The 44,072-nt window shown below is 37.9% G+C and carries 33 protein-coding genes, 2 tRNA genes and 2 pseudogenes; 15 read left to right on the forward strand and 22 right to left on the reverse strand.

Annotated features, from left to right (window positions below):
• Nucleotides 1-126, forward strand: a 126-nt coding sequence (locus tag J7R10_RS10350; RefSeq protein WP_425523343.1) for an autotransporter outer membrane beta-barrel domain-containing protein, incomplete at its 5' end; no start/stop codon positions are given.
• 589 nt (nt 127-715) lie between these two features.
• On the opposite strand, the gene J7R10_RS06340 is transcribed toward J7R10_RS10350, so the two are convergent.
• From J7R10_RS06340 to J7R10_RS06380, 9 genes are all read right to left on the reverse strand, one after another.
• Nucleotides 716-1,498, reverse strand: coding sequence for an ABC transporter ATP-binding protein (locus J7R10_RS06340; protein WP_010705513.1), 783 nt, complete (start codon nt 1,496-1,498; stop codon nt 716-718).
• Nucleotides 1,495-2,370 (reverse strand): ABC transporter ATP-binding protein, encoded by an 876-nt coding sequence (locus J7R10_RS06345; RefSeq protein WP_010705514.1) that lies wholly within the window; start codon nt 2,368-2,370, stop codon nt 1,495-1,497. Before J7R10_RS06345 ends, J7R10_RS06340 begins: the two co-directional genes overlap by 4 nt.
• The gene (locus J7R10_RS06350; RefSeq protein WP_010705515.1) at nt 2,363-3,292 is read right to left on the reverse strand and encodes an ABC transporter permease; all 930 of its coding nucleotides are present in this window, start codon (nt 3,290-3,292) and stop codon (nt 2,363-2,365) included. Before J7R10_RS06350 ends, J7R10_RS06345 begins: the two co-directional genes overlap by 8 nt.
• Nucleotides 3,293-3,294: 2 nt before the next feature.
• Nucleotides 3,295-4,368: an ABC transporter permease gene (locus J7R10_RS06355; RefSeq protein WP_010705516.1), complete on the reverse strand. Its 1,074-nt coding sequence runs from the start codon at nt 4,366-4,368 to the stop codon at nt 3,295-3,297.
• Nucleotides 4,369-4,467: 99 nt separating this feature from the next.
• Nucleotides 4,468-6,084: an ABC transporter substrate-binding protein gene (locus J7R10_RS06360; protein ID WP_010705517.1), complete on the reverse strand. Its 1,617-nt coding sequence runs from the start codon at nt 6,082-6,084 to the stop codon at nt 4,468-4,470.
• A gap of 373 nt (nt 6,085-6,457) precedes the next feature.
• Nucleotides 6,458-8,083, reverse strand: coding sequence for an ABC transporter substrate-binding protein (locus J7R10_RS06365; RefSeq protein ID WP_208436392.1), 1,626 nt, complete (start codon nt 8,081-8,083; stop codon nt 6,458-6,460).
• 1,301 nt (nt 8,084-9,384) lie between these two features.
• Nucleotides 9,385-10,011, reverse strand: coding sequence for a DNA-3-methyladenine glycosylase I (locus tag J7R10_RS06370; protein ID WP_026501362.1), 627 nt, complete (start codon nt 10,009-10,011; stop codon nt 9,385-9,387).
• The gene (xseA, locus tag J7R10_RS06375) at nt 9,989-11,419 is read right to left on the reverse strand and encodes an exodeoxyribonuclease VII large subunit (protein ID WP_010705520.1); all 1,431 of its coding nucleotides are present in this window, start codon (nt 11,417-11,419) and stop codon (nt 9,989-9,991) included. The genes J7R10_RS06370 and xseA overlap by 23 nt, the downstream gene beginning before the upstream one ends.
• A gap of 231 nt (nt 11,420-11,650) precedes the next feature.
• Entirely contained in the window at nt 11,651-13,282 is a 1,632-nt protein-coding gene (locus J7R10_RS06380) for an ABC transporter substrate-binding protein (RefSeq protein ID WP_010705521.1), read from the reverse strand.
• Between the two features lie 1,167 nt (nt 13,283-14,449).
• On the opposite strand from J7R10_RS06380, the gene J7R10_RS06385 reads away from it, so the two are divergent.
• Nucleotides 14,450-14,713, forward strand: a complete 264-nt coding sequence (locus tag J7R10_RS06385) for a DUF6460 domain-containing protein (RefSeq protein WP_010705522.1) — start codon at nt 14,450-14,452, stop codon at nt 14,711-14,713.
• Between the two features lie 22 nt (nt 14,714-14,735).
• Here the strand turns inward: J7R10_RS06385 and J7R10_RS06390 are convergent, their stop codons facing one another.
• The 3 genes from J7R10_RS06390 to J7R10_RS06400 all read right to left on the reverse strand — a co-directional run bounded on the left by J7R10_RS06390 (nt 14,736) and on the right by J7R10_RS06400 (nt 17,446).
• On the reverse strand, nt 14,736-15,545 hold the full coding sequence (locus J7R10_RS06390) for a TIGR02186 family protein (protein WP_010705523.1): 810 nt from the start codon (nt 15,543-15,545) through the stop codon (nt 14,736-14,738).
• A gap of 2 nt (nt 15,546-15,547) precedes the next feature.
• A complete protein-coding gene (locus tag J7R10_RS06395; RefSeq protein WP_010705524.1) occupies nt 15,548-16,468 on the reverse strand; it encodes a sulfite exporter TauE/SafE family protein in 921 nt (306 codons plus the stop codon).
• A gap of 159 nt (nt 16,469-16,627) precedes the next feature.
• A complete protein-coding gene (locus tag J7R10_RS06400) occupies nt 16,628-17,446 on the reverse strand; it encodes a hypothetical protein (RefSeq protein ID WP_026501363.1) in 819 nt (272 codons plus the stop codon).
• Between the two features lie 603 nt (nt 17,447-18,049).
• Here J7R10_RS06400 and J7R10_RS06405 point away from each other — a divergent pair.
• The 3 genes from J7R10_RS06405 to J7R10_RS06415 are packed head-to-tail and all read left to right on the forward strand — an operon-like array spanning nt 18,050 to nt 21,437.
• Entirely contained in the window at nt 18,050-18,814 is a 765-nt protein-coding gene (locus tag J7R10_RS06405) for an electron transfer flavoprotein subunit beta/FixA family protein (protein WP_010705526.1), read from the forward strand.
• A gap of 34 nt (nt 18,815-18,848) precedes the next feature.
• Nucleotides 18,849-19,772, forward strand: a complete 924-nt coding sequence (locus J7R10_RS06410) for an electron transfer flavoprotein subunit alpha/FixB family protein (RefSeq protein WP_010705527.1) — start codon at nt 18,849-18,851, stop codon at nt 19,770-19,772.
• Nucleotides 19,773-19,775: 3 nt separating this feature from the next.
• Nucleotides 19,776-21,437 carry an electron transfer flavoprotein-ubiquinone oxidoreductase gene (locus J7R10_RS06415; RefSeq protein ID WP_010705528.1) on the forward strand — a complete coding sequence of 554 codons (1,662 nt, stop codon included), beginning with the start codon at nt 19,776-19,778 and terminating at the stop codon, nt 21,435-21,437.
• 913 nt (nt 21,438-22,350) lie between these two features.
• Here J7R10_RS06415 and J7R10_RS06420 read toward each other — a convergent pair.
• The 5 genes from J7R10_RS06420 to J7R10_RS06440 all read right to left on the reverse strand — a co-directional run bounded on the left by J7R10_RS06420 (nt 22,351) and on the right by J7R10_RS06440 (nt 26,603).
• The gene (locus J7R10_RS06420) at nt 22,351-23,142 is read right to left on the reverse strand and encodes a pyrroline-5-carboxylate reductase (protein WP_010705529.1); all 792 of its coding nucleotides are present in this window, start codon (nt 23,140-23,142) and stop codon (nt 22,351-22,353) included.
• A 72-nt stretch (nt 23,143-23,214) separates the two neighbouring features.
• Nucleotides 23,215-23,460, reverse strand: a complete 246-nt coding sequence (locus J7R10_RS06425) for a hypothetical protein (protein WP_010705530.1) — start codon at nt 23,458-23,460, stop codon at nt 23,215-23,217.
• 107 nt (nt 23,461-23,567) lie between these two features.
• The gene (locus tag J7R10_RS06430; protein ID WP_010705531.1) at nt 23,568-23,936 is read right to left on the reverse strand and encodes a YraN family protein; all 369 of its coding nucleotides are present in this window, start codon (nt 23,934-23,936) and stop codon (nt 23,568-23,570) included.
• A 23-nt stretch (nt 23,937-23,959) separates the two neighbouring features.
• Nucleotides 23,960-24,847 (reverse strand): 16S rRNA (cytidine(1402)-2'-O)-methyltransferase, encoded by an 888-nt coding sequence (gene rsmI, locus J7R10_RS06435; protein ID WP_010705532.1) that lies wholly within the window; start codon nt 24,845-24,847, stop codon nt 23,960-23,962.
• Between the two features lie 661 nt (nt 24,848-25,508).
• The gene (locus tag J7R10_RS06440; protein WP_010705533.1) at nt 25,509-26,603 is read right to left on the reverse strand and encodes an Mrp/NBP35 family ATP-binding protein; all 1,095 of its coding nucleotides are present in this window, start codon (nt 26,601-26,603) and stop codon (nt 25,509-25,511) included.
• A gap of 602 nt (nt 26,604-27,205) precedes the next feature.
• Here J7R10_RS06440 and rpmH point away from each other — a divergent pair.
• The 9 genes and pseudogenes from rpmH to J7R10_RS06485 form a co-directional block, all read left to right on the forward strand.
• Nucleotides 27,206-27,340: a 50S ribosomal protein L34 gene (gene rpmH, locus J7R10_RS06445; RefSeq protein WP_026501365.1), complete on the forward strand. Its 135-nt coding sequence runs from the start codon at nt 27,206-27,208 to the stop codon at nt 27,338-27,340.
• A gap of 130 nt (nt 27,341-27,470) precedes the next feature.
• Nucleotides 27,471-27,830, forward strand: a complete 360-nt coding sequence (gene rnpA / locus J7R10_RS06450; protein ID WP_010705534.1) for a ribonuclease P protein component — start codon at nt 27,471-27,473, stop codon at nt 27,828-27,830.
• 22 nt (nt 27,831-27,852) lie between these two features.
• Nucleotides 27,853-29,691, forward strand: a complete 1,839-nt coding sequence (gene yidC / locus J7R10_RS06455; RefSeq protein WP_010705535.1) for a membrane protein insertase YidC — start codon at nt 27,853-27,855, stop codon at nt 29,689-29,691.
• The gene (gene yihA, locus J7R10_RS06460; protein WP_010705536.1) at nt 29,688-30,335 is read left to right on the forward strand and encodes a ribosome biogenesis GTP-binding protein YihA/YsxC; all 648 of its coding nucleotides are present in this window, start codon (nt 29,688-29,690) and stop codon (nt 30,333-30,335) included. Before yidC ends, yihA begins: the two co-directional genes overlap by 4 nt.
• A gap of 135 nt (nt 30,336-30,470) precedes the next feature.
• Complete coding sequence (locus J7R10_RS06465; RefSeq protein ID WP_010705537.1) at nt 30,471-31,163, forward strand: glutathione S-transferase family protein; 693 nt, start codon at nt 30,471-30,473, stop codon at nt 31,161-31,163.
• Between the two features lie 529 nt (nt 31,164-31,692).
• On the forward strand, nt 31,693-32,517 hold the full coding sequence (gene dapB / locus J7R10_RS06470) for a 4-hydroxy-tetrahydrodipicolinate reductase (RefSeq protein WP_010705538.1): 825 nt from the start codon (nt 31,693-31,695) through the stop codon (nt 32,515-32,517).
• A gap of 15 nt (nt 32,518-32,532) precedes the next feature.
• The gene (locus tag J7R10_RS06475) at nt 32,533-33,153 is read left to right on the forward strand and encodes a 2,3-bisphosphoglycerate-dependent phosphoglycerate mutase (RefSeq protein WP_010705539.1); all 621 of its coding nucleotides are present in this window, start codon (nt 32,533-32,535) and stop codon (nt 33,151-33,153) included.
• Between the two features lie 112 nt (nt 33,154-33,265).
• Nucleotides 33,266-33,350: transfer RNA gene (locus J7R10_RS06480), tRNA-Leu, on the forward strand.
• A gap of 878 nt (nt 33,351-34,228) precedes the next feature.
• A pseudogene (locus J7R10_RS06485) lies at nt 34,229-34,706 on the forward strand (site-specific integrase); the annotation flags it as partial.
• A gap of 59 nt (nt 34,707-34,765) precedes the next feature.
• Here the strand turns inward: J7R10_RS06485 and J7R10_RS06490 are convergent.
• Nucleotides 34,766-34,856 (reverse strand) — tRNA-Ser (locus J7R10_RS06490).
• 302 nt (nt 34,857-35,158) lie between these two features.
• Between J7R10_RS06490 and J7R10_RS06495 the strand changes: the two genes are divergently transcribed.
• Entirely contained in the window at nt 35,159-36,361 is a 1,203-nt protein-coding gene (locus J7R10_RS06495) for a porin (protein WP_010705540.1), read from the forward strand.
• A gap of 937 nt (nt 36,362-37,298) precedes the next feature.
• On the opposite strand, the gene J7R10_RS06500 is transcribed toward J7R10_RS06495, so the two are convergent.
• The 4 genes and pseudogenes from J7R10_RS06500 to J7R10_RS06515 form a co-directional block, all read right to left on the reverse strand.
• On the reverse strand, nt 37,299-38,252 hold the full coding sequence (locus J7R10_RS06500) for an N-acetylmuramoyl-L-alanine amidase (RefSeq protein ID WP_010705541.1): 954 nt from the start codon (nt 38,250-38,252) through the stop codon (nt 37,299-37,301).
• Nucleotides 38,253-39,137: 885 nt separating this feature from the next.
• Nucleotides 39,138-41,254, reverse strand: a pseudogene (locus J7R10_RS06505) (isocitrate/isopropylmalate family dehydrogenase).
• Nucleotides 41,251-41,982, reverse strand: coding sequence for an alpha/beta fold hydrolase (locus J7R10_RS06510; RefSeq protein WP_010705542.1), 732 nt, complete (start codon nt 41,980-41,982; stop codon nt 41,251-41,253). The pseudogene J7R10_RS06505 and the gene J7R10_RS06510 overlap by 4 nt, the downstream one beginning before the upstream one ends.
• Nucleotides 41,983-42,265: 283 nt before the next feature.
• The gene (locus tag J7R10_RS06515; protein WP_010705543.1) at nt 42,266-43,462 is read right to left on the reverse strand and encodes a multidrug effflux MFS transporter; all 1,197 of its coding nucleotides are present in this window, start codon (nt 43,460-43,462) and stop codon (nt 42,266-42,268) included.
• Nucleotides 43,463-44,072: the final 610 nt, after the last annotated feature.

The raw sequence follows: 44,072 nt of genomic DNA on the forward strand, positions 1-44,072 counted from the left end.
GTTGGCATCAATGCGCAACTCTCCCATAATTTCTCTCTTCATGGTGATGTCAATTATCAACAAAAGCTTCAAAAAACCGGTATATCTGGAGCAAGTTTTTCTGGTGGAGTACGTTATCAGTTTTAAAGTAAGACTGTAATAACAAACCTCTTGTTATTTCTTTATCACAAAGAGCAGCACAATGTGCTGCCCTTTGTTTATAAAACTTATTTTTATTTATTTTAAAAAGCTCTTCTCACTTTTAAAAAGTGAACTCAGCCAGCATATTTTAAAAATAGTTTTTAATCATTAATACAATGGTTAAAAAATTTTCTTTAATTGATAAATAAAAACTCAATATTTAATAAAAATAAAATAAATTTATACTATAATAATGCCTTATTGTTTTATAAAAATATAAATTAATACATATAAATTATTATTTATTATGATAAGTAATTATATTAATACAATAAAAGTTTATGAATAGAAAATTATAAGAAAAAACAGTGCCATCATATCAAAAAAATCATGCAGGCTATAAGTCATCTACATGTCTTACACTACACTTCAGAATATCAAAATATGATAGCTAAAACTCTCTCAGAAAGTTTATCACTGATAAAAATCTTATAATATAAGAACAGAATAGAAAAACCTATATTGCAATAACGATATAGAACATCTCCAGAAATCTAAAATAGAAAGAAATGTATTTTCTCTTCTATAGAAGCTCTCACACCTTTTCATTTCTATGAACAATAGGCTCAATACTTGCTTCAAAAAACATCTTTGTATAGTGATGTTGCGCGTGCAAATTGCGCAAATCATCATTGCTAAGCTCTTCAAGAATAACCCCCTTATGCATAATTCCAACACGTTCACAGATGTGTGCAACAACAGCAAGATCATGGGATACCATCAAATAAGTAAGCTTTTTTTCCTCTCGTAATGATTTCAACAAGTTTAAAATTTCGGCCTGTACCGATACATCTAAGGCAGATGTCGGCTCATCAAGCAGCAAAACCTCTGGTTCAATAATCAAAGCACGCGCAAGAGCAATACGTTGACGCTGTCCTCCAGATAATTCATGCGGATAACGATAAAGAAATGACGAATTTAAACCAACAGAATTTAAAACATCACGTACCCGCTCTCTTGGATTATCCATACCATAGATTTTAAGAGATTCAGAAAGAACAGTATGAACCATTTTTCTTGGATGCAGCGAAGCATAAGGATCTTGAAATACCATCTGAATTCGGCATAAAGAATCCTTATTCCTTCTTTTGGCTACTTCTTTTCCATCAAAAATGAAACGCCCACTATAGTCTGAAATAAGTCCAACCAATGTATTCAAAATAGTTGATTTTCCACATCCTGACTCACCAATCAACCCATAAGCTTCACCACGCTTAATATGAAAATTAACATTTTTAACAACCGTTACGGACTTATGTCTATGCCCAAAGGTTACAGATAAATTAGACACATCAAGTATATTCGCACAATGGGTCATGGAGCAACTCCTTCAACACCATTAACAATTGTAGGATTATGCAACCAATCAGGATCACGTTCAGGAACAGCCAAGACATCAACAGGATTATCAAGCCGTGGCAAACTTGCTAGCAGAGCTTTAGTATAAGGATGACAAGCGCGAGACAAATCACGCGCAGGCAATTCTTCTAACACACGACCTGCATACATAACCAAAACACGATCACAAAAATCAGCAATCATATTCAAATCATGACTAATAAAAATAAGTCCTGTTCCAGATTTAGTCACAAGTTCATCCAACACTGATAAGACTTGGCGCCTTACTGTAATATCAAGTGCAGAAGTTGGCTCATCTGCAATAATAAGATCAGGTTTAGGAATAAGCATCATAGCAATCATTACGCGCTGTCCCATGCCACCTGATATTTCATGAGGAAAAAGACGCATGACATGTTCAGGATCACGAATATGAACAGATTCCAACATAGAAATTGTTTTTTTTCGTGCATCAGCTTTTGAAACACGGTAATGAATACGGTAAGCCTCCATAATTTGCTGCCCAATCCGTATTAACGGATTAAGTGAATATTTGGGATCCTGTAAAATCATTGAAATACGCTTACCCCGAATAGTTCGCATCTGAGGTTCACTTGCGCGCAATAAATCAATACCATCAAAGTGCATTTTTTTAGCTTTGACCATTGCTGCTCTTGGACTCAACTTGAGTATTGCGCGCCCAGTCATTGATTTTCCAGACCCAGATTCGCCAACAATGCCAATTTTTTCCTTTCCCACGGAAAAACTAACGCCACGCACAACTTCTGAAAGACCGCGTGCTGTAGGAAAAGAAATACGTAAATTTTCTATCTCTAATAATTTTTTAGCCATTACGTGGATCCAATAAATCACGAAGCCCATCACCCAAAAGATTGAAAGCAAGACTTGCTAACAATATTGCACAACCTGGTATTGCCGCTAACCACCAATTTGTCATCATAAATTCACGCCCAGATGAGAGCATTGCTCCCCATTCAGGACTTGGAAGTTGAGCTCCCAGCCCCAAAAAGCCAAGACCAGCAGCCGTTAAAATAATTCCAGACATATCTAACGTTAACCGAACAATCACTGAAGGAATACACATCGGTGCAACATGAAACAAAATAATTCGCAAAGTAGAAGCTCCCTGCAAGCGAATAGCAGAAACATAATCAGATGAACGTATCGTTAAAGTTTCAGCACGTGCTAAACGCGCTATTGGCGGCCAGGCTGCAATTGAAATTGCAATAGATGCATTTTCAATACCTGGTCCTAATGCTGCTGAAAAAGCAAGAGCCAAAATCAAACTTGGAAAAGCAAGAAAAATATCAACAATGCGCATGAGTACAGTATCAACCCATCCTCCTATATAGCCAGAGACAGTACCAACCATTAGCCCTATTGGTCCCACAATAATTGTAGTGAGAAAAACAATATAAAGAGTAATGCGTGCGCCAAAAATAAGGCGACTAAAAATGTCACGCCCCAATTCGTCTGTCCCAAAATAATGCAACATAGAGGGTGGTTGCAATCGATGCGCTAGATCATTGCTCACAAAATCATCGGTAGCAATCCAAGGAGCAAAAATTGCACACAAGACAATAACAAGAATAATCATCAGTCCGACTACTGCCGAAAGATTATGCGAAAACTTGATGAATGCGTGAAAAAATCTTTGCACATTAGCTTGAAACATTGACCGCGGAACAGCTTCATTTAACCAACCGCCCAAAGAAAATGACGATTGCGATTTATGATGATTCATTATTGTCATATTCAACGTGTCCTTGGATCAAAGATTCGATAAAGCAAATCAGAAAATAAATTAATGATGACAAAGAAAAACCCTACAAGCAGAGTACATCCAACAACTGCATTCATATCTCCAGCCAAAAGAGCATTTGTCAAGTAATGTCCAAAACCAGGCCAAGCAAAAACCGTTTCTGTTAATACAGCACCTTCTAACAAAAAAGCATAAGACAGCGCAACCACAGTGATAATCTGAACAGCAGCATTACGAAAAGCATGCCCCCAAACCGTTCGCGCTAATGATAATCCCTTCACACGCGCAGTAATGATATATTCCTGATTGAGCTGTTCAATCATAAATCCACGAGTCATACGACTAATATAGGCCATAGCACCGAATGCTAAGATTAAAGCAGGCATAATAATATGGCTAAAAACATTTAAAAAAGCGTCCCACTGTCCCTGACGAGCAGTATCCCAAAGAAAAAATCCTGTTTTGGATTCAAAAGAATATTCATAAATAAAATCAATACGTCCTGGACCACCAATCCAACTAAGCTTGGCATAAAATACCAATAACGCCATTAATCCAAGCCAAAAGGTCGGAGTGGAATAGCTGAGAAGTGTAAAAGTACGGACAAAATAATCAATAAATGAATCGCGATACATCGCAGCAAAAACACCAAATGGAATACCAAGACTCGTACCAATAATAATAGCAACTGTGGAGAGCTCTAACGTTGCAGGAAAGACACGCATAATATCTTCCAAGACAGGACGCCCTGAAGTTAAAGCATCTCCAAAGTCAAACAAAAATATATTGTGAAGATAATTCCAGTATTGAACAATCAACGGCTTATCAAGACCCAACTTATAAAACATTGCATCATAAGCTTCTTGACTGATATTATCACCAAGAATAGCGAGGACAGGATCTAAAGGGAGCAAATGACCAATAAAAAAAGTGATCGTCACCAAACCAAGTAATGTGATAAAAACGGAAAGAAGCAATTTCAATCCCTTGAAAAAAAAGTCCCATACAAACATTTTTTTCTGCTTCTGTAATACTGCTCTTTCAGATTCTGGAAATGGCAAAACCATTATAATATCCCCCTCGATAGCAACTAAACATAAGCTAACACCTTTTTATATAATAAAGAAAACCCTCATAAAGCATGCTCTACACGAACATACCTACTTTTATTTTTCTGTATCGTTGTAGTAAAGTCTAAAACTATTCCAAACCCATTTTTTTACTGCAGGGCTCATCCCGACGGTATAATATGTCTGAAACAAATAAACCATAGGACCATGTTCCAATACATAATGCTGTAGAGCATGATATTGCGAAATACGCTTTTTTTGATCTTGTTCAAATAAAGCATCCATCACCATTTTATTGACATTTTCATCATAATATCCAGCACGCCAAGCTAAATACATATTATGTTTTTTTGTAAATGTTGGATCAGGATTAAAAACATGATTTAATGAAGCAGGATGCCCATCAGGATCAGCACTTCCCCATCCCATAAGAGCAGTATCATAATTTCCACCACGTACGCGGTTTAACAATTGATTTTGTGCCATTTTTTCAATTGTAAGCTCAACACCAATTTTGCGCGCGTTAGCTTGAATAGACTGCGCAACAGATGACATATAACTAAGACTACCAACTAACAGGTTAGCCTTAAAACCATTAGGATAGCCAGCCTCACTGAGTAACTGTTTTGCCTTTTTAAAATCTAACTTAAATGGCAATCCCTCTTTTTCATCCAAAGCGCCCGGAATTCCTAACGACATATAAGTCGCACGTGGAATTCCTATACCCTTTAAAACAGTGTTGCCAAGACCTTCGTAATCAATCAAATAACGCAACGCCAATCTGACTTTTTCCTGAGCAAAAATTGCATTCTTATTGTTAAGCGATAAATAAATAATCTGCGGTCGCAAAACACGGCTAATCTTGACTGGTCCCCCCTGCTTTTCAATATCCAAAACATCCTCTGAAGAAAGATCACGTGCGATATCCACATCCCCTTTTTCCAAAAGAAGTCTCTGGCTTGCTGATTCAGCAACATGCTGCACAACAATCTGCTTAATTTTAGGCACTCCTCCCCAATAATGTTGAGTAGCCTGTAAGACAACTTTTTCTCCTGGAGACCAACGTACCAATTTATAAGGTCCAACACAAGCCGAATGGGTGGCCAGATATTTATTCCCCATATCCCCATCAACGCTGTTTGCTTCAATTGTTTGCCGATCAAGCAAAGCAGAAGCATAAGATTGCCCAATCACTGTCATTATAAGTTGGACAGGATAAGGCTTATCCAATTTTAATTGTAAAGTCGTCTCATCAAGAGCTTGAATATTTGTTTCGATATTGTCTTTCGTGAACCCATAATCCATCAACGATTGGGCATAATTCAATCCTAATCTGATAATGCGTTGCATTGACCACGCAAGATCTTGTGCTGTTGCAGCCCTTCCATCATCAAACTTTAAATCATCACGAAGATGGAAAACAATTCTTTTCCCATGATCGAAAACATCCCAAGATTGTGCCATAGCAGGACGAATTTTTGTGGGATCATGCTTATCATATTGCACTAACGCACTGCAAATATTCGTCAACAATTCACTCGTTACAACCTCAACCGTTTGTGCTGGATCAAAACTGCTAATGGAATCAATATTCCATGCCATCATCAATGTATCTTTAGGTGATGCACTTAAGCTCGATGAGAGAGAGCCATTTAAAAAACCAATAAGGCCTAATAAAATACAAAAGTTTTTCAACATTGCTTTTTTTCTCATTTTATCCTTTCCTCTTGCATTTTATTTTATCTTTTGCACAAAAAAGACTTTTGATTTCTCTATTTCATCTCTCGAGCAGCACAATAAAAACATCTACTTTTACTGATCACACAACCGTAAAATAATCTTTCAAATATCAATCTAAATCGAAGTGTATACTCACTATAGCACAGAAAACAAATATCTCCAGAAACATTACTTTCCATACTTAATCAATACAACTTATCCCTGATAAATTGACTTTAACCATAGACTTACCCCCCTGCAGTTTTATAGCTTTAAAAATTTTAAACGATGCACCGCAGGGGGATATTTTTTCATTACTTACATCAAGATGACGCGCTTTTTATATTTTACAACATTTAGTACGCGTTTATTTTTCAATTGCACTATAAAAAATACGTGGCGCATTATTCCAAACCCATTTTTTAATATCAGGTGTCATAGCGACAACAGCATATTTCTGAAAAATAAAAGCATAAGGTCCTTTTTGCATAAGTTCACGCTGCAAATCGGCATATATTTGTGCCCGCTTTTGTGGATCTTTTTCAAACAATGCATCTTCAACCTTTTTATTCATCTCTGCATCAAAATATCCGTGCTGCCAACTTGGATAGGCTGTTTTTTTAGCCTCAAATCGATTATCCGGATTATAAACAATGTATGCAGCCATTGAATGAGGATCTGCAGAGTCATTATTCCAGCCGACAAAAATCGTATCAAAGGCACGGGCATAAAGTTTTGAAAACAGCTGCGTACCTGCCAAACGTTCAATTTTAAGATGCACCCCTACCTTTGCTGCATTGTCTTGGAGTGTCTGGGCAATTGATAAAGCATAAGGAGATGTTCCTACCAACAAATTGACCTCAAAACCATTCGGATAACCTCCCTCTGTTAAAAGCTGCTTGGCTTTTTGAAGATCAAGTTTAAAAGGTTGCCCTTCTTTTTCATCCAAAGCGCCAAAATTTCCAAGAGGAATAAAGCTTGCACGGGGAATACCATCACCTTTAAGAACAGTCTTTCCCAAACCTTCATAATCAATAAGATAGCGCATCGCCAAACGCACTTTTTCATTAACAAAAATTGGATTCGTCATATTAAATCCCCAATACATCATAGAGGGCTCCAACACTTTTTCAACCTTAATATCTGTTTTTGCTTGGAGATCTGCAACATCCACAGGGGTCAAATTACGTGCAACATCAATATCATGTTTTTGCAATAGCAAGCGTTGTGTTCCTGGCTCCGCAACATGGCGAATTAAAACCTTCTTCAATTTAGGTGCTTTCCCCCAATAATTGGAACTTGCACGCAACAAAAGAGCTTCTCCAGGGCGCCAGCGGCTTAACTGATAAGGACCAACACAAGCAGCATGGCTAGCTAAATATTGGTTTCCCATATCACCATTTTTCTCATGTTTCATAATTGTTTCACGATCAAGCAAAGCAGTAGCATGACCTGCAACAACATTGTTAAGAATAAGCTCTGCTGGATAAGGCTTATCAAATTTCATCACCACCGTTTTGTCGTCCAGCGCTTGCAGAGCCTCATCAACATTTTGTTCTGTAATCCCATATTCATTAAATGTTGCCGCCTTAGCCATTTTTAATTTAACAATCCGTTTCATGCCCCAAACAAGATCATTGGCACGAGCAGGACGACCATCATTAAACTTCAAACCATCACGTAAATGAAAAGTAATCACCGTACTGTGATCATCACCTGAAACATCCCAATGAGTTGCCAAAGAAGGAATGATTTTAGCTGAATCATCTGTTGCAGTGCTGACCAAATTATCACAAACATTGAGAACAATTTTATTTCCATAAACGTCATTGACTTTCGCGGGATCAAATGTATTTATTGCATCGAGATTCCAAGCCATCACAAGAGTGTCGGCTGGTGTTTTTGCTGAAACTTGTTGCACAAGCATCCCCACTGTAAGAACAGCAGAAACAAAAGAAGCACTGCCTTTCAAGATCTTTCTTTTCATGTTCATAGACTTTTCCTTTTAAAGTTATTGTATCAATTCATTATTCTCAAATGGCACGGTAAATTTATAACAACAAAGATTGAATAAACACATACTGTCCATCCATACAGAGTTATGCACTTTTATGCTCACTCCCTCATTTCACTTAAAGCAGAGAAAACACGTGATTTTTCACCCGCCAATATCCTATTCACATTATAATAAATGGCATCTCATCTCCCAATGGATTATTGCAACTGTAATCTTTGTGACAAGCCATTGCACGAAGGTTCATAGTTACAGCATTCCATTCTTTTAAACTGTATCATAAATAGAATACATAAACCTTGAAAATAATCGCATCCTTTCACACTGTTAGTTTCGAAATGCTTCCTTATCTTTACTGAATTATCAAAATTGAACAGAACAAGCAGAAAAACATAAAAAAACATCTTCGTTGGAACTCAGTATCCCACAAAAAATTGCCTAACGCCTTGAAAGCTAAACAAAAAGAAATTCCCCTTTATCTTTATAAAATACAAAACGAACCAACAGAGCTAAAATAGCACTGAAAAATATCAATTTGTCTAAGCTTTATCTTTCCAAGGATAGAGCCAATATAAAGAATACACAATAAAACGCACTTTATTTATTGGTAAAACAACATTGATCATACTTCCCCTATGAATAAAAACACAATTAACTATAAAATTCCAATCTCGAGATCCATCATTACTGTGCAATCACTAAAACAAGACCTTACACAACATACCGCAGCAACTCTTCTTTCCAACGGCACATTGAGAGATTTAACTCAGCAATTGAGTAGATACAACTCCGTCTGAGTTTGAACATCCTCCAAAAAACTGGAACCATACGCAGCAAAATTACTCTTCAAAAAGGGAAGCTATCAGATAATAAAACGCAACACAAGCATTTGGTAATGAGAACCCATACAAATATGACAAATTGTTCTGTATTCAACAAAAAATTTAGCAAATATATTTCACGCAATTTCAAAAATTAAATAATGCAAAAATAACTTCAAACAAAAAAACTGAAAATGACTTTATTTTCATCAAAAAATCTAAAAAATAGCTGTTATTATTAAGTGTTGTATAAAGGCTCATAACCCAATATTCATTAAAATAAATGATCTCTGATTTTCTTTAAATTTTCTGAAACCACTATATTGGTCAAAATGCGTTCTATACTATCACACCCCAGAAATGATGACCCAATGACAATAAGCAAACCATAAAAGAGCATTCCACAGTCTTTTATTCTCCTCTTGAACATCTCTTTGGAGCAAAAGGGGCTTTGCAAGCTTAACAACAAAAACATCCTTCAAGATGATCATTAACAATTCCTACAGACTGCATAAAAGCATAACAAATTGTGGGACCAACAAATGTCCAGCCGCGTTTCTTCAAATCTTTAGAAAGACGAAGAGAAGCAGGTGTTATGGGGTTAGCCAACAGTGTTTGAAAATCTATCTTTTTATAACGCTCCGATTGTGGAGGTTGAAAAGACCAAAAATAATGGGACAAACTCCCCCACTCTGTTATAATTTCCTGTGCTCTAAAGGCATTATGAAGCACCGACCGAATTTTTCCTTGATGCCGAACAATGCCTTTATCCTGCATCAACATTTGTACCTTTGCTTCATCGTAATGCGTAATTTTTTCAAAGTCAAAATCATCGAACGCATTTCGAAAAGAAGAGAGTTTTTTTAAAATTGTAAACCAAGAAAGCCCTGCCTGAAAACCCTCAAGACAAATTTTTTCAAACAAACGGCGATCTTCAAAAACAGGTTTTCCCCATTCATGATCATGATAAGCACAATAAAGTGGATCTGTTCCTGCCCACGCACAACGAACTTTTCCATCTTTTCCCATAAGGAGCCCTTCATCAAGAACCCCATTGTCCATATTAAAAGAGCGTTCCTTGATCATCTTGCTTCGATTTTATCCGTTTCGATTTTGAAGATCGGCTGAGAGCATGATCATGTGTTGAAACGCTAATTTCGCCATCAAAAAAACGTAAATTTATTTGCCCTGTTTCGGGAAATTGCTTCAACCGTTTGATGGGCTTATCATCTTGCCCCAAAGCCAAAACAAATCCACGTTCCAAAATATTTTGATAGGAAGTACTTTTTAAAAGTCTAAATGCTCCCTCTAGTCGAGCACGTTGTTTTTCTACATTGCAAATAAAAGCACGATGAAGACGCACAATATATTCTTTTGTATGGCGTTGTGCTTTTTCTGTATTTAGCAAACGTGGTGCAAGACGGATATCAAGTGCATGGAAATAAAAACGTTTTTTATCATAACTCACACAAAGCGCACGCTGCAATCGACTTGAAATTTCATCAAAACCACGCCGTGGTAGCGCAAAAAGTTGGTCCACAACCGGAAGCCCTCGTATAATGGCACGCAATTTTTGTCGATGAAAATCAAAATAACGCACGAGTCCCTTACGCAAACGTGCACCAAGCGAAGCCACATACACTTCGAGATCAAGCTTAACAGGAACAGCTTTCTCTGCTGCTGCAGTAGGAGTTGGAGCACGCCAATCTGCAACATAATCAATCAAGGTCCAATCTGTTTCATGCCCAACAGCAGAGATAACCGGAAGGGCAGATGCATAAACAGCACGGACAACAGCTTCATCATTAAACCCCCACAAATCTTCTAAACTTCCTCCTCCCCGTGCAACAATAATGAGATCGGGTCTTGGAGTAAGCCCACCTAAAGGGAGAGCATTAAAACCTTCAACAGCAGCAGCCACTTCCTTTCCACTTGTTTCCCCCTGCACACGGACCGGCCAAACCAAAATATGTAATGGAAAACGATCTGATATACGATGAATAATATCGCGAATAACAGCGCCTGTTGGTGATGTTACAACACCTATAATGCGGGGCATATAGGGCAAAGGTTTCTTTTTGGCTTCGTCAAATAAACCTTCACCCGCAAGCTTCTTCTTGCGATTTTCTAGAAGTGTCATCAAAGCGCCAATCCCCGTTGGCTCCAGCGCTTCAATAACAATTTGATATTTTGATGAACCTGGATAAGTTGTCAGTTCGCCAACAGCAATCACTTCCATCCCTTCTTCGGGAGGGAATTTAAGCTTTTCCATCATGCCGCGCCAAATGACAGCCTCCAACCGCGCCCTATCATCCTTTAAAGCAAAGTAAGCATGCCCTGAAGCATGAGCACCACGATAACCTGATATCTCTCCACGCACCCGCACATAACCAAACTTCTCTTCAACAATGCGCTTCAAAGCCCCAGCTATCTCGGAAACACTGAATTCTGCTACATTTGTTGCACTTGCTTTTTCATCAAAAAAATTTACCATTTTTCAATTCACGGAAGTTGAAAGATTCAATCTTAACATCCACACAAACATATCTTTAATAAAAATGAAATGTCTCTCTAAACAGAGAGTGGCTTGAAATGCTATTCTATACACAACATATCAATTCATTACCACTAAACTTCGACGTTTTGTAAAGCTTTTAAACGATAGACAAAACGTCGAATAGAGCATGATGACACTCTTGTTGTATTTTACAATACTTCAAACTCCTTATTTTTCAATTGCACTATAAAAAATACGCGGTGCACTATTCCAAACCCATTTTTTAACATCAGGTGTCATAGCGACAGAAACATACGTCTGATAGATAAAAGCATAAGGTCCTTTTTGTATAAATTCACGTTGCAAATCAGCATACATTTGTGCCCGCTTCTGTGAATCTTTTTCAAACAATGCATCTTTAACCTTTTGATTCATTTCCGGATCAAAATAGCCATGGCACCAACTCGCATAACCTGTATTTTTAGCTTCAAACCGATTATCAGGATTGTAAATAAGGCGCACAGCCATTGTATGAGGATCTGCAGAACCATTATTCCATCCGAAAAAAATCGTATCAAAACCACGTGCATAAAACTTTGAAAACAACTGCGTACCTACAAAACGTTCAATTTTAAAGCGCACGCCTACCTTTTTTGCATTGTCTTGGAGTGATTGAGCAATGGGCAAAGCAAACGGATAAGGAGAGGCTCCTGCAAAAATATTGGCCTCAAAACCATTCGGATAACCTGCATCCGTTAAAAGTTGTTTTGCTTTTTGAAGATCAAGTTTAAAGGGTTGTCCTTCTTTTTCATCCAAAGCTCCAAGAGTCCCAAGAGGAATAAAGCTTGCACGGGGAATACCAACATCTTTGAGAAGGGTCTTTCCAAGACCTTCATAATCAATAAGATAACGCATTGCCAAACGTACTTTCTCGTTGGCAAAAATAGGGTTCGTCGTATTGAAACCCCATATGATCATGGAGGGTGCCAACACTTTTTCAACCTTAATATCTGTTGTTGCTTGAAGATCTGTCAAATCCTCTGGCATCAAATTACGTGCCACATCAATATCGTGTTTTTCCAATAATAAGCGTTGAGTCCCTGGCTCTGCAACATGGCGAATTAAAATTTTCTTCAATTTAGGCGCTTCCCCCCAATAATGGGAACTTGCACGCAACAAAAGAGCTTCTCCAGGGAGCCAACGGCTTAACTGATAAGGACCAACACAAGCAGAATGGCTAGCCAAATACCGGTTTCCCATATCTCCATCTTGTTCGTGTTTCATAATTGTCTCACGATCAAGCAAGGCAACAGTGCGGTTGGTGGAAATATTGCTAAGAATGAGCTCTGCTGGATAAGGCTTATCGAATTTCATCACCACCGTTTTGTCGTCTGGTGCTTGAAAAGCCTCATCAACATTTTGCTCTGTGATACCATATTCATTAAATGTTGCTGCATTGGACAATTTCAATTTAACAACCCGTTTCATACCCCAAACAAGATCATTGGCAAGAGCAGGCCTACCATCGTTAAACTTTAAACCATCGCGCAAATGAAAAGTAATCACTGTACTCTGATCATCACTTGAAACATCCCAACTTTTTGCCAAAGAGGGAACCGTTTTAGTAGCATCATCGGTAGCAGAAACGACTAAATTATCACAAATATTGTTCACCACTTCAATTCCATAACGGTCATTGAGTTGCGCAGGGTCAAATGTACTTATTGGATCGAGATTCCAAGCCATCACAAGGGTGTCAACAGGTGTTTTTGCTGAAACCTGTTGCACAAACACCCCCAGTGCAATAACAGCAGCAACAAAAGAACTGCTCCCTTTCAATATTTTTCTTTTCAAATTCATAGACTTTTCCTTTTAAGATTATTGGATAAATTTTCCATGCACAACATGCAAAACGAATAAGATCAGGCTTAAAAAACACACCTCCTGAAGGCAAAATACCAAAACCTCCAAGAGCAGCAGCCCCTTGCCAAACACACATTTCCCCCTGACCACAATAGGAAAACACAAAATATGCAATGAAAACCAATCTGGTATAGGATGAGGACATTACAAATGACAGCACTTTAATGAATGATATCACATTATCATTGAGGATATAGGAAACAAAGGTTCCTTTTTTGTTTCATCAAACAGATCTTCTTTTTCAAATTTTTTCTTATGATTTTTTTTTAGTAGTGTCATAATTTTTTAGAAATATCATTAAATTCCCCCTTGTTCATTCAAAATGCCTCAATCATGATTTTGATATTTTAATAGTTTGGATAAGTCGTAAGTTGCCCAAATAACCATTTCCAGCCCTTCTTCAGGAGGAAATTTCAGTTTTCTATAACTTCACGCCAATGATAACCCTCTATCACAGTCATCTTTTAAAGAAAAAATGTGTGTGATTTGAAGTATAAACACGGTCGTAACCTGATATCTCCCCCATACCCACACATAAATAAAGTTTTTTAACAATACACTTTACAGTCCCCCATCCTTTTATAAACATCCAATTCTATTACACTTGTTATGCCTGTTTTAACAACAAACAAACTTAGTATTTTAGTTACAGAGATTGTCATATCTAATCTTAATACTTATATAATTACAGTTTTATTAAGGATAATATTCTCTTTCTTAAAGAGAATATCTTGAAATTACATTCCATACACAACATATTAAGCTATTATAAAATGAAGATATTATAAATATTCGACACACTAAAAAAAATCATCATCATGTAAAATGTCGAAAGATTATGAAATTTCCTTGTGAATTTATGGAAATTCAAGCATATCCATCAAGTTAATGAAAGGAACACTATGAAAATATCTCGAAAAATGTCCCCAGAACACGAGCGAGTTTCAGAAACCAGTACAGAGGTTACACCAGTATTAAAAGGCGGTGAGCTGGAAAAGAAAATAAGGAGGAACAAAAGAAAAATTTCTTATTGAGTAATACCATTGTATGATGCAATGAAAACGCAATATATTTAAAGATGTATAAATGAACAAAAGGAAAAATATGTCCAATTCTTTTCAGGCGTTTCTTGGAGGAACATTAGGGCGTGTTGCTATAAAGCTGCTCACCATTTCACTTCTTGTTGGTATCGTGCTAAATTTTCTTGGATGGACACCTCAAAGTCTCGTACGAACAATAACAGAATTTTTTAAATCTTTATGGGAAACAGGATTTATAACTCTTACAAACTTTTTCCACATGACAATGATGGGTGCTATTGTTGTTGTACCTATTTTTCTTCTTTTACGCATTTTTCATAAAAAATAAATGCTTTCGCTTTCCTCTTTTTCTAGTCTTTTCGAAAAATCAAACGACATAAAAAGCCTGTACTAACAGCTACAATCACGGCCACAATACCATATAAGAAACTATATTTGTGAGCAGCGTGAAAAATTGTATAAGCAATATGTGCTTTAACAATTTCAAGAGTTGTGGTTGCACGATCAATAAATTGCCTATCGCGAAAAAGATAAGCACGGACCTGATAATGTCCAACAGGCGTATTAGCTGGCAAACGAAAATGTGCTGTAAAAAGTACACCAGAACCAAAACGCACCCCCCCCACTTCCTCATGATAAAGATTTTTGGTTTTTTGCAATTTTATAAGTTCATCACGAAAAATTTGTACTTTCCGCAAATCTTGTTCATCCGTCTGCAACAACAAATAGGATAATCCTAGCCCCAAGCGTTTATAATCTTCAACGCCAGTAATATCATCAATCTCACGCGTTGTGACCATAGAATAAAAGAGAGGAACATTTTTAAAAGTGAGGGAATCTGCGTTAACCCAAACACCAGCATTCCGCTTTTTTTCCCGCATCACCATAGTACGAGCCGGTCCCTCTAGGCTGACAACAACATCATAACGGCTCTGTTGAGAATATAATGGATCGATATTTTCCAAAACACCAGCAATATAAAGATCACGACCATCAAAATGTGCATCAACCATAATTGTCTTAGTTGTTACGATAATTTGGATAGTTTCGTGATCAAGTTGATCAACAAATACAGCTTTTTTCCCAACATTTGCCCACGTAGAAAAAGGAAACACAAAAAAGCAACCAGTCAAAATGCATAAAGAAAATAATCTACCCATTTTTATCTCATCAGAATATCCAGAGAGAAAAGATTATCGGGGCGTATAAATAATTGAAAAGCAAGACGCATACATACAATCAACACCAAAAATGCAAGTGCCATACGCAAGTGTTCCGCCTTCAACTTACGTCCAGCTCTTGTTCCATACTGTGCCCCAATACTTCCCCCAAGCATCAGCAAAAAAGCCAAAACAATATCAACGGACTGATTACTTACACTTTGTAAAACGGTCGTGAAAGAGGACACAAATGTAATCTGAAAAAGTGAAGTTCCAATCACCACACTGGTCGGAACACGCAAAAGGTAAATCAACGCTGGTATCATAAAAAATCCCCCGCCAATTCCCATAATAGAAGACAATAACCCAACAATAAGACCAATCCCTAAAACTGGAATAATGCTGACATATATCATAGATGTGCGAAAACGCATTTTGAATGGCAACCGATGAATCCAATTATGCCTCCCAGCAAGACGAATATTGACTTTTGGTGCCTTGCGTTGGCGCAGCATATCGCACCAACTTTCAATAATCATCAAACTTCCTACGCTTCCAAGAAGAATCACATAAAGAAGCGAAATCATGAGATCTAATTGTCCCAGTTTTTTCAGAACAGAAAAAATCTGTATCCCGATGAAAGAGCCTATTCCCCCTCCCACTGCTAACAGCAGACCAAGTTTGATATCAAGAGTGCGCCTTCTAAAATGTATAATCGCGCCTGTCACAGATGATGCAATCATCTGATTGGCTCCTGTTCCAACAGCAATAGCAGGAGGAATATTATAAAAAATCAATAAAGGCGTGATGAGAAAACCACCCCCAATGCCAAAAAGACCTGAAAAAAAACCAGCAACCACCCCCATACCAATCAAGATTAGCATGTTGAGTGACATTTCAGCAATTGGTAAATAAATACTCACTTATAGAACCTTCAAGATCATTTGAGGTTTTTAGATAGAAAGCCCCTCTGCAATAATCCTCTTCTTCAATACTCTTTGTCGCATATTTTACAAGATAATTTGAGATGCCATCCATGCTTTTGCAACATGATGTGCACAAAACATCTTATCTCAATGACCCTAAATCATAAAATTTAAAAGAGCACCTCTTAAAAAGTCATAAAAGCATACCGTTATCGCCGCCATAAATGCAACGACTAAAAAACAAGGAAGTATTTTTTTTACAAAAAAACGTAAAAAAGAAAAACACTTCTGAGGCTCTACCTTTAAGGAAGGAAACGATTCACTCTCAATGAAACGACCAGATTCTTGAACATCAGAGTGCATTTCTTCTCTTGCAGAATGCGCCACAAGCTCCATAGGCTCTTTTGAAGAAGGCTTCAGGACATCACTTGATAAAGAGCTTTTGTTCCCTTGTTGCACGATATTTTCAACATTTTTGGGGTTTGGCGTTATGATGTTTTGTTTAGAAAAATTTGCCCCCTCTTGAAGAATCGAGCGTTCTTGATTTTCTTCACACGCCATATGGGCAAGGTGCTGCACAACAGAATCAGGTGATTTTGAACGAGACATACGCCGTGTTATCACTGCTTCTTCTAAGATTTTCTTTTCGCTCTGCAACCCCTGAACAAGCGTTTTAATCTGCTCTAAACACGCAAAAAGCTTTTTTTCTTTTTGACGGCGTATAGAATACTCAGCCAAAATTGCCCGACTAATATCATCCAAGTAAGATTTAAAATGCTCTTCCACAGGACTTTGCGCTATCGAATGACGAGGTGAATGTTTCATTTGCATTTGTGCATAAACAGAGCGTAATTTTTTAGCAATGTCCGACATCGTTACTTCAGTAGACGTTTCCATCCTCTCCTGTTGCTCCACAACAAAAAAAGAAGGTTTGTCATTCTGAACCTGCTTTATAGTATGACTCTTGGTATTCAAAAACGCTATTCCCTCATTGTCTTTACAAATGCTACGCTTTCTTAATTTTTTTGCAAAGAATCGCACAAATGATAGAGAAATCTGCTCTATTTTAGTAAATAGAGCTTTAAGAACTTCTAAAAATATTCAAATAAACCATATTTGATCTTACTTTTCCTAAAGTCTAAATGGAAAAATCATTCCTCTCTTTAGTTTTTTCACCCCTTTGTCCTTACATTAAAGAGCTCTTATGCTCTTATAAACTGTACATGTGGAACGAAAAAAGGCTCTTTTCATTTCACTCTTCGGATACCATTTTCCATCGCTTTTATTTTAAGTTCTTTTAAAACTGTTTTATAAACACTGTTTTATAAACTATGATGAACACATTTATTTCAAATAAAGGCATATTGTTTTTTCTTTTTATTCAAGCGAAGATGAAAATTATTTAAAGTGCACAAAAAACAAAATGAGAGACGCGCAACATTGAGAAAAGGGTATAAACAGATGCAAGAAAGCTTATATAATGAGAAAATCAATGATAAATGAAATTCAATTCTAAACAATTTAGTTTCTTGTGAAGATTACGATAAAGTTGTAATCCAAAAAACAAAGAGGATCATCATGAAGATAATTGTCGCTGTCAAACGTGTGGTTGATTATAATATCAAAATACACGTCAAACCTGATAGCACAGGTGTTGATTTGTCTCACGTAAAAATGTCTATGAACCCTTTTGACGAAATAGCCGTGGAAGAAGCAATTCGCCAAAAAGAATCCGGCAAAATTTCCGAAGTTGTTCTCGTTTCAATTGGGCCAGAAGCAGCACAAAAAACTTTGAGAACAGGACTCGCAATGGGTGCTGATCGTGGCATCCTTGTAACAACGGAAAAAACACTTGAATCCTTAGCAATTGCTAAGATTCTTAAAGCTATTGTTCATGAAGAAAAACCAGATATGGTCTTTTTGGGAAAACAAGCCATTGATGATGATAACAACCAAACCGGACAAATGTTAGCAGCTCTTCTTGGCTGGGGACAAGCAACTTTTGCATCACATTTCAACATAGAAAATGGACATGCAACAGTTACCCGCGAAGTAGATAACGGTACTCAAACCATTCGCCTCCCCCTTCCTATAGTGATGACAGCTGATCTACGCTTAAACGAACCGCGTTATACGTCTCTGCCCAACATCATGAAAGCAAAAAAGAAACCCATCGAACAAAAAGCACTTTCTGATCTTGGTATAGAGACACAATCACGCTTAACAACCTTAAGCGTTGAAGAACCAAAACCCCGTCAACCCGGTGTTAAAATAGCTCATGTAGCAGAACTTGTAAGTGTGCTAAAACAAACAAATTGTATTGAATATACGAAAATCAAATGATTAAAAGCAACACTGCATAAAAAGGTAAAAAGGTATGGCAATTCTTTTATTGGCCGAACAGAATACAGAACAAACCGCAAAAGCACTTACCGCCGCTCACGCAATCAATAACGAAATTGATATTTTGGTTTGTGGAAAAAACGTCCAAGCAATCGCCGAAAGCCATGCGAAACTCACTGGTGTGCGGCAAGTACTTATCGCGGAGGCTGATTATTTAGCCCATCAACTAGCTGAACCTACAGCAGATACAATTGTCAAATTAGCAAAAGATTATGATGTGATCATGGCTGCCTCTACCAGTATCGGCAAAAATGTAATGCCCCGTGTAGCTGCTCTTCTTGATCTTATGCAAATTTCAGACATTATCGCAGTTCTTGCGCCGGATACCTTTAAACGACCCATTTATGCAGGAAACGCTCTCGAAACTGTACGCACCAATGATCCCCAAAAAGTTATAACAGTTCGTACCGCCGCTTTCACACCAACCGCTTCTCACAATGATAATTCTGCTCCCATTCAGACAATAACACCAGCGCCCAATCCCAATCTTTCTTCTTTTGTGAAAGCAGAAACCAACAAAAGCAATCGCCCTGATCTTACTTCAGCACGTGTTATTATATCAGGCGGGCGCGGTCTTGGTTCACAAGAGCAATTTATGGCTCTTCTTCTTCCCCTTGCAAACAAACTAGAAGCGGCTCTGGGTGCCAGCCGCGCAGCCGTTGATGCTGGCTATGCCCCCAATGATTGGCAAATTGGACAAACAGGAAAAATCGTTGCCCCTGAACTTTATATCGCTGTTGGCATTTCCGGTGCAATCCAGCATTTAGCCGGTATCATGGACGCACAAATTATCGTAGCGATTAATAAAGATGCAGAAGCCCCCATCATGCAAATTGCTGACTATGCCCTTGTAGGCGATCTTCACCATATTATTCCTGAACTGGAGAAAGCTTTATAAGCCATGAATCCAGCTTTGCATCAGCAACGTGAAAGTATGGAATTTGACATCGTCATTGTCGGAGCGGGACCCGCAGGACTTTCCGCAGCGATTCGTCTCAAACAGATTCATCCCGAACTTTCTGTCACAATCGTTGAAAAAGGGACGGAAGTTGGTGCACACATTCTATCAGGGGCAGTTGTTGACCCCATTGGCATTGATACACTCTTGCCAGAATGGAGAAATGAACAGGATCATCCCTTCAAAACCCCTGTCACCAGTGATCAATTTTTTTTTCTAAAGCCAAAACACGCCACACTCTTTCCCAATATTTTTCACCCCAAAATCTTATCCAATGACGGATGTTATATCGTTTCGCTCGGTGATGTTTGCCGTTGGCTCAGCAAAAAAGCCGAAGCGCTTGGCGTAGAAATCTATCCTGGTTTTGCCATCTCAGAGACCATCCAAAACGAGAAAGGAGCCATCATCGGTGTTCTTACAGGTGATATGGGCGTTAACAAAGATGGAACTCTTGGGAAAAATTATATGCCCGGTACGGCTTTATTGGCAAAATATATTCTCATCGCAGAAGGCGCACGGGGATCCATTGCCAAACAACTGATACAGAAATTTGATCTTAGCAAAAACCGTGAACCACAAAAATTTGGTCTCGGGTTTAAAGAGCTCTGGGAAGTTGATCCCCAAAAACATAAATCTGGTTTAGTTCAACATTTCACGGGATGGCCCTTAGACGATAATACCGGCGGTGGAGGCTTTCTTTATCATCAGGAAAACAATTTAATTTCTGTAGGCTTTGTTGTCCATTTAGATTATAAAAATCCTTATCTCTCTCCCTTTGAAGAATTTCAACGTTTTAAAACACATCCCAAACTCTATGAAATCTTCAAAGGAGCAAAACGCCTTTCCTATGGTGCACGTGTTATTAGCGAAGGAGGATGGCAATCTGTACCAAAACTGACCTTTCCGGGAGGCGTACTTATTGGCTGTTCTGCCGGTTTTGTCAATGTTCCTCGTATCAAAGGCTCACATAACGCTATCTTATCTGGCATATTAGCAGCCGAGAAGATTGCTATAGCTCTTGCGCAAGGCCGTGCCCATGATGAAGTCAAAGAAATCGAAGAACATTGGCGAAAAGGCCCCATTGGCAAAGATCTTTATAAAGTACGCAATGCCAAACCACTTTGGGCAAAATATGGTACAAAATACGGAATTAAACTTGCCGGCTTTGATATGTGGTGGCAACAGCTTTTTGGCTTTTCTTTATTTAAAACACTCTCCCATGGAAAAGCAGACTATGCATGTCTTGAACCAGCAGAAAAATTTAAACCCATTGCTTATCCAAAACCCGATAGTATCGTCACCTTTGATCACCTTTCCAGTGTTGCACTTTCCAATACACACCATGAGGAAAATCAACCATGTCATTTAAAAATATCTTCATTAGAAAAACAAAAAGACTCTGAATATGCAATTTATGCAGGCCCTTCCACCCGCTATTGTCCAGCTGCTGTCTATGAATGGCTAAACCATCATGATCAAACAACTTATGTTATCAACGCTTCAAACTGTATACACTGTAAAACGTGTGATATCAAAGATCCCAACCAAAATATTCATTGGACCTGTCCACAAGGCAGTGAGGGTCCCTTATATCTAAACATGTAACCATTGTTCAATCCACAAAAATGAGAGTGTACAAAACGCAATCAATAAGAGTGTTTCTCTTCCAAGACCGAACCTCTTTTAAAATCTTCAATGCATGCGTTCTTTCACGCTATAAGACATATTCTCTTATTACTCCCGCAACAAAATACTCTCAACAACCACATGATTTTTATCAAAAGAATCTATAATATGCTGTTCTTAAAGACTTTTTATTTATCAAAAACAAAATAATAATGAAGATATTTTCACTATTCTGTTATAAGATACAAAACAACGCCCCTCCTCCCTATTCCTTTTTCATGCAGTTTTACGTCCTTCAAAACATCCTCAGAAATCTCTTTTAAATGAGAATTGCCCAACACCTCACGCTTTTACTTCTCATTCTTTCTCTCATGAAAAACAGCATGCCAACATTACATTGCTTGTTCACAAACGCACTAAAGACACCTGAGATCTTTCCGCCCTTCTCTTGTCCATAAAAAATATCATGCAAGATACATGAGGAACACCTCATCTCTTACATTTATGAAATGTACAAACCAACGCACCCATTTGGTTTGTACACTTAAAATGTTGTATCTATTCTTATAAGATAATCGATTGATAAGAAGCATATTTTATTCCTTCTTAAACATTTTTATCGATATGTGGATGCCTCTCATGAAGCACAAATCAATATTTTTTATTCTATGACAAGAAGGATTAAAATGAAAAAGGCTTGTTATCTTCAGTGTTCTTATTCAAACCGTAAACGATGTGTTCTTTTTATAAATCAACTTATAACTGTAGAATAAATCCTGAAGATGAATCTGTTTGCTCTTAAAATATCTATAACAGACAATTTGTGAGAGTAACTCTTAACAAATACAGCAATCTTTCTCTCATTGAGATCAAAAAATACGAATCCAACATTTTAATGAGAGAACGAAGCATTCATTTTTTGCAAAGTGGTCTCAAGAGCTGTTATTAAGGCGTCCTTTCCCCCTTGGCGAGAAAAACAGTTCGATAAAAATTCATTTGTTCCACCTTTTGTTGAAAACTCTTTTTCAAGCAATGCAAAATCAAGAGAGGATGGACCATCCGTTGTTGTAATTCTACGCATTTCATCAGTAAGATTCCCAAACATCATCGCAAGAAAATCCGCTGCTTGCTGCTTCTTTATCCCCTGTGTTACAAACCATTGATGTGCTGTTTCTATAAAATTAAAATAAACCCCCATAAGTGAGCCAGCCATCATAAAAAGATTAAACTGCTTTTCTGCTTCTAACACTAACGTACCCCCCAACGCATCAAATAAACAACGTAAAAAGGGATGATCAGGATAAATTGGCGTCAAATTTTTACATTCTGCCACAAAAGGAAGCGGAACAGCACGATAAACCTTATGATTAATCCACTCTTCAACTTCTGCTGCTTTTGCCATAGCAAGTACAGAAACAACAAGATGTTTGGGATGAAAGCGAAGAGAACTTAAAACTTCTTTAGCAACTTGGTTAGGCAAACAAAGAAAAACACAATCACTCACATCCAGCAACGTTTGATTATTTTCAGCAATGATAACCTTATCATACTTGTGCGAAAGATACTCTGCACTTTGTGCGTTACGTGGTGAAATGATAAGAGAAGGAATATCAAAAGCACTTTTCATTAAGCCATCAATCATTGAAGAGCTAATTTTACCTGTTCCCAAAAAGCCAATTTTCATTTCTACTCCTTATCTCTTTTATCATTTCATTCTAAAGGAAACTTCAACCAAAAACACATACATTTTAACGCATTAACTCACATAAATAGTAATTGAAGAAGCAACACATAACATAGCAAGAATAATCAATCCCAAATAGACTTTAGGTTTATCAAAAAGAACCGCAAAAGCAGAAAACCAACCAATGATAGCAGCCGCTAGCGCAAACAAAAAACCTGGTTTGTTCATAAGAACAATATGCATTGCCATCAAACCACCAATAATTAGCGCTCCCAAAACAATCAACAAACCCGTTGCAAATTTTTCATAATCGTCCATATTTCGCTCCTCATAACGCTCAAATTGTGACGCACTGTTTCCTACCCCATCTGTCTATAAAAACAAAATGTTTTCCATCTACCATGGTTAAAATGATGTAGGAACTCTTATTTATCAGAGGTAAAAAAAGCAGGAATATGCTGGGGCCAACGCCACGGCAAAATTGCAATGAGGTCAAAGCGTACACATAAAAGAGCATGATCTTTTTGTCGTGCAAGCCAAATATCGGCTGCTGCCTCAATACGCCTTTCATTCATCCGAGAAACCGCAGCCATTGCTTCTGCCAAGGTTGAACGTGCTTTAACCTCCACGATTAAAACAAGATTTCCACGCCGTGCAATTAAATCAATTTCACCACACTTTGTTTTAAAACGGATTTCAGCAATATGAAATCCTTTAAGTCGCAACCACCAAGCAGCCCATTTTTCGGCACGAATACCTCGATAAAAAGACTTTTGCCTGCACTCTTTTTGCATAAACTTATGCATCCTTTAAAGTTTTAGGCACCCTTCAAAAAATTCAACCGCTGAAAAAGTTCTTGTTTTTTTAAGCCCGTTTTCTTAGCTGCTAAAGCAGCAGCTTGGGCTGCAGAATGTGTACGTGCCAATTCTAATAATATTTCATCAATTTCTTGATTGCTCATCACTTCCAAAGAGGAAAGAGCCTCCCCAACAAGCACAACAATTTCCCCCCGAATATGGTCCTGTTTTCTGTAACTTTCAAACAAATTTCCTAAATTGGAAACATCAACTGTTTCAAATTTTTTTGTTAATTCCCGACATATTGCAGCAGGACGATCATCTGAAAAAACAGAGACCATATCCTGTAAAGTCTCGACAAGACGATGGGGTGATTCATAAAAAACCAACGTTGCTGGAATGGCTTTTAATCGTTCCAAGCGCTTTTGACGCTGAACCTTGCGTGCACTTAAAAAACCTGCAAAGAAAAAACTATCGGTGGGAAGCCCTGTCGTAACAAGAGCAGCTAAAAGAGCCGATGCACCAGGAATCGGAACGATTTTATAACCAACTTTGCGCGCCTCTTCTACCAATCGAAATCCGGGATCAGAAATAAGCGGTGTTCCCGCATCTGAGATAAGCGCCACGCTTTTACTTTCTGCCAAAGCTGCTAATAATTTCGGTCCTGCCCTTTGTGCATTATGTTCATGATAAAGAAACAATTTTTTCTGAATACTGTAGCGTTCCAAGAGAACACGTGTCACCCGCGTATCCTCACAAGCTAAAATATCAACACCTGCTAGCACTTGCAAAGCACGAAGAGTAATATCTTCAAGATTTCCAATAGGTGTTGACACGAGATAAAGCGCTGGTTCTATAACTGGTGCACAATAAGTATGAGCACCTATAAAATATGCTTTTTCAGACATGCTCTTCTTTCATTATCAAAGAACCTTTCTCCATCAGATTTTACTAAAATCTTAAACGTGGGAACATCATCCATTTCTGTCATTTTCTTGCCATCACCAAAAGAGCAATGGCTCCAATAAGCACTCGTACCATAACAAGAGAGCTTACTCCAATATCGAATTTTCTTAGTGTGATAATGCGTTTGTGATCATCATGATAGCTTCTACTAGTAGAATAAATTCCTCCATCTTACACAAGATGCGCCTCTCTCCTCCGCAAAACTTTTGCTTGAAATGACGAGCAATTTTCTATCCATTCAGATTTTAGTCTGGTTCCGTTTTTTTAAAAACACAATGTTCCGGATGATCGCATAAACAGTATTTAAAAATCAGCCTTTTTTACCAATGAAAAAACCATCCCCCAAGCAAATATGACCTGTTTTCTTATAACTTCAGCCTGCACAATTTTTGCATCAACAGAAAGCGTTTACATTACCACATCTTATTTTAGAATATTTTCCACGGCTTTCGCAACAACATGATCAACATCCACAATTTGATATTGAAAAATACTTCCTCGTACCTGAACAAACTCTTTAACCAATTCCTTTCCCTCAGAAAAAAGAGCCCCTTATGTTTTTCTAAATATTGTATCCTTCCCCCTCTTAAGAAAAACGTAAATTTAAAAAAATCTCTTCTTCACTTGATCAACAATCGCACGATAAAGCTTAGCGTGCTCCGCATCAGGTTTAGCAATGAAGATTGGTAGGCCCTCATCTGAAGAAGACCGTAAAGCTGCATCAAGCGGCACTTCTGCTAAAAAAGGGACTCCTCGGCGTTCCGCTTCTGCACGCGTACCACCATGACCAAAAATATCGTAGCGTTTTTGTGTATCAGGAGCAATGAAATAACTCATATTCTCAATAAGTCCTAAAATAGGAACATCCACCTTCATAAACATTTCTACGGCTTTACGTGCATCAACCAAAGCAAGATCCTGCGGAGTAGAAACAATCAAAGCACCCGTCAATGGCACTTGTTGAGCAAGTGTCAATTGTGCATCCCCTGTTCCCGGTGGCATATCAACCACCAAAACATCAAGAGATCCCCATAAAACATCTCTTAGCAATTGTGTCACAGCCGCCATAACCATGGGACCACGCCAGACCACCGGCTTTTCTTCCTCAACCAAAAACCCCATCGACATCAATTTAAGACCGAATTTTTCAAGAGGTTGAAGTTTTTTCCCTTCGATATGTCGTGGTTTTTGGTTAACAAGCCCTGTCAAACGCGGCAAAGAGGGACCATAGATATCTGCATCCATCAACCCCGTTTTGAAACCAGAATCTTGTAAAGCAAGAGCGATATTGATTGCCATTGTAGATTTGCCAACCCCCCCCTTTCCAGAAGCAACAGCAATCACATGCCGAACACCTTCTATTGGCATTTTTACAGGCAATGCATGTGTTCTGCGTTTTGGCGCAAAAAAAACTGTCTCTCTCTGCACCGGAGAAGATACCGTTGGTTTTTTTTCTGCCGTAAGAGTGACAACAACAGATTCGACCCCCTCCATAACACACACCACTTCTTCAGCAGCACGACGCAACGGCTCCCATTCTTGCACACGCCCATCTGGAACTGTAATGGAGAAGAAAACTTTTCCCTGAGCAATCAATATTTCTGAAAGAAGCCCCAAGGAGACAATATCACTTTCAAAATCCGGTCCTTTGATTTTATGTAACGCGTTGCGAATAGTCTCACTTGTGATAGGACTCATACTCTTTCCTCTCTATATAAATTTCAGACAATAGAACAATAAGGACGAACAACACTTCAACTTCATCATCTGAAACTTCTCACTTTATGAGAATGACCATATGTAAACCACCTTATACTCTATCTCTTTTAAAACGCTAAACAAAACTCAAATAAAAAACTCGACTATAAAATCCTCTTAAATGATGATTAACATACGCTCTCTTTACGAATGTTCTAAAGCCTTTAAGAGACAAAACGCACGCAAACTCTTTATGTACAACAAGCACACCTCATCATTACACAATCACAAATTACGATTTTTTCTCCACTTTTTCTATAACGTTGTGAGTATCTACTTGTGTTACAAAAGAAATAATTGTAAAATGCGTTATTGTAATCAGCAATTATTTTCCTTAACTTTTTTTAAGTATGACGAATAAAATCACTTCCTTGAAGGATTTTTTTGTATTTTATAAAGAGAGAGAAAAATAATCTGAGATTGACTTTTTTTATGTTTTTGCCTATGGGTTAGCAATCGTATGATAGGATAAGACTGTTCATCTAGCGCATAGTTTTGCTCATAGAATTTAAGAAGGGCCGCACTCCGCGGTATTTAAATAAATGAAACGTACTTACCAACCATCTAAATTGGTCCGCAAACGCCGCCATGGGTTTCGTGCACGTATGGCGACAACCGGTGGCCGTAAAGTTATCGCCGCAAGGCGTGCTCGTGGGCGTAAGCGGTTATCCGCTTAAGCATTTAAATTAACCATTTAAATTTTCACAAGAGTTGAAGAGTGTTTATCATTTCTTCGTTGTGGGATTTTTATTGTGAACCTCCAGTGCCTGCTTTTGCAGGCATTAGTAAAATTGCGAAAAGCTTTTTATGAAGAAAAAACCTCCCTGTCGCATCCGCAAAAGAGCAGATTTCTTGTCTGTACGCACAGGAGAAAAGCGACGTGGTCCTTTATTTTTGCTGGAAGTTAAGTCTTATAAACAAACAGCAGAAATAAAAACGCCTCTCGCTGCGCGTGTAGGTTTCACGGTGACACGTAAAAACGGTAATGCCGTCAAACGCAATCGTATTAAAAGACGTCTGCGCGAAGCCGTGAGGGTTGGTTTAACAGATAACATGGAAGCAGGAACAGACTATGTCATTGTGGCGCGTCCTGATGCACTTCATGCGCCTTTTACATCTTTGATCAGTGAATTAAATCGACGAATAAAACCAAAAACAAAACATTAGCAACGCCAACACGGGTGTACGAATGGAATATAACCGCAATTTCTTTATCGCCATTGGATTGTCTTTCATAGTGCTTATCGCATGGCAGTTTCTTCACGTTATTCCAAAACAGGCTGAATTACAAAAACAACAAGTCGTTGCGCAGCAATTGTCCAAATCACAATCCGCACTTTCCACTCATACGCCAAATTTCTCTGATGCTGCACCAATGCATAGACCAGCATCTATCATTGACCACAAAATGACTCCTGAAATACGGAAGGTTGTGTTGGCTCAAACAAACCGTATTGCCATCAAAACCAATGAACTAGAAGGCTCCATTAATCTTTTTGGTGCACAATTTGATGACCTTCATCTCAAAAAATACCGTCTGACAGTAGAGAAGAAATCACCAGAAATTGCTTTGCTAAACCCCAAAGGATTTACAACGACCTACTTGGCCGAATTTGGTTTTACAAGTTCATCTTTGTCAGCAGAGGCTTTGCCGCAATCTGATACCCAATGGCAAATAGAAGGAGACAATAAAACGCTAACTCCTTCAACACCCGTCACTTTAATTTATAATAACGGACAAGGACAGATATTCCGTCGTACCCTTTCTGTTGATGATCATTACATGTTCACTATTGAAGATTCTATCAGTAATGAAGGAGATAAACCGATATATCTCTCGTCCTATGCCCGCGTTGCACGTGCAGCTCCACCAGAGCACACAAATGCAACCTATTTACTTCATGAAGGCATGATAGGTATTGCAGGTGATTCACTTAAAACTGAGAAATATAAAACACTAGCAGAACTTGATCCCAATCCTGAGAATGGTCAAAAAAGTATGACTTTTTCTAAAGTAACAGGAGGCTGGATTGGTATTACCGATAAATATTGGGCTGTAGCGGTTATTCCTCAACAAGATAAAGAATATACCAGCCGCTTTATTTATTTTGATCGCTTACAAACGCATTATCAATCTGACTTATTAGGATCACTTCTAACAATTGCTCCCAATGAAACAAAAACTGTTACAAATCGTCTTTTTGCTGGAGCAAAACAAGTTGAAATCATTAACCACTATCAAAATGATCTGAAAATTAAGAAATTCGCTCTTTTAATCGATTGGGGTTGGTTTGATTTCATCACCAAACCAATGTTCTCCCTCATTGATATTCTTTATAAACAAACTGGCAATTTCGGTATTGCTATTCTTCTTGTCACAGTGCTCTTGAAAACGCTTCTCTTCCCGCTAGCAAATAAGTCTTACAAATCTATGGCGCGTATGAAACTTATACAACCAATGTTGCTGGAAATAAAAGATAAATATCCTGATGACAGAACCAAACAACAGCAAGCAATCATAGAATTGTATAAAACACAAAAAATTAATCCTCTTGCCGGTTGTTGGCCAATGTTGGTTCAATTTCCAATATTTTTTGCTCTTTATAAAGTTCTGTATATTACCATTGAAATGCGGCATGCCCCTTTCTTTGGCTGGATTAAAGATTTAGCAGCGCCCGATCCAACGTCCTTTTTTAACCTGTTTGGCTTTTTGCCATACGCAGCTCCAACATTTCTTATGATTGGTGCATGGCCTTTAATCATGGGAATAACAATGTTTTTACAAATGCGTATGAACCCAACACCTCAAGACCAAACACAGGCGATGATCTTCGCGTGGATGCCTGTCATCTTTACCTTTATGCTAGCATCCTTCCCTGTTGGTCTTGTCATTTACTGGGCATGGAACAATATCTTATCGATCATTCAACAAAGTATCATGATGAAACGTCAAGGGATCAAAATTGAGCTTTTTGATAATCTTAAAGCCATATGGAAAAAATCACCCAAAAAAGAAATACATGAATGACAAAATGGTCTTCTCTTTCTGGAATTTTTTCTTGCAATTGGATTTTTATTCGTGGTGTGCCTGCAATACACTTTCTTCCACCAGAAGGACCACCTGAAATTGCATTTGCAGGACGTTCGAATGTTGGGAAATCTTCCCTCATCAACGCACTCGTCCAACAAAAAAACTTAGCGCGGACCTCAAATACACCAGGGCGGACTCAAGAGCTTAATTACTTTGTACCCGATGGTTTTAGTGGACAGGCAGGAGATCTCCCCCCTATTGCACTCGTAGATATGCCAGGCTATGGTTTTGCAAAAGCACCTAAAAATCTGGTTGATGCATGGACGCAACTGATTTTTAGCTATTTACGGGGGCGCACAACCTTAAAACGTGTGTATGTCTTGATTGATTCACGTCATGGAATCAAAAAGAATGATTCTGATGTTCTCGATCTCCTCGATAAAGCAGCCGTTTCTTATCAGATTATTTTAACAAAAAGTGATAAAATAAAATCGAATATCCTTGAAAAATTAACCATAACCACAAAAACACAGCTTCTCAAACGTCCAGCAGCCTATCCTGAACTTCTTGTGACATCTTCAGAAAAAGCATTCGGTTTGGAAGAGTTACGTGCTGCCATTTTGCAAGCAATTGCAGTATAATCTTCTTGTACTTAAGGGTTTATTAAACATAACTGTGAGCTTCTGTTAATAATCTTGTACTTCTTGTAAAGCATCTTTATAAAATTTCCTATCACTTGAAAGAATTCTCATTAACTCTATTTGATAGTGTAGATTATGTTGACACTTTTTCACTCTCCCCTATCCTCTTCCTCGCGCTTCATACGCCTCATTCTTGGAGAATATGGTGTAACCATTCAACTGATTGAAGAACATGAATGGGCTAGAAGACACGAATTTCTTGCACTTAATCCAGCGGGTCAAGTTCCTGTTCTTCTTGATGAACATGAAGTCCCATTATCAGGAGCCTTTGTTATCTATGAATATTTAGATGAAACACACGGGAGTTTACGACAAGAAAATAAGTTCTTTCCAGAAAATCCTTTAGGCCGTGCCGAAGTCCGTCGTCTTAATGACTGGTTTTTAAATAAATTTGAAAATGAAACAATACGCCATATTGTACGGGAAAGAATCTACAAACGTGAAATGCCCCTTGCCATTGGCGGTGGGGCTCCTGATTCACAAATTTTACGCAATGCGCGCGCCAATATTCTTCCTCATATGAACTATCTCGATTGGCTCTGCGCATCTCGCGACTGGTTAGTGGGCTCTGAATTATCCTATGCGGATCTAGCAGCCGCAGCTTCTGTTTCTGTGCTTGATTTTCTGGGAGAAGTTGACTGGGAACAGTCCCCTGCTGCCAAAGACTGGTATATGCGGATGAAATCTCGACCTTCTTTTCGCTCTCTTTTAACAGATCGCGTACGAGGAATTGTTGCCAGTCCTCATTATACAGATCTTGACTTCTAATCACCTCTCTTGACAAAGAGAAGCACTCTTAACATTATAGAGAAATGCTTCTTCATCAATAAAATCTCAATGATGTTACACACACGTATTAGTGTCTTAACTTATGGGGATAATACATCATTTATGAGGTGAATGAGAACCCTGAAGGCAGGAATATTCTCTTATTTTTTCCTCATTTAATTCCATCTTATAATGAATCAGAAAGCGTTTTCTTGTACATCACAAGCAGAATTGGCATATGGATAAAAAGCATTGAAATGCAAAAAACTGTAACAATATTGAAAGCTGGTAAAGAGAAGAAGAGAGCTGTCCTGTTCATCCATGCTACTCAATACATAAAACATATTGCGTAATATCCCATTTTTAACTTCTCTAATGAAAACAAAGATTTCCCCATTCTGCATTTCTATCAACTGAAATCCGATAAATTAAAAAAACAAAATTTTTCTTTTATAGAGAAAAAGAACCATTGGAAAGAAGATAGGAATTTGCCTATACTACAAAAGTCAAATATCATAAGGAGAGAAATATGCGCCTTACAGTTGTTGGTGCGAATGGAAAAATGGGACGTGAGCTCATTACAGCTATCCAGCGTAGAGAAGACATAGAACTAAATTCTGTCCTCGTGCGCAAAGGATCACCTTTTGTAAACAAAGATGCAAGCACACTCATTGGTTCAGACTTTCTTGATATTCGTATTACTGATGATCCCGAAAGCGCGTTTTCTCATACAGAAGGGATTTTAGATTTTTCTCAGCCAGAAGCCAGTCTTCTCTATGCCAATTATGCGGCCCAAAAAGGTCTTGCCCATATTATTGGCACAACGGGATTTAGTAAAACAGAAGAAGCAAAAATTGCAGATTTTGCGAAATATACAACTATTGTGAAATCTGGGAACATGAGCCTTGGAATAAATCTTTTAGCAAATCTTGTAAAGAAAGCTGCACAAACATTAGAATTTGATGATTTTGATATTGAGATTTATGAAATGCATCACTCTGGTAAAGTCGATGCCCCTTCTGGAACAGCTCTTCTTCTTGGGCAAGCAGCCGCTGAAGGTCGCAATGTTATGCTCCAAAATGTGTATGTCAGTAGTCGTAATGGCCATACAGGTAAACGCGAAAAAGGAACGATTGGCTTTGCCTGTTCACGAGGTGGAACAGTTGTTGGCGACCACACTGTTACTTTTGCCGGTCCAAATGAACGTGTTATTCTTTCACATATAGCGCAAGAACGTTCTCTTTTTGCCAATGGTGCCTTAAAAGCAGCCTTATGGGCACAAAACCATAAAAATGGTCTTTATTCAATGCTTGATGTTTTGGGACTAGACGATCATTATCAACAATCCACGTAATGCAGGAAATTCATAATGGAACGCACGCTTGTACTCATTCGTCATGGACAAAGTGAATGGAATCTCAAAAATCTTTTTACCGGTTGGAAAGATCCCGATTTGACAGAACAGGGAAATACAGAAGCAAAAACAGCAGGAAAAAAACTTAAAGAAGCTGGTTTAAAATTTGATATCGCTTATACATCTGCCTTACAGCGTGCACAAAAAACGGCTCAGCACATTTTAGACCAAATGGGACAATCAGATTTAGAACTGATAAAAACTTCGGCATTGAATGAACGGGATTATGGTGATCTCTCTGGTTTGAATAAAGATGAAGTGCGCCAACAATGGGGAGAAAAGCAAGTGCAAATATGGCGTCGCTCCTATGTGATTGCCCCCCCAAATGGTGAAAGCCTACGCGATACTTGTGCTCGCGTTTTACCCTATTATCTTCATCATATTCAGCCGTATATCTTACGTTCTCAAACTGTTTTGATTGCAGCACACGGCAATTCACTTCGTGCTCTTATGATGGCGCTTGAAGGTCTAAATGGTGAAGAAATTATCTCTCAAGAATTAGCGACCGGCATTCCTATTATTTATAGATTTCATTCCGATTCAACAATTGCCTCAAAAACAATCATCACACCCTAAATTTCTAAAATCGTAGTAAGTCCAAAGAATCCAATTCAATCATTTTGCACTATAGAATAAATTCTATAATTTTATTGACAGAGTTGTTTCACAAGCTTAGATGAATTTTATAGCCCAGATGGCGGAATTGGTAGACGCGCAGGTTTCAGGTACCTGTGCCGCAAGGCGTGGAGGTTCGAGTCCTCTTTTGGGCACCATGTTCTTTTTTATCAAAAATTATTGATTTTCCATATGTTTTTTTAAGTGCGGGATGTGTAAACAAAGGTTAGGGAATAGGACCTTCAAACATACTGCTATCAGCTCTTTTGCATCACGTTTTATGAAGGGATTTGTTTAAACACTGAAGATGTCTAAAATATTTGTATTTTCAAAAAATCAAAACCTTTGAAGATCTCTGTTACCGCATTACAATCATACAGACTTAAAACAAACTTGCCTTTGAGAAAGATATACCGTTTTTAAAAATCATCAGAAAAAACGCACCTGAACACGCAACATTCATCAGCCTAAAAGAAGATTAATGCACAAATCATGTTTGTACTCTTTTATTTTTGGAATATAATGAAATAAAGCTCTATCATAAATAGGCATTAGAATATCTCAAACAACAGTAAAAAAATTCAGACACCTTGGTTAGCTTTACCAGATGATGTCATTATAGCTTTGACATCACACATAAATGAAGCAACACGTAAACACGTACCTCCATCCAACTTATCTTGTGAGAGTAAATCAGAAAACACAGTAAAATTCTATGGCATATATGTAGCAGTCATAAACTAGAGTATAAGATACACAAGGCTTATGGATGGCAAAAGTTTATTATGAAAAAATTATACTTTTAACGTTACAGAGAGACATCCCACAAGATTTAAACCAGATCACCCTCTTGAAATTTCATTTGTAGAAGCGGTACGAACAAACTAAGCAATGTCTCGCCCCCATTTTAGTGAAAGAATTCTCATTTTAACACTCCATATCGTAAGCAAAACAAAAAGTGCTTCCCTATAAGGACAGGAAAAACTGTCGAAAATATTATGAATAATAGAATTTTGAAATTTATGAAGCTGTTTAGATGGATGTTTTTCTTTACTTGGATTTGCGTCGTAGTGATGCGGTACAAATTACTTGGAAAGACGGCTAAAGATAATATGATTCACTTAAAAACCGAAAAGAGCCAATTTAAAATAGACTGTTTTTCTTCCCATTTTGCCTGAATGAGCAGGAAAATTCTTAAAATTGGTCCTATTGGAGATGAAACATTTATTTGTGGGAAAAGCGGAAAAAAACTCGTTAAAGAAAGTTTTGGCAACTTATCTCGTGAAGCCTGTAATGCGGCAGAAATAAAAAAACAGCCTATGGATTGAAAAAGTTAGCAGCAACTCGTGCAGAACAATGTTGATGCTACAGTTTCACAAATGAAAGCGCTTTTTGGCTGGACAGCAGATAAAATGGCGTCACTTTATACCAAAACAGCAGAGAGAAAACGGCTAGCAATAGAAGCAATAAAAAAGCTTCAAAAAGGTTGGGGGGGAGACCGAAAAATAATTTAAAAGAATCAAGGGAAGAAAAATCCCTAAGCCTTTGGATAATCTATTGATTTTATTGCGAATGGCGGAGAGGAAGAGATTCGAACTCTCGAGAGCCTTTTGAGCCCTACTCCCTTAGCAGGGGAGCGCCTTCGACCACTCGGCCACCTCTCCAAGGGAGTGCATAAAGGGTATCAACAGAAAGTTCAAGATATTTTCTATGTTTTTCAAAAATATCTAAGATTTTTCTCGTTTATTGATCCAAGAGGACCAAAAGTTAACAAAACAAAAATTGTGTTTTTTTTACCACATTTGTCTGAATAGTACATGAATATCCTTCAAAAAGGTGATTTCATATTTGTATATTTAAAAAAGATCAGTATAGCTAAGATTAAGTATCGCGTATTTTGCCTCTAATAAGTTGAGCAAATAATATTCCTAACGAAGAATAAACAACCTTTCATTGGAGATCCTGTATGAATATTAAATCCCTCTTTTTGAGCTCTACAGCAGCTTTTTTAGCAATTTCTGGAGCACAAGCAGCTCCAAAACCAATTGCAGAACCAGAGCCTGTAGAATATATTCGCGTTTGCGATGCATATGGTAAAGGATATTTCTATATCCCAGGAACAGAGACATGCATGCGTTTGTCAGGAAATGTTCGCGCTGATTTTGTGGGCGGTGATAACGTAGATGCAACAACAGACGCTGAATTAGCTGCGAAAAGAAAAACCTACAGCGCGTCATCACGATTGACTCTTGTTTTCCAAGCTGCTTCTGAAACCGAATTGGGAACACTTCGTTCCTATGCACGAATCTACTCTAACTGGAACAATGGAAGAGACAACGCTGGTGCAAAGCTTGCAGCTGCTTACATTGAACTTGGTGGTTTTCGTATAGGTCTTGATGACACAATCTTTAACAGTTGGACTGGTGGTTATGGAAACGTTCTGAACGATGACAGTATCGCACCAGCAGGTGTAACACGCACAAACTTTATTTCTTACACCTTTAGTGGTGACACCGGATTTTCTGCTATTATCGGAGCTGAAGTAGGCAATGCTGATGGCCCTGACCCTATCAAAAATACATATTATTACATAGATAAAGATGATAAAATCGTTGATGTTCCTGTAGATGGTCTTCCAAGTAAAAGAATAAAGAAATACACTCCCAATATCGTTTTGGGTATGAAGTTTATGCAAAAATGGGGTGGTTTTTCAACAGTGGCAGCTTACGATGCTTATTACAAAAAATGGGCAGCGAAAGTGCGTATGGATTTCAATGTCAACGATCGTTTAAACCTATGGGTCATGGGTGGCTACAAAAATAGCGTCGATTACTATACAAAGGATGAAAACAACGTTCTATCACGGCAGAATACAACGATTTACGCAAACTGGGGAGGCAAATGGGCTGCTTGGGCTGGTGCGACTTACAAGCTTACTCCAAAAGCAGATTTGAACGCTCAAGTTTCTTATAGCGCTGTCAAGACCTTTGCAACTTCTGTAAATATTGCCTACACGTTGGTTCCAGGCTTCGTCATTACACCTGAATTGACTTATGTCTCTTGGAATGATGATCGCACTCTCAAGGGCGCAAATGATGTTGCACATACACATGCTCTGAAAGGAAAAAGTGCTTTACAAGGTATGATTCGCTTCCAGCGCTCATTCTAATCTTCTTAGATTACACTTTTAAAAACTGGCAACACACGTTGCCAGTTTTTTGTTTTGGAAGCTCTCTGTGATAATCATAACACCATCTCATACTATTTATGGACTACTATCCCTGCAAAAAGCTGCTTAATATTCCAAGCAAATGAATCAGATAAAGACTTATAAGTGCCTTCACAAATCTTGCACATTCAATTCAAAGAACACAGATTTTTATCCAAGGTGATTTGTTGTTAAATTGTCTAGATATCCTCAAAAGTAATGAAAAACGAGCGAGATATCTCTTAAACGTGTTAGACAATGAATCGCAGCAATGCTCTCAACCAAAATGGCTAACCTCAAATGCATCACAAGATTCTGGAGAACTTCAGTAATTTTGGGTATGTTGAAAAAATTCCCCAAAGAACAGAAACGATATACATTAAAAAAACAAAAATCATTCCACTCATATTTAAAGCCCTATGTATGCTTTTTTTACTCTTTTATTTCAATTATTGTTAAGCTTTACTTGCACACTACAAGCACAATACACATAACCTATAGTTTTTTGCATCAGATATTGTATACATAAATTCATTCTAAAGCGTCACTTTTTCTATACAAACTCTTGAACATCATATTTTCCCCATACACAATGCTCTGATTTTACATGCGCCTTGCCTACCTTATGGGGATACATTCACACTGCCGCAGAGGCATTTATTTTTATATTACTTAAAGCCAATTTTAAAGGTAAGCGATGTGTAAAGAGTTGAGAAAGCAGAATTTTTTAGCTTATCCCTCAAAACCGCATCACTTTTTTTGTTTCATTCATTCTTTTGCAAGGTCATTTTGTTTTCAAAACAATCACAATTTTTCTCTTCCAGAGAAACTTCATTGGTAGAAAGCCAAAAAACTCCGCTAAGAAAATCTATATTGTTGCAGCTCCCTCTCTTTAAAATCAAGATAAACTGGATAAATCCGATGGGAAATACTTATCTACCAAAGCATAGAGAATCGCTGCGGTTTCAACATCCAGAATCCCATCATAATTTTCTTGACGAAAATGAAGCTGAAAAGCTCGGATCAAATTTTTATATCCAATTTCGCTACATGCAATAGAAATGTCGTACCCATAACATTTCAACTGAGCCAAAACATCTTCTTTGGATGGAAAACTCTTACAAAACTGCTCCTGATAGTGATGCTTTCGTTCATCATCATACCATGCCCCTATCCCTGCCATATAAAGTTCCTTCCACGGGAAAGCAGCCCCTGGATCAATTTTTCTTCCAATGGCAATATCACTGTGTCCAACAACATCGGTTGGCGTAATATCTGGATATCGTTGAAGAATATTCAACGCAAGCTCCTTAACTGCATCAATTTGCGTTGGATTATAAGGAGGAAATATCACCCCCTCATTCTGACAAGTAAAAAAATGATCTTTCTCAAGAGGCAAAACTGGACTGCTCACATGCCTTTTTTCAGTCCATGAACCAGCCTGTAATTCATTTTCATCTTTAGGAACAGGATTTAAAATGCGTACATCCTTTAAAGATGTTTCAACATAGGTCTTGTCCGAAGAAACAGAATGGCCAGTTGCTAAATTAACTATTTCAATTCCAATAGATGTATCATTTAAATTACTATGCCCAGCCCATGAACTGATACCCGCATGCCATGCGCGCTCACTTTCATCCACCAGATTAAAGATACGCATATCCTTAAAACCTGCCTCAAGATATGTCTGTTCTGAAGGATCAGGAACAAGATAGTGTGCACTAACCTTTTCTCCTGTAAGAGCCATAACCGACTCTTTAAAATTCAGTGAAGTATAATGCATTACAAGAAAACGAATACGACGATTAAAGCTCTTAACAGAACGATAACTGTTGTAATCAATCTGATACATAGGAATCCTTCCTTTTTTCATTCACAAGTACCACCGCACATTATAAGAAACAGTCTACGAAATGAGGGCGGAGCAATTTTTGAAAATTTTTTATATTCAAACACTCAAATACTAAGAATAATGCTTTAAAAATTCACTCAGCAAAAAAGGCCTTATTTAACAATGAATGATGCATTTTCAAACATGCCTGAAAATTGCCCATCAAGAAACCAAAAAGAACATAGCAAAACCGCTGAAAGAATATTCCTTTGTATCTTGCATACAAAACAATTCTTTTTATGCACTTGAATAATCCTGAGGGATCAGTACACATGAGAGATAATACCTAACCCATTATGTGAGAGCATAACAGTCTTGAAAAATACTGTTATTTTATGGCAATTTATTGTCAGAAAAATCAAAAATACTTTTCTATCCTCTTGAAAGGATATTTTTATCTCTCAAACAATATGTGTCGAGATTTTTTCCCTGAACTGAAAACAAACGCCACGAGTCACTGCAATTTTATCATACAATAATAATTCTTCCCATACGCATATAAGCATGTGATTTTTAGCTTAAAATGTATAAATATTTATTGCAAAAAAAGTAAGATAGAATTGCTAGCATCAACCATATCCCAAACAAAATCTGAATAATAATGTTCATATTGTTCTGAAAAACTGTTCAGAATAAAATATTTTCTATTTATTCAACCCTATTTTGCTATTATCTAAGATCAAAGAAAACAAGTTAGCCAATACAACCGATCTCAAACCTCAAAAAAACACTGTCTTAACTTAAGTAAAAGCAAGGATTAAGTGAGTGCTTTTACGCCCCTACAGAATATCAGTTTTAATCTTCCGTTTTCAAATATCTTTTTAAAACCGACCAAGCTGCATATTCCTATAAGACCACGCCTAACAGCGGCCGCGTATAAGGAAAAGTAATATGAACATCACCATACCCGTCAATTCGTACAGTCATTGTAGCATGTCCAAGGCTTTCTTTTTGGTTTTCTAAGATCTCTAAAGAAGGTGATAAACTAACCTCAACCTCAAACTGCGGAATCATTTTTGTGCTTTTTTCTATAGGATGAAAATATTTTAAAAGCATGGGATCATTTGCCGACCAATGAACTTCTGCATGCATCGCTAATTGTTGGCGAGCAATGGTAATTTCTTCACCAACCAAATATGGACGAAAATAATCTTCAAATTCTTCGATTAAATACTGTGCCAAAGGCGTTGATGAATGACCAACCAATTGCACAAGAACATAAGGACTTTTCCATAAAAAATGCCGTTCAAATGGTTAATTGGCGAAATGACCATCAACCCAATACGCAATTGTACTTTCATCAATTCCAATCAAAGTCCACGTATATTGAGCGCGTGATACAGCAGGATACTTCTTCTCACCGTGTTCTAAATAATGTTCTAAAAGCGAAAGAGCTTGTGTAGGCGGAACAGGTAACACCACAAGAGAACTCCCACTACAAGAGAGGGTAAAACCAAGTGCTGTCCCTGTAGGGTTATCAACGACTTTTGCCGTCTCAGGAAACAATGCTTGACAGGCATTATTGCTATCCGGCGCAATCCCTAACCGTTGCAATTGACCTTTTATCGTTTGCCAAACCGCTTCATGATGAACCAAAGGTTGCTGTACAGCTTGAGCAATCGCATCACGCGTTTTATCGTCAGATGTTAGTCCTAGTCCTCCACTGATAATGATGAGATCTTCTCGTCCAAGACACACAATCACTGTCTCACTTATTTGCTGTAATTGATCGGCGCAAACAAAATGGCATGTGACTTGAATATTTCTCCTGTTCAAGCTTTGACTCAAATCCTGCAAATTTGTATTCAGATATTGTCCTGAAAGGAGTTCATCACCAACCGTAATAATCGCCGCTCGACAAACAGAAACAGGATTTAAAAGAAAACGAAGAACAGCTTTAGCCATTTGACGCGTAGTAGCTAAACCTCCTAAATCATAAGTCACAGTTTTCCCAGCGCGAATAACCTGATCAACACTCTCAGACAGTTGTTGTGCTGCCTCTTTAAAATCTAAATGTTACAAGAGTAAAGCTGTAGTATAAAGCATGGCAGAAGGAGTAGCTTTATTCTGTCCAGTAAACCGCGATGCACTGCCATGAGCAGGTCCAAAATAAGCAATCTTGCTTCCCACATTTGCACTCGGTGCCAATCCCAATCCACCCATGACTCCAGCACCAAGATCAGAGAGAATATCACCAAACATATTTTCAGCAACAATCACACCAAACTGCTCTGGTTTTGTGACAATCCATAAAGCAACCGCATCAACATTGTGAATATCTGCTTCAATTTCGGAATAATTTTGAGCAACTTTCTCAAAAATTTCTTGAGCAAATTGACCACTTTCTCTCATGACATTTGGCTTATCAGCAAAAGTAACCCGCTTAAAACCATGTCTCTGTGCATAAGAAAAAGTATATTCAAACAACCGCTCTAAACCAAAACGTGTCTGCAACCACACTGTCCATGCGGCCTCTGCAAGACCATATTTTGTCAAATTGGGATGTTTTAACCATGTTGCTGTTTCAGGAGAGACACCGCGAAAATCAAGCCCCGCATAGAGACCTTCGCTATTTTCCCTGATAACACAAAAATGAAAAGGTCTTTCTGAACCAACAACATATCTTACAGGACGTATATTGGCAAACAAGTCTAACTTTTGGCGAAGTTGAACAACAGGCGAAACATAGGGAAGTTGCCTCTCCCTTAAATGTGGTGCAAGCTCCTTTAAAGCAGCTTCTTTCCCTGCACAAGTCACAGCACCAAGCAAGACAGCATCACAACCATTGATTTTTTGCCAAGTCGTTTGAGGAATAGAATCCCCTTCCTGTTCCAACATTCCCAGCCAATAGCGCCATAGGATAATTCAATCGGCAACTGAAATTACTCTAAAAACATTAGTGCAGCATCACAAACTTCTGGCCCCACCCCATCACCAGGTAATACAAGAACTTTCTTTTTCAGAATCTCTCTATCCATTCATCAAGGATTGCATTTGTCATAGCAGGATTATCATCCCATAAACGCGTCCCAGCATCAGAAACAATTTTATATTCATGATTCACACAATGACTCCGTGTTTGATTATCTACGGTTGCAAGTTGCGATTTTTCACCTACCAAAGCTAAAAACTTTCCGGTGTACTTGATAATCTCATTTCGAGCATCCATTCCCAACAAGAACTCAAATCCTTTTGTCATACGCTCAATGGCCATGCTTTTTTGCGCATCAGGAATCTCCAATAATGCTCTTTTCCTCATAACTCCACGAGGATGCATAAAAGCATTCAGTGCTTCTAGAGCTCCTGATAAATCTTTATTTTTCAAGAAATTGAGAATATATCCAACGCGCCGTTGCAAAAGCATATCTGGATAGCCTGGTGCATTTATGGCGAGCACAGCGCGAACATTGGAAAGTCGCGCAGCCAATATCTGTACTAACATTCCAGCCATAGAAAAACCCACAAGAATTGAAGGCTCTTTAAAGTATATTTCAAGTTTCTCTACCATAAAAGGTAAAATGCCTATGGCAGAATTATTACCAAAACTAGAGTGAGGAGGAAAAAGGGATAGTGTATCGAGTAAAGTAATTTGGAATCCTTTTGCCAAACAGAGCTTTGTAAATGAAGAACAAAAAACGCCACGATCCCAAATTGGCATCACAGGAGAAAGAATGACAACACGACGGCTCATTATTTATTTCTCCCCTTATTTCAAAATATAGATTGTAGCAGCAATATCTCCCCAGAGGATAACTATGCAAACCTAAAAATTGTGGATCTCTATCCTACATAAACGTCCCCCCGTAAAACGGTCAAAAATAATCAATGATACCAAAATTAAATGAAGCTATGGCAGATTTTAGATACCTTCCATGCAACCAACTTCATGAGAATTCATTTTCAACTAAGGTTACTGACATTCAAGCAAAATAATACAAAACATGTATGCGTGATACCCCCTCCTTCTATCCTACTCAATCTATTTCCAAAGTCATATAATGGTGGGCTTTTCGAATATAAATTACAAACCCTAGCAGACAACACAGAGCTAACAAAGTTGCTACAGCCCGTGGACTATGTCCAGATATCCTTCCGATAACCGCAGCACTCAACGCCGCACTCCCTAATTGTAAAGCGCCCATAACACCAGAAGCTGCTCCAGCAGCCTGTGGATGCGAAGAAATAGCCAATGCTGTCCCTAACGGCAATAAAAAACCATTAGCGAAAGTAAGAACAGTGATAGCAGCAAAACTCGACACAAGTGGCCATGGGCTCACATACATTTGCAGAGCAAAGAGCCCTCCCCCTACCACAAAAATAATATACCCACGCCATACCGTTCTTTCCATAGATTCTCGCTTAAAAAGCCATCGTGCTGTAAGATTACCCATAATATAGGGAAGAGAAACACCAATATAGCTATATCCAATATATTTCAGTGGCAAACCCAAAGTGGTAAGTAAAAAAGGTGACTCTACAATATAAGCAAAATAGGTTGCATAAGAAAAGCACGGAAGAAGTGCATAAAAAATAAATTGTTTGTTTCTGAGAACGCCTAAACTGCCCTCCATAAATCCCATAAAAGAAAAACGATGCCGCTTTTGAGAAGGCAATGTTTCCGTTAAAATAAAACAACAGAGTAAAATGGTTAAGAATATAAAAAAGCTTAAAAAGATAAAAGTAGCTTGCCAATTAAACGCTTGTAATAAGAGACCTCCCACTAACGGCGCGAGTGCTGGTGACATCCCAATAAAGGGAAAAACAATCAAATAAAGTTTTCCTGCTGCTTTTTTATCCAATAAATCATTGATAATCGCACGGCTTAAAACAATCCCCGCACAAGCTCCAAGACCTTGTAAAAAACGTAATGCAAGAAAAGCGTGAAGATTAACCGTATAAATCACACTGATCGTAGTAAATAACCATAAAAACAAGCCAAATAGCAGTGTTTTTTTACGCCCGAAATTATCACTCAATGGACCATAAATGAGCTGTCCAAGAGCCAATGCAAACAGAAAAATCGCTACAGCACTCTGTATCTGAGATTCACTCACTTGGTAGTATTCGCGCATTTCACCAAGTGCAGGAAGAAAAATATCTGTAGAAATCAGACCGCCTGTTGATAAAAAGACGATAAGTATAATAAATGGAAATGTATATTTATGACTCATTTAAAAAAGCACACTTTAGTATTAAAAAATATTATTTACTTTAATATTATTATTTTACAAATATAATTCTATTTATACTTATAAACAGATAATATATAAATTGATTTATATAAAAAATTTTACTTTATTTAATAAAATTTACCTTTTGATATCTTGTTGATGAGTAAAAGAGCTTATAATTAAAAAGCTCAACGCGATATAGGAATACACTGCACCCCATCTATCACCCTCTCATGCGTTTTCAATCACTCTAAATTCCCACTCCCAAAAACTGTAAAAAAATTAAAACGATAGCTACAAAACTTTACTTTTTATTCCCCGATGTAACTGGCTAAAAATCACCTTTATAAGATTTTCTCCAAGAAGTAAAAATATATTATTGTCAAAACTAAGCATTAAGATAATTTTACAAAACAGCTTTATGTTACACTTTTTTATTCTTCTTCAGAACATTCGTCCAGGAAAGCCAATACTCCATACATAGCTCTCTAGATCAGAATTTCGCAAGAAAGGGGTATCACCCTAACGGTCTCATCATCAAAATCCGTGTGTCCCATCATAACCTGATACCTCCCATTATAAAAACCTGATCATTCCTGTCTGTTTACGA

It is taken from the genome of Bartonella vinsonii subsp. berkhoffii ATCC 51672 (assembly GCF_902825225.1).
GTDB classification, from domain to species: Bacteria; Pseudomonadota; Alphaproteobacteria; order Rhizobiales; family Rhizobiaceae; genus Bartonella; species Bartonella berkhoffii.

What these genes read in the sequence shown, in the direction of transcription:
- J7R10_RS06340 (WP_010705513.1), bottom strand. Translation starts at nt 1,498, where the DNA reads ATGACCCATTGTGCGAATATACTTGATGTGTCTAATTTATCTGTAACC.
- J7R10_RS06345 (WP_010705514.1), bottom strand. Translation starts at nt 2,370, where the DNA reads ATGGCTAAAAAATTATTAGAGATAGAAAATTTACGTATTTCTTTTCCT.
- J7R10_RS06350 (WP_010705515.1), bottom strand. Translation starts at nt 3,292, where the DNA reads ATGACAATAATGAATCATCATAAATCGCAATCGTCATTTTCTTTGGGC.
- J7R10_RS06355 (WP_010705516.1), bottom strand. Translation starts at nt 4,368, where the DNA reads ATGGTTTTGCCATTTCCAGAATCTGAAAGAGCAGTATTACAGAAGCAG.
- J7R10_RS06360 (WP_010705517.1), bottom strand. Translation starts at nt 6,084, where the DNA reads ATGAGAAAAAAAGCAATGTTGAAAAACTTTTGTATTTTATTAGGCCTT.
- J7R10_RS06365 (WP_208436392.1), bottom strand. Translation starts at nt 8,083, where the DNA reads ATGAACATGAAAAGAAAGATCTTGAAAGGCAGTGCTTCTTTTGTTTCT.
- J7R10_RS06370 (WP_026501362.1), bottom strand. Translation starts at nt 10,011, where the DNA reads ATGATCAAGGAACGCTCTTTTAATATGGACAATGGGGTTCTTGATGAA.
- xseA (WP_010705520.1), bottom strand. Translation starts at nt 11,419, where the DNA reads ATGGTAAATTTTTTTGATGAAAAAGCAAGTGCAACAAATGTAGCAGAA.
- J7R10_RS06380 (WP_010705521.1), bottom strand. Translation starts at nt 13,282, where the DNA reads ATGAATTTGAAAAGAAAAATATTGAAAGGGAGCAGTTCTTTTGTTGCT.
- J7R10_RS06385 (WP_010705522.1), top strand. Translation starts at nt 14,450, where the DNA reads ATGTCCAATTCTTTTCAGGCGTTTCTTGGAGGAACATTAGGGCGTGTT.
- J7R10_RS06390 (WP_010705523.1), bottom strand. Translation starts at nt 15,545, where the DNA reads ATGGGTAGATTATTTTCTTTATGCATTTTGACTGGTTGCTTTTTTGTG.
- J7R10_RS06405 (WP_010705526.1), top strand. Translation starts at nt 18,050, where the DNA reads ATGAAGATAATTGTCGCTGTCAAACGTGTGGTTGATTATAATATCAAA.
- J7R10_RS06410 (WP_010705527.1), top strand. Translation starts at nt 18,849, where the DNA reads ATGGCAATTCTTTTATTGGCCGAACAGAATACAGAACAAACCGCAAAA.
- J7R10_RS06415 (WP_010705528.1), top strand. Translation starts at nt 19,776, where the DNA reads ATGAATCCAGCTTTGCATCAGCAACGTGAAAGTATGGAATTTGACATC.
- J7R10_RS06420 (WP_010705529.1), bottom strand. Translation starts at nt 23,142, where the DNA reads ATGAAAATTGGCTTTTTGGGAACAGGTAAAATTAGCTCTTCAATGATT.
- J7R10_RS06425 (WP_010705530.1), bottom strand. Translation starts at nt 23,460, where the DNA reads ATGGACGATTATGAAAAATTTGCAACGGGTTTGTTGATTGTTTTGGGA.
- J7R10_RS06430 (WP_010705531.1), bottom strand. Translation starts at nt 23,936, where the DNA reads ATGCAAAAAGAGTGCAGGCAAAAGTCTTTTTATCGAGGTATTCGTGCC.
- rsmI (WP_010705532.1), bottom strand. Translation starts at nt 24,847, where the DNA reads ATGTCTGAAAAAGCATATTTTATAGGTGCTCATACTTATTGTGCACCA.
- J7R10_RS06440 (WP_010705533.1), bottom strand. Translation starts at nt 26,603, where the DNA reads ATGAGTCCTATCACAAGTGAGACTATTCGCAACGCGTTACATAAAATC.
- rpmH (WP_026501365.1), top strand. Translation starts at nt 27,206, where the DNA reads ATGAAACGTACTTACCAACCATCTAAATTGGTCCGCAAACGCCGCCAT.
- rnpA (WP_010705534.1), top strand. Translation starts at nt 27,471, where the DNA reads ATGAAGAAAAAACCTCCCTGTCGCATCCGCAAAAGAGCAGATTTCTTG.
- yidC (WP_010705535.1), top strand. Translation starts at nt 27,853, where the DNA reads ATGGAATATAACCGCAATTTCTTTATCGCCATTGGATTGTCTTTCATA.
- yihA (WP_010705536.1), top strand. Translation starts at nt 29,688, where the DNA reads ATGACAAAATGGTCTTCTCTTTCTGGAATTTTTTCTTGCAATTGGATT.
- J7R10_RS06465 (WP_010705537.1), top strand. Translation starts at nt 30,471, where the DNA reads ATGTTGACACTTTTTCACTCTCCCCTATCCTCTTCCTCGCGCTTCATA.
- dapB (WP_010705538.1), top strand. Translation starts at nt 31,693, where the DNA reads ATGCGCCTTACAGTTGTTGGTGCGAATGGAAAAATGGGACGTGAGCTC.
- J7R10_RS06475 (WP_010705539.1), top strand. Translation starts at nt 32,533, where the DNA reads ATGGAACGCACGCTTGTACTCATTCGTCATGGACAAAGTGAATGGAAT.
- J7R10_RS06495 (WP_010705540.1), top strand. Translation starts at nt 35,159, where the DNA reads ATGAATATTAAATCCCTCTTTTTGAGCTCTACAGCAGCTTTTTTAGCA.
- J7R10_RS06500 (WP_010705541.1), bottom strand. Translation starts at nt 38,252, where the DNA reads ATGTATCAGATTGATTACAACAGTTATCGTTCTGTTAAGAGCTTTAAT.
- J7R10_RS06510 (WP_010705542.1), bottom strand. Translation starts at nt 41,982, where the DNA reads ATGAGCCGTCGTGTTGTCATTCTTTCTCCTGTGATGCCAATTTGGGAT.
- J7R10_RS06515 (WP_010705543.1), bottom strand. Translation starts at nt 43,462, where the DNA reads ATGAGTCATAAATATACATTTCCATTTATTATACTTATCGTCTTTTTA.